This is a genomic window from Nocardia barduliensis (assembly GCF_013315795.1).
Lineage (GTDB): Bacteria > Actinomycetota > Actinomycetes > Mycobacteriales > Mycobacteriaceae > Nocardia > Nocardia barduliensis.
In genome coordinates this window covers 1-53,537 of the sequence record NZ_JABLTE010000052.1, presented here as the reverse complement: position 1 = coordinate 53,537, position 53,537 = coordinate 1, and the positions used below count along the sequence as shown (strand labels likewise).

Here is a 53,537-nt window from a genome sequence, read left to right as displayed (position 1 = left end):
GGTGTTCCTCGCGGGCTTCGGGGTCGGGGTGTTCGGGGTGCCGCTGCAACCGCTGATGCTGGCGGAACTGGACGATCAAGCCATGGGCGAGGCGTCGGGCTTGCTCCCCACCATCGAGCAGATCGGTAATTCGGTCGGATTGGCGGTGCTGAGCGCGCTGTTCTTCCGCGCGCACACGCTGTCGGGCAGCATGATCATGCTCTCGGCCGTCGCCGCGGCGGCCTTCGGCCTCGCCGCGCTCACGCTGGCGCTGCCGGACCGCGTGCGGACTGCCACGAGCCCGTGGAGCTGGTCGGCCGTGAAATGACCGCGCTTCCGTTATCTGCCAACGCCTCTCGCGCCGGTCGATCGCGGGGAATGCGCGGCAACGGCGCGCCTGCCGACCCGGCTGTTCCCATCAGCACCGTCGCCCGGCGTGGGTTAGGCGGCGGTCGGAACCGCTCGAAGAGGGCCACAGCGGTCTCCGACCACGGGTCAGCGGTTCCGGCTCTGGGACGCCCCAGCGGCCGGATCTACAAGTGTTCGGGTCCGTGGACGGCTTCCGCTCGCGGCCTCTCGGATTCGCTGCGGTCCCGCCCACCGCGCCGCAGCCAGGACGGGGCCCACCAGCAGGCGTCGCCGAGCAGGCGCATGGTCGCGGGCACCAGCAGCAGACGCAGAATCGTCGCGTCGATGAACAGCGCCGCCACCATGCCGAAGGCGATGTACTGCATCATGACCAGGTCCGACAGGGCGAAAGCCCCGGTGACCACCAACAGGATCACAGCGGCGGCGGTGATGATCCAGCCGGTGCGGGCGATACCGACGCGCACCGCCTCGGTGGTCGGCGCACCCGCCGCGCGCGCCTCCACGATCCGGGCGAGCAGGAATATCTCGTAGTCGGTGGACAGGCCGTAGATCACGGCGACGATCAGCACCAGCACCAGCGCCATGATCGGCTGCGGGGTGAATTCCAGCAGACCCGCGCCGTGGCCCTCGACGAAGATCCACGTGAGAATGCCGAGCGTGGAGCCGAGCCCGAGCAGGTTCAGCACCGCGGCTTTGAGCGGCAGCACCAACGAGCCGAAGGCCAGCACCATCAGCACGGTGGTGACGAGGAAGACGAGCGCGATCATCAGCGGCATCCGCTCCAGCAGCGCGTCGACGCTGTCGCGCTGAATCGCGGGCTGCCCGCCGACCAGCACGGTCGTGCCCTTCGGCACCGGCATGGAGCGCAGATAGTCGATGGTCGCGTCCGCGTCGTGCGCATCGCGCAGCACGGTCGAGGTGGTGAAGACGTTCGGGTTCGCAGGTCCCTGCACCGCGGGCGGGAACGGCGCGATGAGTCCGGGAGCCCGGCCCGCCTGCGCCACCACCCCGTCGACATCGCGGGTGTCGAGGGTGATCAGCACCAGGTCGACCGGATTCATCTGGCGCAGTGGGAAGACCTGATCGAAGTGCTGCTGCGCCGTGCGGGCCGGATGCTGCGGCGGCAGGAAGCGCTCGGTGATGCCGCCGAAGGCCACGTCGCGCACCGGGGCGATGAGCACCACCAGGACGGCCACCAGCGGAATTGCCACGGCCAGCGGCCTCCGCATGACCCACCCGGCGACGCGGCCCCACGCATTGTCCCGATCCCGGTCCCGGGCCCGGCGCGCGTGGAACCGGTTGAACCCCAGCCAGTCAACGCGCCGGCCGAGCACGGCCAGCATGGCGGGTAGCAACGTGATCGAGATCAGCGCCGCCAGCGTCACCGTCACCATCGCGCCGAAGGCGAACGAGCGCAAGAAGCCCTGCGGGAACAGCAGAATGGCGCCCGCGGCGACGACGACGATCGTTGCGGAGAACACGACGGTCCGTCCGGCGGTCGCGACCGCGCGCCGGACCGCATCGGGCACCTCGTGGCCGTCGGCCAGCTCCTCGCGGAACCGGCTCACGATGAACAGACCGTAGTCGATGGCCAGGCCGAGACCGATCATCGAGACCACCGGGGAGACGAAGGAATTCACCTCGGTGACGGTGGTCAGGACACGGATCGTCCCCCATGCTCCCAGCACGGTGAGCCCGCCGACGATGAGCGGGAGCGCGGCGGCCACCACGCCGCCGAACAGGAAGAACAACAGCACCGCCACCGCGGGAACGGCGAACAGCTCCATGCGTCGCTGATCGTGGGCCATGGTGTCGTTGAGGGCGGCCGCGACCGGCTGACCGCCGGCGACCTCCATCCCGATGCCCGGTATCCGGAACTGGTCGGCGACGGCCCGGTAGTTGCGCATCACCTCCGTGTCGTCGTTGCCGCGGATGGCCACGGAGGCGAAGGCGTAGGCACCGTCCGCGGAGCCGAAGACATCCGGCAGGGCGAGGCCGGTCTCGGTGGGCCAGTAGGTGGCGTTGATCTTGGCGATCCGGTCCGGAAAGCGTTGCGGCAGGCTGTTCAAGTGGCCGACGATCGCGGCGGCGAAGGCGGGGTCATCGATCGTCTTGCCTGCCGGAGCCCGAAACAACAAGATCACGTCGGCGATGTGGTCGTGGCCGAAAGTCTCGTCTTTGAGCCGAGCCGCGCGCGCCGATTCCGAGGTCGGATCGTCCCACCCGCTGACGCTGAGGTGATCGCCCAGCCCGAGGCCGTACACGCCGAGCGCGAGCAACCCGGCGACGGTGACCCCGATGACGGTGAACCGCCGCCGGACAAGCGTATCGATCCAGCGCGTGAACTCGGCGAACAATGCCGCCTCCTAATCGATGACATCGTATTTCGGCGCGCGCCCGAACAGGTGAAAACCTAGCAACTGCAATGGGTTTCACCAGCGCAGAAGCCAGAATCTCGAAATGCCACAAGTGCGCGGGTGGGTGGATTGTGAACTCTCCCTGAGCCTGCGACGGCCGATGTGGTGGCCGTTACGCTGGGGCCGTTGCCAGCTGCGCACTCGCTAATTCGTGAATCGCCCGGAAAGAATGGCGATCACCTGGATCCGACCCCGGAGGATGTGCATGTCGGATATCGCAATTGTCGGCATCGGCTGCAGGTTCGCAGGCGGAATCGACTCGCCCGACACCTTTTGGGAATTCGTCCTGGACAAACGCGACGGCGTTGTCGAGATGCCGGCCGATCGCTGGGATTACCGCCGCTACTACGATCCCGAACCGCGCACGCCGGGACGCAGCTACACCAAGCGCGCGGCCTTCATGACGATCGACCCGTGGGAGTTCGACCCGGACTTCTTCGGCATCTCCGCCCGCGAGGCGACCGTGCTGGATCCGCAGCAGCGCCTGATGCTCGAGGTGACCTGGGAGGCGCTCGACGACGCCGGGATCGCGCGGCACGCGTCGGGCGCGTCGATCGGCGTCTACGTCGGCGGGTTCGTGGTGGACCAGTCGGTGATCGGCGTGGTCGGCCCGGCCCTGTTCCACACCGACATGCACACGCCGGCCAGCGCCTCCTACACCATGCTGTCCAATCGGATCGCCTACGCGCTCAACCTGGTCGGCCCCGCGCTCACGGTCGACACCGCGTGCTCGTCGTCGCTGGTCGCCTTCCATCTCGCCTGTCAGGCCCTGGCGAACGGCGACTGCGAGGTGGCGCTCGCGGGCGGCGTGAACGTGATGCTGCAGCCGGAGACCTTCGTCCTGATGTGCAAGGGCGGCTTCCTGGCCGCCGACGGCCGCTGCAAGTCCTTCGACGCCTCGGCCGACGGCTACGGGCGCGGTGAGGGCGCGGGCATGGTCGCGCTGAAGAAACTCGACGACGCGGTCCGCGACGGCGACCGGATCTACGCGGTGGTCAAGGCGACCGGCTCCAATCAGGACGGCCGCACCACGGCGATCACCGTACCCAGCGCCGAGTCGCAAGAAGCTCTGGCCCGCGCGGTATGCGAGCGCGCGGGGCTCGCGCCGGACGCGATCACCTACGTCGAGGCGCACGGCACGGGCACGCTGGTCGGCGATCCCGTCGAGCTGCGCGCGCTGGGCCGGGTGTTCGGCGCGCCTGCGGGGCGCACGCGCTCGCTGGGTGTCGGTTCGGTGAAATCGACGCTCGGTCACACCGAAGCCGCGGCCGGGATCGCGAGCGTGATCAAGTCGGCGCTGGCGATCCACCATCGCACCATCCCGCCGCAGGGCTGGCTCGACAAACCCAATCCCGACATCCCGTTCGACGAGCTGGGACTGCACGTCCAGCTCGAGGCGGAGGCGCTGCCCGAGGACGCCGACCCGATGACGATCGCGGTCAACGGCTTCGGCTACGGCGGTACCAACGCCCACACCATCTTGCAAGAGTTCCGGCCGGCCCCCACCCGGCCGGACTCCCCGGCCAGGCATTTCGGCGTCCTGCCGATCTCGGCGCGCAGCGCCGGCGCTGCGCGTGCGATGGCCGCCCGGTTCGGTGACCTGATCTCCGCGGGCGCCGACCCGGACCGGCTGGCCGAGGCCGCCTGGACCCGCATGGCGCACCACCCATACCGCACCGGCATGCTCCTCGGCGACACCGCCGACCTGGTCCGGGATCTGCGCCGGTTCGCAGCGGGAGAGGGCCGCGACGCCGCGCGGACGATCGTGGCGCGCACGGCGGAGCCGGTGTTCGTGTTCTCGGGCATGGGTCCGCAGTGGTGGGGCATGGCCCGCGAACTGCTCCAGGGGGAAAGCGTTTTCGCCGACACGGCCGCGGCGGTCGACGCGGAGTTCCGCGCGATCGCGGGATGGTCGATCATCGAGGAACTGCTGCGGCCCGAGGAAGAGTCCCGGGTCACCAGCACCGAGGTGGCGCAACCGGCCAACTTCCTCGTGCAGGTGGCGCTGGCGCGGGAACTGGCCGAGTACGGCATCCGGCCCGCTGCCGTGCTGGGGCACAGTGTCGGTGAGGTGTCGGCGGCCTACGTGAGCGGCATGTTGTCGCTGCGCGACGCGGTGCTCGTGGCCTATCACCGGGCCCGGCTTCAGGCGACGACCGCCGGTTCGGGTGGCATGCTCGCGGTCGGGATGTCGCCCGAGCAGGCCCGCGAGCTCGTCGGCGACGACCCCGAGGTGGATGTCGCCGCGATCAACAGCGCGAGCTCGCTGACCCTGTCCGGCGCTGTCGACCGCCTGGACGAGATCGCCGAAAAGCTCACCGAGGACGGCATTTTCGCGCGCCGTCTGCGCGTCGAGGTGCCGTACCACAGCCGGTTGATGGACCCGATCCTGGACGAGCTGCGCGCGGCGCTGGCCGGGCTGGAGCCGATGGCGCCGACCGTGCCGCTGTACTCCTCGGTCACCGGCGAGCCGGTGCACGGCCCCGACTGGGACGCCGAGTACTGGTGCGCGAACGTGCGCGAACCCGTCCGGTTCGCCGACGCGGTCACGAAACTGATCGGCGCGGACAGCCGGGTCTTCCTGGAGGTCGGCCCGCACCCGGTGCTGTCGGGCAACATCCGCGAAGCTCTGCTGAGCGCGGACGTCAACGGCACGACGGTGCCGACGCTGGATCGCAAGCAGCCGGACTCGGAGAGCCTCCGCCGCACCCTCATCGGCCTCTACGCCGCGGGCGTGCTCGACCTCGACGAACTGTTCCCGGCGCGGCAGTCCGCCACCCCGCACGTGCCGCTGCCGCGTTATCCGTGGCAGCGCACCCGGCTGCATTCGGCGTTGCCGCTGTTCGAGCAGGCGCGGCTGGGTTCCCCCGGCACCTACGCCATGCTCGGCGACCCCGACGTCGAGGGCAGGCCGGACTGGCTGCTGCAGGTCGGCACCGAACTGCTGCCGTGGCTGGCCGACCATGTCGTCAACGGCGTCAAGATCATGCCGGGCGCGGCGTACCTGGACGCCGCGCTGAGCGCGACGGCTTCGCGTCTGGGTGTCGAACGCGTGGCGCTCGAGCAGGTCCGGTTCGTGGCGCCGCTGATCATGGGCGCGCCGGACGTGCCGCTGGTCGCGCTGACCATCGAGGAGGCCAGCGGCCGCTTCCTGCTGCGATCGCGCTCGGCGACCGGGACGGCCTGGACGGTGCACGCCTTCGGCCGCACGCTGACCGGCAGCCACAAGCCTACGAAGGTCACGGTTCCCACCCTGGACGTCGGGCTCGACGTCGACCCGCGGATGTTCTACACCGGCCTGGCCGCGGCGGGGCTGCAATACGGTCCGGCCTTCCGCCGCGTCACCTCCGTGCGTGTCGGCGCGGAGGCGGTCGTCGCCACGGTCGACGGCTCCATCGCCGCGGGCTCCGGACACCTCGCCCACCCCGCGGTGGTCGACGCCGCGATGCAGTCCGCGGCCCTGCTGTTCGCCGACGCCCGGATCGATGAGGGCACGCTGGTGCCGGTCGGCGTCGCGGCGGTGCGGCTGGTCGCGCCGTTGCCCGAGCGGATCACCGTGGTCGCGCGTCGCGATCCCCGTGCCCGGCTGCGCGCCGACGTGGATCTGCTCGACGACGACCACAACCTCGTGATGCGGTTGAGCGGCCTGCAGATCGGTGCGCTCGCGCCGGGCCAGGATCCGCTGCACCGGATGGTCGACTTCTACTACGCCGAGACGCTGGAACCGCGCGATCCCGTCGATCCCGATGCGCTGCCGCAGGATTCGGTGAGCACCGTGATCGTCGCGCTGGGCGGCGACTGCCGCCGCGCGGGGCAACTGGCCGCCGCCATCCCGGGCTCCCGGCTCTACGTGGCGGGAGTGGCCGGCCGCGAACTCGCCGCCGACCTGGCCGCGACACTGGCGGCCGCCAAGGCCGAGGGCGCCGACCGGCTGCACGTCTGCGTGGTCGCGGGGGCCGTCGAGGACGACGTCGCCGATCTGTGGACCCTGGAACGGATCGCGGTCGCGCTCGACGAGTTCGTCCACCCGGGGACCACCGACGAGGGGCCCAAGAGCGTCTTCGGTGACGGATGGTGTCATGCCACCCTGGTGACCGAGCGGGCGTTCGCCCTCCCGGACAGCCCGATTCCACCGGACTCGAATCATGCCGCCCTGGCCGGCGCGCGCCGGGTACTGCTCAACGAGCAGTCGGCGCTGCGCTGGCGGCTGATCGATGTGGAACCGGACACCGAGATCGCCGGTCTGCTCGCGGAACTGGCCGTGCCGGGCGCTTTCTGGAACGACAACCTCGACGAGGTGGTGCTGCGCGCGGGCAAGCGCTGGGTCCCGCTGGTGACCAAGCCGCTGCAGGAGCGCCTGGACGTCCTCGACACCGCCGAACCGCTGACCGACCCGGAGGCCAACTTCACACTGGAGCTGCCCAGGACACGCATGCTGTCGGCGCTGGCATGGCGGCAGTGCCCGCGGCCCGAGCCGGGACCGGGCCAGGTGGAGGTGCGGATGAAGATCATCGGCCTCAACTACAAGGATCCGCTCAAGGTCATCGGCCTGCTCGGTGAGCGCGAACTCGCGCCCACCTATTTCGGCACCGTGCCCGGAATGGAGGGCGTCGGCGAGGTGGTGCGCGTCGGCGAGGGGATCACCGACCTCACGGTGGGCGAGCTGGTCGCGGTCGCCGCCAAGGGCATGATGCAGCGCTACGTCGTGGTCGACCGGCAGCTGACGATCCCGCTGCCGGCCGACGCCGATCCCGGCTACTGCACCAGCACCATCGCCTTCGGCACGGCCGAATACGCCTTGCTGGATCTGGCCCGCCTGGAACCGGGCGAGACGGTGCTGATCCACGGCGCCGCGGGCGGCGTCGGCACGGCCGCGATCCAGGTGGCCAAGGACCGCGGGGCCCGCATCATCGGCACGGCGAGCACCGACGAGCGCCGCGCCCACGTGCTCGCCCTCGGCGCCGATCACGCGATCGACTCGCGCTCGCTCAACTTCGTCGACGACGTACTGGAGCTGACCGGCGGCAAGGGCGTCGAGGTCGTGCTCAGCAGCGCGCCCGGGGAGATCCTGCGCCAGAACTTCAACGCCGTCGCCGAATTCGGGCGCATAGTCGAGGTCGGCAAGGCCGACATCTACACCGGCGGACTGCTCGAGCTGGCCAACTTCGACAAGAACCTGGCGTACTTCTCGATGGATCTGGACCGCCTGGTCGCCGTCGACGCGCAACGGCTGGCCAAGCTGCTGCAGCGGGTCTACGAGAAGGTGCTCGCGGGCACCTACCAGCCGCTGCCCTACAAGCTGTTCGAGACCGGCGAGGTGGGCAAGGCTTTCGAGGAGACCATCCGCTCGACCGGGCTCGCCCGGATCGCGCTGCGCATGGATTCGCCCACGCCCGCGGTGCGGCCGTACCTGCCCGAGGTCGAGATCGACAGCCGCGCGACCTATCTCGTCACCGGCGGGTTCGGTGGTCTCGGAATGGCCATCGGGCGCTGGCTGGTGTTGCGGGGTGCGCGGCGGCTGGTGCTGCTCAGCCGCGGCGGTGCGGGCACGGAGGAGGCGTGCAGGCAGCTCGAGGCGTGGCGCACGGTCGGTGTCGAGGTGGTCGAGGAGCGTGCCGACGTGACCGACCCGGAGGCCGTCGCCGCGATCGTCGCGCGGTGCCACGGCGGCGAGCACCCGCTGCGCGGGGTGTTCCACGCGGCGGGCACGGTGGCCGACAACACCTTGGCGGCGATGCGGTACGAGGAACTGGACAAGGTGTACCGCCCGAAGGTGCACGGCGCCCGGGTGCTGCATCGAGCCGTGGCCGCCGCCGGAATCCGGCTGGACATGTTCGTGCTGTGCTCCTCGGGCGGTTCGATGTACGGCATCTACGGTCAGTACAACTACTGCGCGGCCAACGTGGCGGTGGAGTCGCTGGCCGAGGAATGGTCCCGGGCGGGCGAGCGGGCGCTGTGCGTCGGCTGGGGACACCTGTCGGGTGCGACGGGCGGTATGGCCGCCGACGAGACGGCCCGCAAGTACCTCGATCTGGTGGGCTTCGACCCGATCGACATGGCCGACGCCACCGCGTATCTGGAGCAGACGCTGCGCCTCGGCGTCGCTCGCGCCGCGATCATCCCGACCGACTGGGCCAAGCTGACCGGTACCTTCCCGCAGCTGACCCGCACGGGCCGCACGATCGAGCTCGCGCAGGCCTCCGCCAAGGACACCTCCGAACTGGCCCGGCTGCGGGCCGAGGTGGCCGCGATCGAGGAGAGCAAGCGCGGTGCCTTCGTCGCCCGCAAGATGGCCGAGGAACTCGCCGTGGTCATGGGCGTGCCCGTCGAGTCCATCGACATGACCGTTCCGGTGCCCGAACTCGGGCTGGATTCGCTGATGGCGGTGGAACTCGGTGCGCGGGTCACCAAGACTCTCGGTATCGATCTGATGTCGTTGCAGATGGGCCGGTCGTTCAGCCTGGAGCAGGCGGGCCCGAAGGTGGCGGAGCTGATCCTGGCCGCGGATTCCGGTAAGACGCAGCCGGTTCCGGAACCGGCCACGCCGCAGGCCGAGCCGGTGGCCTCGAACGGCGCCGCGGCCGAGCCCGTTCGGGTGCTGGTGGCGGCCGAGGCCAGGCCGTGACCGACCGTCGTCGTCGAAGCGAGGTAACACTGTGGTCAGTTTCGGGCTGATCGAGGAATGGGAGCCGGGTCCCGGCCGACTGGTCAGCTGGGCGGCGTCACCGGATTCGGTGGCGCGCGCCCGACGGGCGCCGGTGCATCCGGCCCCGCCCTCGCACCAGCAGGAGCAGTATCTCCGGCTCGCCGACTGGCACGCCCAGGCGGACTTCCGGTACTCGGGCCTGTGCCTGGTGACCGCGGAGATCCCGACCGGCGGCCTCGACCTGGCCGCGATGACGCGGGCGGTCAACGCGTTCCTGTTGCGCCACGATACGTTTCGGACCTGGTTCCGGGTCGACGCCGCCGGCGCGATCGAGCGGCACCTCGTGCCGGCGGAGGACGTCGATTTCGTGCCCATCGACTACGGCCACGTCGACGAGGCCAGGGCGATCCGCGATCATGTCCAGAAGACCACGCCGGGACCCTTCGACTGGGACTGCTTCACCTTCGGGGCGATCGAACGCGAGGATTCGACCACGGTCTACCTGGCGGTCGATCATCTGCACACCGACGGATTCGGCCAGTACCTGTCCGGATTCGACCTCGCGCTGCTGTATGTGCGCGAGGTGTGGGAGGACGTCGGCATGCTCGATCCAGCGGCCAGCTACCTCGACTACTGCACCGCCGAGCGGGAGTACACGGGCCGGATGACCCTCGCCTCGCCCGGCGTGCGGAAGTGGCTGGAACTCATCCGCGGGAACGACGGCGAACTACCCTCCTTCCCGCTGGACCTGGGCAAGCGCACCGATGTGTACAACCGCAGCGCGCACCGCACCGTCACCCTGTTCGACGAGCACACCGCGCTGCGGTTCGAGCGGGTCTGCCGCGCCAACGGCGCGGAGTTCGTCGGTGGCATCTTCGCCGCGGCGGCGCTGGCCGAGCGCGAGCTCATCGGTAGCGACTATTACTTCGGCATGACACCCGTCAGCACCCGCGGCACCGCCGCGGAACGCGCGTCGGTCGGCTGGTACGCGACGCTGCTGCCGGTGGCCTTCCCGATCGGCGCCACCACCACCTTCGCGCGAGCCGCGACCCTCGCGCAGCGCGCCTACGAGAACGGGCTGCGCCTGGCCCCCACCTCGTTCCAGCGTGTGGTGGAACTGCTGCCCGCCGACTCCGATCTCGACCTGGAACCGGGCTGGTCCACGCCGATGATCTCGTACGTGGACACCCGAGAGTTGCTCGGCAACGAGCTCTTCGACTTGGGGTCGTGCGGGCTGTACGCCAATCGTGCCGCCTCCGAACAGGTGCTGATCTGGATCAACCGTTTCGCCTCGGAGACCACCCTGAGCGTCATCTACCCGGACACACCGGTGGCCCACGGCTCCGTCGAACGTTACGTGGCCACGCTCCGAGCGGTGTTCGCGGCGGCGGCCGAGGACACCCTGTGAGGAGGACATGTGCGCACCGCATTTCGTGACCCGGGAATCCCCGACGGAGAGAAGTCCGTCTACACCGTCACCATCGCCGATCGACCGCCGAAGCTCGACCTGATCAGCGTGGTCACCCACGACGGTGACGGCTACCGCTCGATCCTGGAGGCCGGCCTGGGACACCCGCGTTTCGCGATGACCATCGAGCAGCGGTTCCAGCGCTACGGCGATCGGCTGCAAGCCGAGCAGTACCGCGCTGAAACACGCTCGGGCGCGACGGTGGTCTCGCGCGAGGAAGCGAACTTCCTCGGCACCGTGCACCTCCAGTTCGGCGGCGGGATCGCGCCCTTCCCGGCGAACGTGATGCCGCTCGCCGGTGGCCTGACGTTGCTGCGCGGCCTGGACTTCGCCGAGGGCGCCGAGGAGTGCGTGGATCTGTGGCTGGCCTTCTCGGTGCATCTCCCGCTCGGCGCCAAAGTGGAGCAGCGCACCGTCGTCGAGGTACCGGCCGGGCGCATCACCAGCTGGCAGGTCCGGTTGCGGCCGCGTTTGTCCGGACTGAACGCGATGCTGGAGAAAGTGCTCGGCGGATTCCTCCCACCCGCGGTGGCACACTTCGACGCGACCCCGCCCCACCGCCTGGTCCGTCTCAGCTTCCCGACCGGCCCGATGCCGTGGGACCCCCGCGGCCTGCTCGAACTGGTCGCCTAGCTGCGCGACCGACGAGCGGCACATGTCCGCGAGAACCCTCGCCGACATGTGCCGCTCGTGTCAGGTGGGGGTTGGCGTGCGTTGCTGGACGGTGGTGGGGATGATGCGGCGGCGGCGCGGGGACCACCAGTTGGCGGGGCCCATCAGTTGGACAAGGGCGGGGACCAGGAGCATGCGGACGAGGGTGGCGTCCACGACGAGGGCGATGATCATGCCCAGGCCGAGGAAGCGCATGGGCGTCAAGGGGGACAGGGTGAACGCCCCGGTGACGATCACCAGCAGGGTCGCGGCGGCGGTGATCACGCGGGCGGTCTTGACCGTGCCGGCCCGCACCGACGCGGCGGTGTCGGCGCCCGCGTCGTGCGCCTCGACCATGCGCGACAGCAGGAAGACCTCGTAGTCGGTGGAGAGCCCGAACACGACCGCGATGATCAGCACCAGCATGCCCGCGGTGATCGGGCCGGTGCTCACGCCGAGCAGGCCGGACAGATGCCCGCCGCAGAAGATCCAGGTGAGCACGCCGAACGTGGCTGCCAAACTCAGGAACGCCATGGCGACGGCTTTGAGCGGCAACACGATCGAGCGGAACGCCGCGAACAGCAGCACTATCGTCGCCGCGACCATGACGAGGATCATCAACGGCATCCGCGCGACGATCGAGCGCACGCTGTCGACGGTGGCCGCCGTATCGCCGCCGATCCACAGGACGGTGCCGTCCGGTGGAGTCAGTTCGCGGATGCCACGAACGGTGTCGCCCGCCGCTTCGGTGCGGTCGGTGCTGCTCAGGAATGCGTGGAAGACCACGAAGTCCTCCGCGCGACCCACCTGCACCACCTGCCGTACCCCCTCGACTCCGCCGAGCGCGGACACGGTCGCGTCGACGGCGCCCGACTGCGGTGGCCCGTTCACTCCGTGCAGTACGGCCGTGACCCCGCTGCCCGCGGCGGGGAACTGCGCGGTGAGTTCTTCGACGACGGTGCGCATCTCGTTGCCTTCGGGCAGCGCGCGATGGTCGATGTCACCGAGCCGCAGACCGGTCAGCGGAGCCGCCAGCACCAGTAGGACGGCGCCGACGACCACGGTCACCAGACCCGGCCGCCGCAGCACGCGGTCGACCAGGCGCCCCCAGAACCGCTCGGCGCGATCGGTGGCCCGCGCCCTGCCGATGCGCGAGCCGAACAGCGCCAGCAATGCGGGCAGCACGGTGAGCGAGAGCGCGGCTGCCAGCGCCACCGCGGTGATCGCGCCGATGCCGAGAGACCGCAGCACCGCCTGCGGAAAGACGAACGTGCCCGCGAAAGCGCAGATCAGCAGAAGTGCCGAGAACGCGACCGTGCGGCCGGCGGTGGCGTAGGTGCGAGTGATCGCGGTCTTCAGGTCGTGCCCGTCGGCGACCTCCTCCCGGAACCGGGTGACCAGGAACAGCCCGTAGTCGATGGCCATACCGAGCCCGAGTAGCGAGGCGACGTTCACCGCGAAGGTGCTCACCTCGGTGAACTCGGCGAGCACGCGGATCGCGCCCATGGCGCCGAGCACCGTCAGGCCGCCGACCACCACCGGGAAGGACGCGGCGATGAATCCGCCGAACACCGCCACCAGGATCACCAAGGTCAGCGGCAGCGAGAGGGATTCGGCCCGGATCAGATCGCTCCGGGACTGCTCGTTGATCTCGGTGGAGATCGCGCTGTAGCCGGACAGGTCGGTGGCGATACCCGGAACCCGGAGCTGGGGTTCGATGTCCGGATACGCGCTGACGCGCTGGTTGGCGTCACCGGCGAGGTACACCACCGCCAGAGCGTGCCGATTGTCCGCCGACCGCAGGAACTGCCTGCGCGCGAAACCGGCGTTCCAATACGTCTCGATGGGTCGTTGCAGCACGGCCGGGTCGATGCGGGCCAGCGTCTCTTGGACGCGGGCGCCGATGTCGTCGACCGTCTGACCCTCCGGTGCGGCGTACCGCACGACCACGTCGGGGTTCTGCGGGCCGAAGTGTTCGGATACCAACTCGTCCACCCGCGCCGACTCGCTTCCGGGATCGACGAATCCGGCCGCGGTGACTTTGTCGGACGCTCCGAGGCCGAGCAAACCGGCCAGCAGCATCACTCCGGCCACGACCGCGAGCACGATGCGGGGCCGGGCCAGGACGACGCGAATCGGCCCGGTCATCGCGCGACCGCCTCGGGCGCCGCGAGCTCGGACTCCAGCCGCGCGGCGATCTTGTCCAGCAGCGCCTCCAGCCGGGCTTCGATACCGGCGCCATTGCGGCAGGAGACGGTCAGCTCCAACCGTCCGCCCGCTTCGGCGATGACGAACAGCAGCGGCATCGCGCCGCTGTGCTGAGGTAGCAGCCGCACGTCGGTGGGTGTCCAGCCGGGCACCGCCATCTCGTCCAGATCGAACGCGCCCATATGGGACACGGTGGCCGACACCATGTTGCGGTTCAACCGTGCCCCGAGCCAGTTGCTCACGCGCAGCACCCCGCGGATCACGCCGGGTGGGAGTTTCGACAGCCGGCCATTGTCGAGTTCGTTCAGCTCCCGCCGTTCCCGCAGCCCACTGCGCATCCGGCCGCTGATCGTCTCCCAGTCCTCGCCGGGGGTGACGTCGAGGAACAGCGGCAGCGCCAGGTTGGCGGTGGAGCGCAGGGCGGGGTCGTGCCTGCGCAGGTCGACCGGAATCATGAAGCGCGATGCGGCTTTCGACTCCGCGGCCAGGATCGCCGCTATCCGAGCGACGATGCCCTTACCGGTCGCGTCGATCGTCCGGTGGCGCAGCAGCCAGCGCGCGGCAGACCGGTCCTGGCGCCCGCGCCCGGTCGCCGCCTCGAAGGTGGGCAGCACCGGGGTCGGTTTACCCGGCGCGCCGATCCGGGCCACGAGTTCGGCATCGGCGATCGGATCGGGCGCGCCGAGCGGCGGGCATCCGCGCAGCGCGCGGAACACGTCGTCCACCCAGAGGCGCAGGCCCATCCCGTCCATCACGCCGTGGAAGGCGCGGAACACGAGGGTGGTCTGTTCGCCGGTGAGCAGCAGCACTTCGGTGGTGCGGTCCGGCGTCGGACCGATCGGTGTGTTCAGCACCGCGTCGTTCTCCAGCGCGGCGTAGTTCAGCGACCAGCCGGGCACGTGGCGCACGGTGGCGGCCAGACCACAGTCCACCCAGTCGTCGCCGTCGCGGACCAGTCGTGCACCGGGGTTGGCAGCCGAAGCCACGTCGACGGCCCGCCGCACCGCGTCGAGATCCAGGCTGCCGTCGCCGTGGACGGCCAGGTGCATGACGAACGGCGGAGTCACCGCGCGCGTGAAGAAGTACAGACGTTCGGTCGGGGTGATCTTCCTGCGGAAGACGGTGGCGTTGCTCATGCTGGCCTCCGGTACCGGTCGGGTGTTCAGCGCAGATTCCGGGTGAGTTCGACCGCTCCGCCCTGGGTTTCCAGCCACGCCAGCAGGTCGGCCAGGCCGCGGTCGCGGTCGATGACCGGCTGGTAGCCGAAATCTCGTGCGGCGGCGGTGGTGTCGTAGGTGGCGCTGCGGGACAGCAGCGCGACGGCGTAGCGCGACAGCGGCGGCGACCAGCGGGTCGCGACGGCCGGGATGCGCCATATCGTCTCCACGACCCGGACCGCCGCGTTGATCACCGCGGGGTTGGGTTTGCGCGTCGGCGGCTGGTACCCGAGCCGGGTGGCGACCTCGCCGAGGAAGCCCCAGACATCCGTCTTCTCGGCATCGGCGACAAAGTACGCTTTGCCGCCCACCGCGTCCGAGCCCGCCGCCTTCACACAGGCGTCGACGATGTTGTCGACGTGGCAGAGCGAGGCGTAGACGGTGCGGCCGAAGGACAGGTCCGGCAGCTTCCCCATACCGGCGCGGCCGAGCATCCGCACGATCGGACCGGACCGGTCGCCCGCGCCCCAGATCGCGCGGGGGCGCAGGGCGCAGGTACGGAATCCGGGGCTGTCGGCGGCCAGGACGGCTCGTTCGGCCGCGGCTTTGGTCTCGGAGTACAGGTTCAGGTAGCGCCGCGGATACGGCACCGATTCATCGACGTCGACCTGGTCACCGCCGTAGTAGTCCATCATCGCGCTCGGGCTGGAGATGAACACGAACCGTCTCGTTCCGCCTCGACGGGCCGCCTCGAGCAGCCGTTCGGTGGCCCGGACGTTCTCGTTCCAGAACTGTTCCCTGGTGCCGCGCTCGTCTACGCGCGCCGCGCTGTGGAACACGATGTCGACGCCGCGGGTCGCCTCGTCGAGCGAGGCGGGGTCGGTCAGATCGCCGTAGATCAGCTCGATCTTGTCGATGTCGTCGCGCAGGTCGGCCAGGTTGCTGGTGCGGCGCACCAGGATCGATACGTCGTGCTCGCCGTCTCGTACCAGCCTGCGCACCAGCGCCCCGCCCAGAAAGCCGGACGCGCCGGTTACCAGTATTTTGCTCATTGCACTCTCTCCTCGCCGGGCTGGGTTCGCCACCAGGTCAAGCCGAAGATCTGCGTCAACACCGCGGTCTCCCACCGGCCGCGGCCCGAGCCCTCGGCGGCACGCAGGGCCGCCGGAATCTGAGCCGCGTGCACCACGATGCTGAGGAACGCGTCGATCCACCACACCGTGCGCAGGAGCCGGCTGTCCGGGACACGGTCGGTTGCCGCGGCCAGCGCGCCGCCGGCCAAATACAGCCACCCGATGACGGGAATTGCCCGAAATGCAGTCGTTTTCATTTGTTATTCGTCCGTTCCGAGCCGTTCGGCGGCCCATACCGCGAGTCGTTCGCGTCCGATCTTGGCGTTGTGCCGGATGTCGACCGGGAAGGACGGATGGACCAGGAAGTCGGCGATGGTCCTGGTGAGGTCGAACTGTGCGCCGCGGGTCCGCAGCGCGGGTTCGACGAAGTCGGGGTCGGCCCCCGGCTTCACTTCGACACAGAGCACCGGCCGCTGTGCCCCAGGTGGGCCGATCCCGACCAGAGCGGTACGGGCCACGCCCGCGACGTTGTTGAACACCTGCTCGACTTGAACGGTGAACATCGGCCCGTGCGCGGTGAGCACCCGCTGGCTCTTGCGTCCGCAGAACCAGATCCGGCCTTGCTCATCGATCCATCCGAGATCGCCGGTGCGATGCCAGATCCGATCGCCGTCGCTGATCTTGCCCTGCGCGTTCGCCTGCTCCGGCCAGTAGTACCCGGTGCTGACGTTCGGCCCGGCGACGACGATTTCGCCGACGCCGCGGGTGGTCTCCAGCTCGTCGGCCAGTTCCTCGGCCCGAGCCATGGTCGGAATCGGCTCGTCGGTGATCGCCACGATTCGCGCCTGCACTCGGTAGGCCGGTCTGCCGACGCAGGTGCCCTCGCCGTGCTGTGCCCGCTCGACCAGTCCGTTCAGCAGTTCGCGGGATTCGATGGTTGACATCGGCAGCGCTTCGGTGGCTCCGTACCCGGCGACGACCTCGGCGTCTTCGCGGAGCGCCTCGCGCAACCCCGCGATGCACCAGTCCGGTACCGGCGCCCCGCCGGAATAGATACTGTCCAGCGAGGGCAACGCAACCGGGTGCCTACGCAGGTGCTCGAGCAGCGGGATCAGCACGGCGGGGGAGGCGAACATGGTCCGCACGCCGAATTTCCGGATCGCGTCGACCACGTGCGCGGGATCGGTCGCGCCGACCTTGCTCGGGATCAGCGGCGGCAGCACACAGCGCGAGCCCAGCAGCAGGTCGAGTACGCCGACCAGCGGAAGGGTGATCAGCGAAGCCTCCGGCGTGATCTCGCCGCGCGCCATGTGCACCTGGTCGACCATCGCGGCCAAGTTGCCGTAGGTCATCTGCACGGCTTTGGCCGGTCCGGTGCTACCGGTGGTGAACGCGATCAGCGACAGGTCGTCGTCGGTGGCCGGGCTGCCGGGCGGCACCGGAACCGTTGGTGTCCGGCCCCATGCCCGCAGCGACTCGCCCCGCCAGAACCAACGTCTGCCGACCGTGACCGTGGTACGGACGGTGCGGAAGCTGCGCCGGAACAGCACGCGCAGCGCGTGCGCCTGCGGGATGCCGATGAACGCCTGGGCATCCACGGCGCGCAGGCAGCGCAACATCTTCCGCACACCCATGCCCGGGTCGATCACCACCGGCACCGCCCCGAGCTCGAGCAGCGCGAACATGATCGCGTACAGCGCCGGGCTCGGTAGTACCAGCACGATCGTGCGCGTTCCGGTGCCGACACCCGCCGCGGACAGCCGTCCCGCGATCGTTTTCGACCACAGGTCCAGCTCGCGATACGTCAGATGCCGGTAGGCCGGCAGGCCATCGGGGTCGATCCCGTGCGCGTAGCGAACCGCCACACGGTGGGGATCGGTGCGGACGACCGCACGAAACCGATCGATGGCCTGCCAGCGTATTCCCGTTGTCACGCAGGCGCTCCGGCGAACACGGGCAACCGGTACAGCACCGCGGCGGCCGCCGGACCCGCGCCCGCGGCGACGAACAGCACCTGGCGGTACTCGGCGAGGCCGTCGTCCACGATCGCCGAGTGGTACGCCGCGGTGAGCGCGGCCGTGTGCGGGTCGCCGTCACGCAGGTCCGGTAGGCGGACCGAGCGGTGGTCGATGCCGAGGGCGGCGGCCAGCTTCGCCGGGAACTCCGGGCTCGGCGTCGAGGCGATCAACGCGATCTCGCTCAGCGAGGCGTGGTCGGACCCGGCCAGCGCTCGGCGCGCGGCGTCGAGGGCCACCGCGAGCAGGCGGTCCTCGAAGCCGGGCTCCCGCTCCACGGTGATCAGGCTGCGGCCGCGGTCGCCCATCGTCGAAATGTCGAGATAGCCCTCGACCGCCGGCGTGCCCTCGCCCTTCACGGTATGGACCGTGCCGAAGCCGTCCGGTTCGTCGGTGCGCTCCAGCAGCAGCGCCGCGCCGCAGGTGGAGTACGGGAACTCGTCGTCGGCGACCGAGCGGGTCATCGACGGATGGGTATCGCCGGACACGATCAGCACGTGCTCGGCGCTACCGGTCTCCAGGACCGAGGTGGCCACCTGGATCGCGTTGATGACACCGACCGCCCCGTTCATCAGATCGAACGAGAAGGTCCTCGGGTCGTCTTTGGCGTATTCCAGGCCGATCCCGGCCGCCTTCTGGATCAGCGCCGACACCGCGGGTTCGACGGTATTCGAATCGCGGAAGATGCCCGCGTTGATCAGCAGGCCGACCTGATCGGAACGGATTCCGGCGCGCTCCAGGCTCTGCCTGGCGGCGCGGGCGGTGTGCTCGACGATGCTGTAGGTGTCGTCGGATCGGCTGATGCCGGTGGACTTGATGCGCACGCTCATGACGACCTCAGACCTTCAGCGACGAGATGGTGGTGGACACGAACCCGGTGACGATGCCGGAGGCCGCGGGCACCAGCAGCAACTTCGATCCCGCGGGGAGGTTCTGCTCGCTGAGCTGATCGTGCAGAACAATGAAATGCGAAGTGGTGGAAGTGTTTCCGTACTTCTCGATGACCCGCAGATCCGGTGGCATCGGGCTGCCGAACTCCCGTTCGGCGATGGCGTTCATCCACGGAATGGCTGCGGCGCCGAACTGGTGGTGGATGACGTAGTCGAACTTCTCGTCGGCGAAGGTCCTGCCCCGCGCCTCCAGGAACTTGCGCTGGGTATTGGTGCCGAGCAGGAAGCGGTCCTCGTTGTGCATCCTGCGGTTGTCGGTGTACATCGCGACGCCCTGGGATTTGTCGCTCGGCATGCCGAGGCACAGGTGCGCGTACTCCGCGGCGGTCATCATCTCGATGTAGTGGATGACATCCTTTTCGTCCACGGCCTGGTCCAGCACTATCGCGCATCCGGAGTCGCCGACGGTCAGCGCCGCGAACTGCGGATCGTATTTCTCGGAAATCTCCCGGACCGCGGTGTCGGCAATTTCGGTAATCGCCTCACCGCTGACCACGAGTCCGTTTCGGACGGCGCCGGATCGGATCATCCGGTCCAGTATGTAGGTACCGGTGAGCATTCCCGCGCAGGCATTGGAAATATCGAACACAATGGCGTTCTTAGCGCCGATGAGACGGCTTATCGACATCGCGAACGAGGGCTCCATATACATGCGGGTGGCATGCTTGCCGCGCGAGATCGAGGTGGAGATGATCACGTCGATGTCCTCTGGTCCGTACTGTGACCTGGACAGACAGTCCTCGACAGCCTTCATCGCCAAAGTGAAGGAGTCTTCGTAGCTTTGCGGTCGAGTGTCGCGTACCCGGCGTTCATGGACGCCGGTGATTTTCTCCAGATCGAACGAAGGGGGCTCCTTCATCCGGGACACCAATTCCTCGGTGGTAACGACAGTCGAGGGCAGATAGGCGCCGATGGATTCGAAACGAGAATGGGGAGACACGAGCGCTCCTGAAATCGTTGAGATATACGGTTCCGGATCGACTCTGATCGTCGGTGCATTGAACACTACCCGACGGTAACAACAAATGGCTATATCCCGTGGAGGCCCTGCTTCTGAGACGGGAATCACTCGACGAGGTATCTGTTTCGTGAGGTATCACCAACTGGTGACCGCGTGGCTATGGCGTTCGCAGTATTGCGATGTGATCGCCCGTTTCGGTTTGTCACGGCTTTTCGAGTGCCGGGCGCGGTGGGCCGCCCTGCGCGGGTTCATGCGCGGCTTTCGGAACGGCAAGCGATCGGCTATTGCCGGATGGTGGCAATTCGTGAGTGTTCGCCGGGGCGGCTCCCTCGGCGGATGTGAGTGACTTCACTGCGATCGCGGCATGTGCGACCGCTCGGTATCGCGCGGGTGTCCCTGCCTGTGTGCGCGGCGAACCCTGTTGCGGCGTAAGGGAACACGAGCGGGCGCAGGCGCTGGGCGCCTGCGGTCAGGCCTCGGTGCTCAGCGACGAGCGCGCCGTGGCGATCCGCTCGATGACATCGGCGGCGTGCGCGTCGAAACGTTCCCGCGAGACGGGGATCTCGCCGTCCAGCCAGGGGCGATAGAGGTAGGCCAGCGCGCCGAAGATGGCGCTGGCGTTGAGCGCGTAGTCGTGTTCGTCGGGGACCGGTTGGGTGTAGTCGCCCGCGCTGATGGTCAACGCGATCGGCGCCGTGAACAGGCCGATGAGTTCGTTGGCGCGCGGCATCAGCACCGGAGTGGCCTGCGACTCGATGAACATGATCCGCCCGCGGCGGCGGTCTTCCAGCAGGTAGTCGGTGAAGACGGCGACCATGTGGCGGAACATCGCGTCGCGTTCGATGGGTGCGTTGGGCAACTCGTCGAGCAGACGGTCGCGGGCGCCGAGGACCACGGTGTCGAGCACCGTCGTCAGCAGCGTGTCCAGATTCTGGAAGCTCTCGTAGAAATAGCGTTCGGTCAGCCCGGCCTGGCGGCAGACTCCCCGCATGGACGTCTCGGCGGCGCCGATGGTCGCCATCAGCTCGGTGCACGCCTCGAGCAGCTGTTCCCGGCGCGCGGCGACGCGATCGGCGGGGGATTGCCCGCGCCAGCGCCGCATGCCCGGGATCGCTCCGTCGGCTTCGTCCATGGGCGTCATCCTCTCATAGCGACCGAATTGACATCATGTGATGTTGACATCATGTGATGTCACCAATACATTGCGAAGACACCGATCGACGACGAGGGGTGCGAGATGGGCTCTGCCGTATATGCCGACCGGACTCACGCCATCAACGCGCGAGCCGTGGAGTTCGACTTCGCCACGGTGCCGCTGCACTACATCCCCGGCGAGGCGATGGCCACCCACATCATCAACGTCATGCACCTGGTGCTCCCCGAGGGTGAGCGCGCGATGGCGCAGGCGCTGGCCGAGGCGCTCCCACTGATCGAGGACGAGCGGTTACGCGAGGAAGTCCGCGGCTTCATCGGCCAGGAATCCATGCACGCAAGTTCGCACGAGAAGGCGCGGGAGCAGCTGGAACGGCTCGGCCTGGAGGTCGGCCCGATGGTCGACCGGGTGAGCTGGCTGGTCGACCGGGTGCTCGGCGATCACGGCCTGAGCGGGCGGGCCAAGCGGGAGTGGCTGTGCGAGCGGCTGGCGCTGTTCGCGGGCATGGAGCACTACACCGCGGTGATCGGCGAGTGGCTGCTGACCAACGACAAGCTCGAAGCCAAAGGCATGCACCCGGCGATGCTCGACCTGATCCGCTGGCACGGCGCCGAGGAGGTCGAGCACCGCAGCGTCGTCTACGACGCGTACATGCACGTCGACGGCGGATACGCCCGCAAGGCGAGGCAGGCGCTCCTGGCGAGCACGGGCTTGCTGGTCCTGTTCGTCGTCTCCAGCGGTTATCTGTTCCAGAAGGACCCGTCCGAGCGCAAGGGGCGGTTCTGGCCGCTACAGCTGGCCAGTGCGTCGGTGCGGGGTGTGGTGCCGAGCTTCACCACATTCCTCACCGAGATCCCGCGCTACCTGCGGCCGGGCTTCCACCCGTCGCAACTCGGCCCGATGGACAACGCACTGCGCTACCTCGCGCAGTCGCCCGCGGCACGGGCGGCGCGCGCGTGACCGCCGTCGGGGAACGGTTCCAGCCCGGCCCCGCGCTGCGGTTGATCGGCTCCGCGGCCGACGCCTACAAGCGGCTGTTCACCGAAGGTTCTGCCGCACAGCTGCTTTCGCCGCCCCGACCGGTGCGGCACGGCGGTTACGAGTTCGAAGTGATGGTCGACCGGATCGGGCACGAGGCCGACGGGGTGGTCAGCTTGTGGCTGCGCCATCCGGAGGGCGGTCCGTTGCCCGCGTGGACGCCGGGCGCGCACCTGGACGTCTTCTTGCCGTCGGGTCGCCAGCGGCAGTACTCGCTCACCAACGATCCCGCCGACCGCGGCTTCTATCGCATCGCGGTGCGCCTCATCGCCGACGGCGAAGGCGGCTCCGCGGAGATCCATCGGGATCTGCGGGTGGGTGACCGGCTGTGCGTGCGCGGTCCGCGCAACGCGTTCCCCTTCGTCGCGGCGCCGTGCTATCTGTTCGTCGCGGGCGGCATCGGGATCACCCCGATCCTGCCCATGGTCGCCGCGGCCGAGCGCGCCGGAGTGCCCTGGCGGCTGATGTACCTGGGCCGGGCCAGGTCGCGCATGCCGTTCCTGTACGACTTGGCCCGCTACACCGGCGGCGACGTGGTGGTGCGCCCCGATGACGAGTTCGGCGTACCCGACGCACGGATGATCTTCGAGCAGACGCCGCCCGGCGCGGCGGTGTACGTCTGCGGGCCGCCGCCGCTGGCCGAGGCCGCGCGCGCGGTGCTCGCCCTGCACGACCCGACGGCCTCGCTGCACACCGAGCGGTTCTCGCCGCTGCCCGTGCGAAACGGCGAACCGTTCCGGATCCGATTGCGGCGCAGCGGCTTCGACGTCGAGGTCGCCGCCGACGAGTCCGCGCTCGGCGCGATCCGGCGGGTGCTGCCCGGCGTGGCCTACTCCTGTCAGCAGGGATTCTGCGGCACCTGCAAGACGCGGGTGCTCGCGGGCGCGGTGGACCACCGGGACCGGTCGCTGCTCGAATCCGAGCGCTCGGAGGCGATGCTGACCTGTGTCTCCCGGGCGCGTGACGGCGAACTGGAACTGGATCTGTGAACTCGGCGGGCAACGGCGCCCGGTCGCCACGCGTCACGACGTGGTGCGGCACATGCGGTTCGGCGTCGAGGTGGCCGAGGCGCGCTGGGACGACGCGGCCACGCGGTGGCGGCTGCGCACGAGTCGCGGTGACCGCACCGCGGATGTGCTGGTCTGCGCCGCCGGGCCGTTCAGCGAGGCGCGGATTCCGCGGGTGCCCGGTGCGGAGACCTTCGAAGGCACGCAGTTCCCTTCGCCGCACTCGATCGTCTCGCGGCTGGATCGCCGCACCCTGCCCGCCGAACGAGCGCTGCTGCGCCGGATGCCCGTCCTGGGCAGAGCGATTCGCGGTCTGTTCTACACCGGCAGCGAGGGATCCGGCCTGGTCGTTTTCGTGGACAAGCGGTTCCGGCATCCGTACCAGGCGCTCGGGAGGCAATCGGTCCGCGATCTATATGATCGAGGCGCAGGTGCGCTATATCGTCGATGCCGTGACCACCATGCGTGCGCAGCACATCCAGCGGATCGATGTGCGCGAGGAGGTGCAGCGCGCCTTCCTCGACGAGGTGACCGAGCGCAGCCGCGACACCGCCTGGCTGACCGGCGGCTGCCGCAGCTACCGCCAGACCGCCGACAGTGGCAACGCGGGCCTGTACCCGAACTGGGGCTTCGAGTATCAACGGCGCACAAGCCGATTCGAGCCGGAGTCCTACCGGCTGCGGGCCGGGTGAGCGCCGTGGTCGCCGACCTGCTGCGTCAACTGCTGTCCCCGCCCGCCGAGCATCGGTTCGACGTCCGTGACCGGGTCGTGGTGATCACCGGGGCGGGTACCGGCATCGGCCGGGCGCTCGCCGAAAAGCTCTACGCTTCCGGCGCTTCGGTGGCGCTGATCGATATCGATGAGGCCGCCGCCGCGGCCGTCGGGCGTTCCATGGGGGACCGCGCGCTGGTCGTGCGCGCGGACGTGTCCGACCGGATCGGGATGCGCGAGGCCGTGTCCCGGGTGCGCGAGCGGTTCGGCCGGATCGATGTCGTCGTGGCCAATGCCGGAGTGGTGCCCGAGCCCGCGACGATACGGACGATGAACCCCGGGGACTTCGATCGGGTCATCGGGATCAACGTGACCGGTGTGTTCAACACCGTGCACCCGGCGCTGGAGGACATCATCGCCGCGAAGGGGCACGTCGTGGTGGTCTCCTCCGCCGCGGCGTTCGCGCCCGGCATGGGTGGTTCGCCCTACATGGTGAGCAAAGCCGCGGTCGAGCAGTTCGGGCGGGCGCTGCGGGTGGAGCTGGCCGCCGTCGGGGCGACCGCGGGCGTGGCCTACTTCGGCATCGTCGACACCGCGATGACCCACGGCACCCTCGACCAGGACGAGCTGGGCGCCGACCTGGGCGCGTTGCTGCCGTGGCCGCTCAACGTGCGCATCACCGTGCGCGACGCGGCGGAATCCATCGCCGACGGCATCGCCCGCCGCGCGGCCCGCACCATCGCTCCGCCGCAGTGGGAGCCCTACGCGCTGCTGCGCGGCGTGATCAACGTGGTGCTGGACAGCAGGCTGGCGCGCGACCCGCGCGTGCACGATCTGATCCACCGGGTCGAGCGGCGCGTCGTCGACAGCCACCCCGTGACCCCGATACCGCGCTGACGCGCGGCGCTACGGCTCGGCGGGAAAGATCGTGGGCAGCGTCAAGGCGTACTCCAGATCGACCCGCGTGCCGAGCGTCGTGAGCAGCACCCGGATCATCGTCAAGCGTGCCGCCGCGACGGTTTCCGCGTCCGGTTCGGCGCCGGGCGCGGTGCCCGCGGAGATCCGGTAGACCACGTACTCGCACAGGTGCAGCGCGGCGTCCAGATCGAGCGGGCTCGGCACCGGACGGCCCAGTTCGGCGAACGTCTCGCGCACCAGGCCGCGGATGTCGTCGAGCGCGCGCTCCCGGTACGCCGAGACCGGCGAGCCGGGATCGTGCAGTTCGGCGAACAGCGGTCGCAGCATGGGGCCGTGCCCGCGCGCCCAATCCAAATAGGCGTCGATCAGCCGGATACCCAGCTCGACCGGCTCGTCGGTGCCGGTCAGCGCCGTGCGGATGCCGCCGACCAACCCCTCGTTCGAGGTGTCGAGCACCGCGAGCAGCGGTTCCTGCGCGTTGCCGAAGTAGCGGTAGAAGGTCGGCCGGGCCAGCCCCGCCTGCTCGATGATCTGCGCGACGCTCAGTCCGCGCGATCCGGTCCGGGCGAACACTTCCGCGGTCGCGAGCACGATCCGGGCGCGGACCTCTTCGGCCTGCTCCTGCGTCTGCGGCGGCCGCCCGCGCCGCGCGGTCGTGGACTCACCCGACATCGTGGCGCCTCACAACGCGGCCCCCGGAATTCCTGTGCGCCACGACGAACAGCTTGACACGAGGTGTGACATGAACATTAATCTAACACCACTGTTCATTTAATGGGGCACGCCTGCGGCGCGGCCCACCGTCCTCGAGAGGACCGCCCATGACGACCACCTCGCAGCCGGCCACCGCCGACGCGCTGCCTTCGTCGCTGGTGCAGCCGTTGCTGGCGCACGCCGTCGCGGGTGGCGCGCCCGCGGTCGAGGTGTTCGCTCCCGCGAACGGCGCGAAGATCGCCGACCTGCCGCAGTCCTCCACCGAGGACATCGAGACCGCGTTCGCCACCGCCCGGCAAGCGCAGCGCGAGTGGGCGCGGCGCTCGGTCCGGGAACGGGCCGCGGTGCTGCGCCGGTTCCACGACATCGTGCTCGCCGAGCAGGACGTCATCCTCGACATCGTGCAGACCGAGACGGGCAAGGCGCGGGCGCACGCCTTCGACGAGGTCGGCGACGTGGCCGTGAACGCCAGGTACTACGCGTCGGTGGCCTCCCGGTTGCTGGCCACCCGCAAACCGCGCGGTGTCCTTCCCGTGCTCACCCAGGTCGACGTGCGGCAACGGCCCAAAGGCGTGGTCGCGGTCATCTCGCCGTGGAACTACCCCCTGGCCCTGGCCGCCTCCGATGCGCTTCCGGCCCTGATCGCGGGCAACGCGGTGGTGGCGCGCCCGGACAACCAGACCGCGCTCACCGCGCTGTGGGCGATCGACGCCGCCGTCCGCGCCGGATTGCCGCGCGGGCTGTGGCAGGCGGTGCTCGGTCGCGGTTCGGTGATCGGCGGCGAGGTGATCGCCCGCGCCGACTACGTCGACTACACCGGCTCCAGCGCGACCGGACGGACCATCGCCCAGCAGGCGGGCGAGCGGTTGATCGGGTACTCGCTCGAACTCGGCGGCAAGAACCCGCTGCTTGTGCTCGCCGACGCGGACGTGTCGCGCGCCGCCAAGACCGCCATCCGGGCCTGCTTCGCCTCGGCCGGACAGCTGTGCGAGTCGATGGAACGGATCTACGTGCACGACAGCGTCTACGACCGCTTCGTGGCCGAGTTCGTCGGGCACGTCGAGGCCATCCGGCTCGGCGGCGGTCTGGACTACGACAGCGACATGGGCTCGCTGACCTTCCAGCGCCAACTCGACACGGTGGTCGCGCACGTGAACGACGCGGTGGCCAAGGGCGCCACGGTGCTGGCGGGCGGTCGGGCGCGCCCGGACCTCGGCCCGTACTTCTACGAGCCGACCGTGCTGGCCGGGGTGCGACCGGGCATGACGGTCCACCGGGAGGAGACCTTCGGCCCCGTGGTCTCGATCTACCGCGTGAGCAGTGACGACGAAGCCGTCGAACAGGCCAACGACACCGCCTACGGCCTCAACGCCAGCGTCTGGACGAAAGACATCGCCCGCGGCCGCGCGGTGGCGGCGCGGATCAACGCGGGATCGGTGAACGTCAACGAGGGCTTCATCGCCGCGTGGGGCAGCGCCGACGCGCCCTCGGGCGGACTCGGCATCTCCGGCACCGGACGCAGGCACGGTCCCGAGGGCCTGCTCAAGTACATCGACACGCAGACCATCGCGGTGCAGCGCATGCTGCCGATCGCGCCGCTGCCCGGCATGTCCGAAGCGGTATGGGCCAAAACGATGACGCTGTACTTCGGCGTCATGAAAACGCTTCGGCAGAAGTAACTCGCACGACTCACGGATCAGGAAGCAGTACGGATGAAACTGGACACGGTCGCGGGCAAGAGGGTCCTGGTGACGGGAGCCGCGATGGGCTTGGGCAAGCTGTTCGCCGAGCGCGCGGTGCGCGAAGGCGCCGCGGCGGTGGTGCTGTGGGACATCAACGAGGCCGCGCTGAAGGACACCGCCGCCGAACTGACCGGCCTCGGCGGCGCGATCCATCACCACGTGGTCGACGTGGCCTCGCCCGAGGCGATCACCGAGGCGGCGGCGACCGTTCGCGAGCAGGTCGGCGGCATCGACGTCCTGGTCAACAACGCGGGCATCGTGCGCGGCAACACCTACTTCTGGGAGACCGGCGACCGCGCCGACATCCACAAGACGATGGCGATCAACTCGCTCGCCCCGATGTACGTCACGCTGGAGTTCCTGCCCGCCATGGTCGCAGGCGCCACCGAGGCGCGGGTGCTCACCATCGCGTCCTCGGCGGGTCTGGTGTCCAATCCGCGCATGAGCGTGTACGCCGCGTCCAAGTGGGCGGCGCTGGGCTGGTCGGATTCGGTGCGCATCGAACTGGAACAGGCCGGCCACGACCACGTGAAGGTCACCACGATCTGCCCGACCTACATCAACACCGGAATGTTCCAAGGCGCCAAGGGCTTCCTGTTCACCCCGATCCTGGAACAGCACAAGGTGGTCGACACCGCGTGGCGCGAGATGAAGAACGGCACGCCGCTGGTCGTGCTGCCGTGGACCTCGCGCCTGAACAAGGCGATCTCCGGCCTGTTGCCGATCAAGCTGCGTGACCTGTTCCTCGACACGGTCGGCGTCTACCACTCGATGGACGAGTTCACCGGTCGCGAGAAGAAGTAGCAGGGGTCGATCCGGCGCTGTTGGCGCAGGCGGTATCCGGGCTCGCGAGGTCGAGCGGGAACGGCGCGTCGTTGTCAGCGTGAGCGGGTGCCGATGACCACGGTCGCGTACAGCTCTTCCGATTCCGCGACGCGTCCGTCGAGGCCGTGTTCGGCCAGGACGGCGAGGGCGAGCGGCGCCTGCTGCTCACTGCACTCCACGAGCAGATGACCGCCGGGCGACAGCCACTCGGCGGCCTCCGCCGCGACCCGGCGGAAGACGTCCAGCCCGTCCGGCCCGCCGTCGAGGGCGGTGCGCGGCTCGTGGTCGCGGGCCTCCGGCGGCATCCGCGCGATCATCTCCGACGGAACGTACGGGGTGTTGCAGAGCAGAATGTCGACGCAACCGCGCAATTCCTCCGGCAGCGGCTCGAAGAGATCCCCTTCGTAGACCGGCGCGCCTAGCGGCGTGAGGTTCGCGCGGGCGCACTCGACCGCGACCGGATCGATATCGGCGGCCGCCAGCGTGACCGGACGGCCCTCGGCGGCCGCGGTCGTAGCCGCCGCGAGGCCCAGCGCCCCGGAGCCGCAGCACAGATCGACCACCACCGGGTGCCCCCGCCGGGCGTGGATCAGCGCGACCGCTCGGTCGACGAGGAACGCGGTGCGTTGCCTCGGCACGAAGACGCCGGGGAACACCGCCACCCGCAGCCCGCGGAACTCCGCCCAGCCGAGCAGATGCTCCAGCGGACTGCCGGTGACACGCTGGTCGACGAGCGATTCGAGCGCCACACCCGTCTCCTCGGCGGCGGCCGTGAGCAGCCGCGCCTCGTCCTCGGCGAACACGCAGCCCGCCGCTCGGAGCCGGGCCACCACCTCGCTACTTCCGGCTGACCTCACGCGGCCATCCTGCCGCGCGCGGGGCTGATCCCGCCAACGGATTTCCCGGGCGATCGGGACCACGGGCGCGTCCGGAAGTCCCGATCGCCGGGCAGGTCAGCGCGCGGTGCTGAGCTGGAAGGTGCGGGTGGCGTCGAGATAGATGCCGCGCTGAGCCGGTCTACCGGGCGGCGGTAGCTGCGAGACCAGTTGTTCCAGCGAGGTCGTCGCCCCGACCACCCTGGTGCCCGCGACGATGAAATCGGCGACGGCACGACGGATGTGGTTGGGCGAGGTGACCACGATCGCGCTCGTCGCACCGACATCGCGCAGCAGCCTGGTGCTGAACAGAGCGTTCTGCACGGTCGAACCCGCGCGGCTCTCCACGTGGATACGCGCGGGCGGCACGCCGTGGCCGACCAGCCAGTGGCGCATGGCCTCGGCCTCGGTGATCCCGTTCTGCGGATTGCCGCCGGTGACGACGATCGGCGAGAGCGGTGCGGCGATCGACTGCAACCATGCCGCGGTGAGCCGGTTGACGAGTTCGGGGCGCAGCGCCCCGTCCGGCAGCAGACCGTAGCCGAGCACGACGATGCCGGTCTGCGGTCCCGCGAGCGCGGGCAGGGGATTCGGCAGGGTGCCCACCGCCGCGCGGATGGCGCCGAGCACATTGTCGGTGCCCTGCGCCAGCCTTGGATCCACCGCGTGCAACCGCGCCATGGCGTCCAGCAGCGCGGGCAGGTCACCGGCGTAGTCGGACCAGATCGCCTGCAGGGCGAGAGCTTCGGCGTCCGCGGGATCGGCGCCGATCAGGTTGCGCAGGTCGGCGCGGCCCGCGGCGTCGTCGCCGTCGGCGAAGTGGCGCTGGGCCGAGTTGTACAGGGCGCTCGTGTCCGGTGCGGCATGCGCGGGAACCCCGGCCGGGCCGATGAGCGCGCACGCGGCCAACGACGCCGCGACGAGCAATTTCCGATGCCTCGAGATCATCACTACAGTCGTCACCTTTCCGCTGCGGAACGGTTGGCACGTGCTAGCAGTTAGCTGGGGCAAGCACGGAATACGATACGGGCGAATTGCCCCGCTCTCCGGCAATTCGCGAAGGGGGCTGTTCGATGTCGTCACCGGCAGGAGAGATCGGTGAAACCATGGCCGGAAGACTGGACGCGGGTCTTGCTACGAATTTGCTCGATGCGACCCAGGCGGCGGAGGGATTCGTCCGGCCGCGCCCGTTAGGCTGTGTCAACGTGGATACCGTTTCGCTGTCCGGCAAGGAACTCGCCGCCGCCGTCAACGCCGATACCAAGGCCCGCGCCGCCGCGCTCACCGATGGCGGCGCCGCCCCGCGCCTGGCCCTGATCGTCGCGAACGACGACCCGGCCAGCGCCTGGTATGTCAACTCGCTCCGCAAGGCGGCCGAACGGCTCGGCATCACTTGCGACACGGTCGATCTCGGGCCGGAAGCCGGTGTCGCGCAGATCCGCGCCGAACTGACCGCGCGCGGCGAGGATGCCGCGACCGACGCGGTCATGCTGCAGACCCCGCTCCCGGCGGGTATCACGCTCGACGACGTGAGTTCGGCGATCGTCGCCGCCAAGGATGTCGACGGCGTGAGCCCGCTGTCGCTCGGCCTGCTCGCGGCCGGGCTGGACGGTTTCGTTCCGGCCACCTCCGAGGCCGTGGTCGAGCTGCTCGACCATCACCGCATCCCGCTCGCCGGTCGGCACGTCGCGGTCGTCGGCCGTTCGAACGTCGTCGGGAAGCCGCTGGCTCAGCTGCTGCTGGCGAAGGACGCGACCGTCACGGTGTGCCACTCCCGCACCGCCGACCTGGCCGCCGTGACCGCCGCCGCCGACGTGGTCGTCGCCGCGGCGGGCCGCATCGGCCTGATCTCGGGCAAGCACGTCCGCGAGGGCGCGGTGGTCATCGACGTCGGGACCAACGAGGCCCCCGACGGCAAGATCGTCGGCGATGTGGACGCGGACTCGGTGCGCGGCAGGGCCGCCGGGCTCAGCCCGGTTCCCGGCGGCGTCGGCCCGGTCACCACGGCCCTGCTCATGCGTCACGTCGTGATCGCGGCCGAATCGCGCTGAGCGAGCGCTGTTCGCGCACGCGCGCGATGGCGCGCATGACCGCGGCTGCCGGTTGCTCCGGTCTCCCGAGCTAGCCGGACAGGCCACTTGCTCGAGCGGTGCGCGACGAGCTTCTCAGGCGCGCGTGATGGCGCTGATGAGGGTGCGGTCGCCGTCTTTGGTGGTGGTGACCAGCTGCGGGTTGTAGGTGACCGGCTGCTGCCCGGGGCGATGCTCGGTGATCACCACGATGTATTGGCCCGCGAACGCTCCCGGCGTGATCGCCACGCAGTGGGCGGTGCCCGCCGGAATGGTGTCGATGCCGCGTTGGATGGCGTCGGCCGTCTGGACGGCGGCATCGGCGGTTGTGGTGGCGCGCACCTGCTCGCCGGACCTGGTCACGTAGTACGCGTGCTGGAAGGCGAAGATCACCGCGGGCCCGGAATCGAAGCCGCCCACGCCGTTGCCCTGGATCCGGTTGCCCACCCGCTCGGCGGGGCACTGGGCGACCGGCGCCGCCGGAGCGGTGGCCGGAGCGGACGGCGCGGGAGCGACGGCCTGCGGGTCGGAGCCACCGGTCCCGAACTGCATGTAGGCGGCGAAGGCCAGCGCGGCGAGACCGAGCGTGCCGAGCAGGGGCACCGCCAACCGCCGTCTCGCGGGCGGTGCGGGGGAGCGGTCGATCAGACCCGAGAATTGATCCTCGTACCGGTCCGGATCGGGCTCGGGTGCCTGCACGGGGACCGGCTGCTGCGCAGCCGCGGCCGGTTGATCCACCCACGCGGCCCACTCACCGCGATAGTCCTCGTCGCTCGCGGGCGCTTGTCCCGGCCCCCTGGTGCCGTACGGATTGCCGCGGTCATAGCCAGGTCGTGCGCTCATCTCCGGTCGATCCATTGCCCCGCCCTTCATCAGGTTCCCGCCAGGTTATCCGCATCGCCACGATGCGGGAACGCCTCGCCGGGTTCACAATTGAGCCGTCACCCCCCGCGGATGATTCTGCCCTTCGGCTGCTCGCGGATTCCCATCGGTGGCCTCCCCCGGCCATGGGGAACCGGAGGTCGGCGTCACTGCACGAGGGTCAGCCATTCGTGCCGCGGATAGTGGGCGGACATGTACGTCCGGAGTGTCGTGCGCTGGGCGTCGTCCAACTTCGGCCAGGTCCGCTCGAGATCCTCGCGATCCTTCGGTCTGGACTGCTTGACCTTGAAGATCAGGATCAGTTCGGGGTTGAGATACCGGATCCCGTCGGCGGCGATCCACGTCACCTCGTCCAGCGGGGCGACCATGGAACGATCGCGCCGGTTGACCCATGCCCCGTCCTGCCCGGGATTGAGCAGGAGATCGATCAGCCAGGGCGAGCGGGCATCGGCTCGCAGCCAGACCTGGTCGGCGCTGTCGGCCACGTCGGGGAAGCGGTCGTCGACCGGGCGGATGCCGTCGGGTCCCGCCGACCAGATATGCAGGCGGCCTCGTGCCGCGGTGCGCAGGGCGGGCAGATCGGCGCGGAACATCGCGACGTCGACGTCACTGTGCTCGCGCCGGGTTCCGGTGAACGCGTCGATCGCCCAGCCTCCGGCGACCCACCACGGCGCGGCGACGTCGCCGAGGATCTCGCCCACATCGGCCGGCGTGACGCGTGCCCATGGCCCCCAAAGATCGTGGAACGCTTCTTCTTCCGCGTCCCGCGGCGATGGAATCGGAAACTCGCGCACGCGGTGGCCCTCCCGTCGGGTATGTCCTCCGACGCTACCCGGAGGAGGGCGCCGCTCACCAGTGCGTGACGACCGGGTCGCCGATGCCGATCGTGTGGTAGACCCATTCGGCGTCGGCGGGGGAGAGGTTGATGCAACCGTGGCTGACGTTCGCATAGCCTTGCTGGTCCACCGACCATGGGGCCGAGTGGATGAAAACCCCGCCCCACGTGAGGCGTTCGGCGAACTCGCCGTTGATGACGTAGCCCTCCGGCGAACTCAGCGGAATGCCGATGGTGCGGGAGTCGAACACGATCCTGCGGAACTTCTCCAGCACGGGCCAAGTGCCGGTCGGCGTCTCGTACCCCGGCTTGCCCATGGAGGCGGGCATCGTCCGGACCACCGTGCCGCCCACGGTGACCGTGAACGTGTGCGCCGACATGTCGGCGTCGCCGAAAACGCCCGCGTTGGTGCGGAATTCCGTGCGCGTGCCGCCGACCGAGACGAGGATGGCGGCGTCGGCGGGCAGGAACCCGGTCGGCGTCCACACCACTTCGCGATCGTCGGTCCACGCGAAAGTGCCCGGCAGTGGCCGGGTGGTTCTGATATCGATGGATTGTTCCGTCTGCGCGCGGTCCGTGACAGGTGCGGCGAAACGAACGGTCACGGGATGAGCCACGCCCACCACCTGGCCGTTCGAGGGTCCGATCGCCGCCACCGCGGGCGTCGACGGCTTCGCGATCATCGCCGCTGCCGCCGCGCCCGACCCGAACGCGGCCAGCGCCACGATCACGGTCGCGAGGAACAGGTACCGAATGGCGCTCCTCATGGCGTCCACCCCTTCGAGATGGTGTGGTAGGCAAGGAACATTCTAGGCCCCCATGATCAACTCGGCCACGGATAGAACTGGTCCGCGGTCCGCTTCGATCGGGCACGCCCACCACAGACCGCGTACCCGGTCGAGAGCGGTCGAAACGGGGCTGCGCCCCGGAGGGCGATGATCCGTCAGCGGGAGGGGCCGACGGACAGCGGTTCCGGTTCGGCCGCCGCTCGCGCGTCGAACTCCGCTCGCGCGGCGAGGATTCGGTCCTGATGCTGCACAGCCCACACGCCCATGGCATGACTGATCGCGCCGATGCTGGTGCCGAGTTCGGTGAGCGAATACTCCACGCGCGGCGGCACCGTGGGATAGACCGCGCGGCGCACCAAACCCTCACGCTCCAGGTTGCGCAGCGTTCGGGTGAGCATCTTCTGGGTGATGCCGTCGAGGCGGCGGCGCAACTCGTTGAAGCGGATCGGCGCCCCCTGGTCACGCAGGACGCCCAGGACCAGCATCACCCACTTGTCGGCGAGGACGGCCAGGACCTCCCGTGCGGGGCAGTGGTGCAGGTAGCTCTCGACCAGACCGGCAGCTCCGGCCGGGTGACAAGCAGTATCCATCGGGTACCTCGATATCAGAAAGGTGCCTTCTATCGGAAAGGTACCAGGTGCGCGGAGAATCGGTGCATGCTCACGATCAGGCAGGACAGGTTCGGTGGCCCGGAAGTGCTCGAAGTGGCCGAAGTCGATCGGCCGCGGCCCGGCCCAGGCGAGGTGTTGGTGCGGGTCGCCGCGACCAGCGTCAACGCGGCCGACTGGAAAGTGCGCGCCGGACTGGTCGGAGGGCTCGGCGATCCACCGTTGACGCTGGGCCTCGACGTGTCGGGTGTCGTCGACGAACTCGGCCACGGCGTGGACGGGTTTGCGGTCGGAGATCCGGTGTACGGCATGGTGTTCGGCGGCGCCAACGCGGAGTACGCGGTGGCGCGGGCGCACACGCTGGCGCCGAAGCCGAGGAACATCGACCTGGTCCACGCCGCCGCACTGCCGACGGCGGCGCTGACCGCATGGCAGGCCCTGGCCGCGCTCGGCGCTGGACAGCGCGTGCTGGTGCACGCGGCCGCGGGCGGCGTCGGGCATCTGGCGGTGCAGATCGCCAAGCATCGCGGGGCGTTCGTGATCGGCACCGCGCGTACGGCCAACCACGGATACCTGCGCGGGCTCGGCGCCGACGAGGTGATCGATTACACCGCGGTCGATTTCGGGTCTGTGGCGCGCGATGTCGACATCGTGCTGGACCTGGTAGGCGGCGAGTACGGAACTCGCTCGCTGCGGGTGCTCCGTCCGCACGGCAGGCTGATCGATACCCAGGGTTCGGACGCGGAAGCCGACCCGCGCTACGAGCGTTTCCATGTCGAACCCGCCGGGGTGTCACTGCGAGAGATCACCACGATGGTCGAGCGCGGTTACCTGCGGGCGACGATCGACCGGGTACTCCCGCTCTCGGAAGCGGCGCGGGCGCACCGGCTCAGCGAATCCGGGCGAGTGCGCGGCAAGATCGTGCTGGTCGCCTGGAATCCGCCGGCCTGAGCGCCCCGAGTCGACCGTCGGCGCGAGCTATTTGCGAACAGCGTGCACGACGTCGGCGTGCAGTGCGTCGGCTCGCGCGGTGAGCTCGTCGATCCGCACCAGGACGGGAGCGAAACGGTCGCCCTCGGCGGCAGGCAGCGATGCCACGTTGATCTCGATATTGAGCTGCGAGGTGGTGGCGGCGGCACGGCACGCGGCGGCGGCCGCGCCGATGTCGGTGACGACGTTCGGGTTCCCGATCGGGAACAGCTCCGCGGCCAGCGACAACACCTCGTCGGCTTCGTCGACGACCGCGGCGGGCACGCGGGCGGCCTCGATCAGCGCGGCCTCGACCGCGGCGGCGCGGGCGGCGAGCTGCTCCGGTGTCTCCTTCGGCAGCCTGTAGGCGGCGCCGACGGCCGTGAACGCGGCGGCGTCGGCGTCGGCCAGCGCGAGCGCCCGCGCGCGGGCCTCGTCGGCGGCCTCGATGATCCGATCGACCACCGGGCGGTTCTCGGCGTCCTTGGCGCGCGTGGTGTAGCGCGCGACCATCGCCACCAGCGCGGCAGCCTGCGCGGCGTGCAACGCGGCCACCGCGCCACCGCCCGGTGCGGGGATCTTGGCGGCCAGATCGCTCAGGTACTGCGCGAGCGCGACCTCACCGAAGGACGGCGCAGTTTCCGTGGACGACGTGCTGGTCTGCGACACGAGGATGTTGCCTTTCGTTCTACGGTGAGGACCGGACTACCAGGAGAACGCTACCCCGTGGCGCCGATCGTTCGGCCGGGACCACGCCTTGCCCAGAGCGTTCACACGGTGGCCGGTGCGCGCCGGGACCCTACCCGCCGTTATGTTGAGTGCCATGCGGATCGGATTGAGCATCAACTACTCGGGGGGCTTCAAAGAGGCGGCCGCCGAAGTCGCCGACCTCGAGCGGGCGGGCCTGGATGTCGTGTTCGTGCCCGAGGCGTACTCGTTCGACGCCGTGAGCGCACTCGGCTACCTGGCCGCCAAGACCACCCACTTGCAGCTGGCCTCGGGCATCCTGCAGATCTACACCCGCACCCCCAGCCTGACCGCGATGACCGCGGCAGGTCTGGACTTCGTCTCCGACGGGCGCTTCCTGCTCGGGCTGGGCGCCTCGGGCCCGCAGGTGGTCGAGGGCTTCCACGGCGTGCCCTACGACGCGCCGATCGGCCGCACCAGGGAACTGGTGGAGATCTGCCGGAAGGTCTGGCGGCGCGAGCGCCTGGAATACCAGGGCAAGCACTACCGGATCCCGCTGCCCGCCGGGCAGGGCACCGGCCTCGGCAAGCCGCTCAAGCTGATCAACCACCCGGTGCGCGAGCGCGTCCCGGTGCTGCTGGCCGCGCTGGGTCCGAAGAACGTGGAACTGGCCGCCGAGATCGCCGAGGGCTGGCAGCCGATCTTCTTCCTGCCGGAGAAGGCGCGGCAGGTGTGGGGCGACTCGTTGGCCGCGGGTCTGGCCAAGCGGGACGCCGTCCTGGGCGATCTGGACGTCTACGCGGGTCCGGCGCTGGCCATCGGAGACAACGTCGAGCCGCTGCTGGAATTCGTGAAGCCGCATCTGGCGCTCTACATCGGCGGCATGGGCGCCAAGAGCAAGAACTTCTATCACACCCTTGCGACGAAGTACGGCTACGGCGCCGAGGCGGACCGCATCCAGGAGCTGTACCTGGCGGGGGAGAAGGAGGCCGCGGCCAAAGCGGTCCCGGACCAGCTGGTCCGGGACATCTCCCTGGTCGGACCGGCCGGCTACGTCAAGGAACGGGTCGCGGCCTTCAAAGAGGCGGGCGTCACGGTGTTGAACGTGGTCCCGATGGCGGCGACGGCCGCCGAACGCGTCAAGCTGGTCGAGCAGTTGCGCGAACTGGTGTGAGAAATGCCGCTGCCGCCGTCGGCGACGCGACGGCGGCAGCGGCTGGGGTCGTCATCTCTGCCGGAGCGCCGCCAAGGCGTCCTCCAGCGTCGAATGCAGCGCGAACACCTGATCCAGGCTGGTCATCTTCAGCTGGCGGCTGGTCGCCGGGCCCTCCGCGACGACCGCGATCGCGGTGGTCGCGCCCGCGCGCTGGTGGGCTGCCACGAGCGTCGCCATGCCTGCCGAGGCGAGGAAGCTGACCGCGGTGAGGTCGATGATCAAGGCCGCGGGTTTGCCGCTGAGAATGGCATCGATCGCGTTCTCCAGCGCTGGAGCAGTCGCCAGATCGACCTCGCCGGCTACCGTCAGCACCGTCGCGCCGTCGTGCGCCGCGACCGTGGTGGTCATCGTGTCCGCGAGGGGATACGCGTCTCCGGAAGTGTTGGTCACAACATCACAACACACAAATCGCGGCAGATTCGCAACCTTTGAGTGTTCATAGAGCTAACCATACCGCGTTCGCGGACCGGCTTTCCTGGGCGGCGGCTACGGCGGCAGGTCATCGACGCCCCTGTGCGAGCGGGTGGGCGCTCGAACCGTTCTACTCCGACAGCTGATCGTTGTGAGCGGCGTCAAGGGCTGGGTTCGTGGGCTTTCGGTTGATTCCACCGTCGGCATCCCGGTGGCGCGGCGTGTCTTGTGAGGCCGCAGGTGATCGGGTGTGCGGGTCGAGTGCGTTCCGGAGTTCGCGGAGCGCGAGCACGGCCCGTCGGCTGGAGCGCAAGAGTTCGGTCAGGGCGCCGGGAATCAGGGTGGCGGCCTGCACGATGAGGACGAGTGCGCCGATCGTGGCGAGGATTTGGGTGGTCACGGGGCAACCATCGGCGAGAATGGTCGTTCGGTGCATCCGGTGACCGGGCTCGCCCGAATGCTGCTGGCAGTCCGACCGCCACAACGCTTTGCGCCGAACGCACCGAACACCGAACAATGCGGCTCGACACAGGGGGTGGGAGATCACCGTCGATCCGGGCACGGTCACAACCCGTGCCGAACTTCGAGCAGCACTGCGACGTCTGCACGAACGCCGTGGCCTCAGCTACCACGATCTGGCCGCGGACTCGCAGGTGTCCAGCGCCACGTTGCACGACACCGTCAACGGCACGAGCTTCCCCCAGTGGAAGACCCTGCGCGAGATACTGCTCGCCTACGGCATCGCCGCGGACGCGCTGGAACCATGGCAACGAGCCCACGCACGGGCCGCAGCAGGCCAGGCGGCCACTCGACGCCGTACACGCACTGGATCGGGCGCCGATCGCGCTCTGGGACAACCGTTGGAGGAGGTTGCCGACCCGTTCGTCTTGGAGGTCCATCGCCCGATCACCGTCGGCTCCCGATCCGCCCTGCCGCCGCTTCCGCGATATGTGCCCCGCGACCACGACCGGAAGCTGGCGGAGGTCGTGCAGCGGGCGCGCGGCGGAGTGAGCGCGATGGCCATCCTGGTGGCAGGGTCCTCGACCGGGAAGACGCGGGCATTGTTCGAGGCGCTGGCGCCGCTGCGCGAAGCCGGTGGCTGGCGATTGTGGCATCCGTCCAGCCCGACCCGGCGAGAAGCGCTGACCGAACTGGGGCGATTGCGCCCGCGGACGGTGGTGTGGCTCAACGAAACCCAGGAATACCTCGGGGCCACAGCGGGAGGCGACGAACACGCCGCGGTCGCCCTGCGCGACCTGCTGGCCGACAGCGCGCGAGCGCCGGTGCTGATCGTGGGCACCCTCTGGCCGACTCATCTCGCGAACCTGTGCGCTGTCGCGGGATCGCAGGCACGATCGCTGGTGGAAGGCAGCGTGATCAAGGTTCCGGATTCCTTCACCGGCGCCGACCTGGAAGCCGTGCGTACCGCTGCTCAGGGTGATCCCCGCCTGACCATGGCGCTCAGGCGCGTCGACGACGGCCGGATCGGCCAGTATCTGGCCGGCGGTCCGGAGCTGGTACGCCGTTACGAACTCGAACTCACCTCGGCCGCACGGGCGATCGTGCAGGTCGCGATGGATGCCCGCCGCCTGGGCTACCGCAGCTCTTTGCCCCACGCCTTCCTCGAAACCGCGGCGCACGCCTATATGAGCGACCAGGACTGGGACGCCCTCGGCGACGACTGGTTCGAACGAGCACTCACCGAGACCAGCCGAGATTGCCGCGGAGCCCGCGGACCACTGACCCGGATCCGGCCCGCCCGGCCCTCTCCCGCGCCCGTACACCTGTCCACGAGAACCTCGTCGGCGGCAGCGGCCCGTTCTACCAGCTCGCCGACTACCTCGAGCAGCACGGCCGCGCCACTCGCGCCGCGGACATCCCCCCGATCGCGTTCTGGGAAGCCGGCGCCACCCACGCCCACCCGCACGACCTGGCGACACTCGGGCGAGCCGCCCGGGACCGGGGCCTGTACCGCGACGCCGCCCAACTGTGGAAGAACGCCACCCACCACGGCGACATCGACGCCGCCGCAGAACTGTTCAGCACAGTCCGAGCCGTGCACGCTCACGAACAGCGACCAGCAATCTGGGCCGTCACCGAAGTCGCCGTCGAAGACGCGATCGGCGTAGCCCACCTGATGCGCCAATTGCGGGCAGCACGACTGATCGGCCCACTCGAAACCCTCGCGGCTCGAGCCGCCATCACAACGATCCTCCACCGCGCGTCTGCCGTGACGGTACTGCTGAACGAGTTGCGAGAATCGCGACTGACCGGCCACCTCGAAACCATCGCGACCCGCGCCGCCGCCGAAGTCGCCCTCGACCACACGAACCACGTGAGGCAGCTGTTGGACGCGCTGCGGGCAGCGGGGCTGACCAGCCAATACGAAACGCTGGCGAGCCGCGCCGCCGCCGAGGCCCCCTTCGATGACATGTTCGGCGTAGTCCGGCTGCTGGAAGGACTGCGGGCAGCAGGACTGACCAGCCGATACGAGACCCTGGCGGCCCGCGCCGCAGCCGAAGCGGCCCTCGACGACACCGTCGGAGTGCGCGGGCTGCTTCAGGAACTGCGGGCAGCTGGACTCACCGGCCGATACGACATCCTCGCGACCCGCGCCGTCACCGAAGCGGCCCTCACCAGCACCATCGGCGTGCGAGTGCTGCTGGAAGAATTGCGGGTGGCTGGCCGGACCGGCCATTACGAAGCTCTCGCGACTCGCGCGGTCACCGAAGCGGCCCTCGGTGACACGGCCGAGGTGGGCTGGTTGCTGAGGGAATTGCGAGCGGCAGGCCGGACCAGCCACCTCGAAGCCATCGCGACGCGCGCGGTCACCGAAGCCGCGCTCGGCAACGCTTACGGTGCCGCCCTGCTGCTGTGGGCATTGCGGGAAGCGGGGCTGACCGGCCAATTCGAAACTCTCGCTACTCGCGCCGTCACCGAAGTGCCTCTCGGCGGTATGAACGGCGTGAGCGTGGATCTGCTGCGGGAGTTGCGGGGCGCGGGACTCACCGGCCCACTCGAAACCCTGACGACCCGGGCCGTCGCCGAAGCGGCGCTCGGTGACACGCGCGGCGTAGCAAGCCTTCTGAGGGCATTGCGGAGAGCAGGACTGACCGATCAGCTCGAAGCAGTCGCTACCCGCGCCGTCACCGACGCCGCCCTCGGCGACACCTTCGGCGTCGGCGCCCTCGCAGAAGAGTTGTGGGAGGCACGATTGACCGGCCAACTCGACACCCTCGCGGCTCGCGCCGTCACCGAAGTGACGCTCGATGACACAGGCCGCGTGAGCGGGCTGCTGAGGACACTGAAGGCAGCGGGACGAACAGATCTACTTCGAATCCTCGCGGCCCGATCACCCGCAACCGAAGCGACCCTCGGCAACGCGATCGCCGTGATCATTTTGCTGAACGGGCTACAGGCCGCAGGACTGATCGACCAGATCGAAACCCTCGCGACCCGCGCCGCCATCGAAATACCCCTCGACAACCCCGTCGGCGTGAGCGAACTCCTGAAGGAATTGCGGTCAGCGGGACTCACCGGCCAATTCAAAGCTCTCGCAACCCGCGCCGCCACCGAAATGCCCCTCAACGACAGGCACGGTGTCGGCGAGCTACTGCAGCGATTGCGGTCAGCTGAGCTGACCGACCAGCTCGAAACCCTGATCGCCCGCCTCCCAGCCGCCGGAATGTTCCCGCTACTACTCGATACGACCGAGCATCCGGGTGACTTCCGATACGGACGAGAACCCGATGGCGAGCCCACCGCTGCGTGGACCTGGGACGACTTGGCGTGATCGCCGTGATCGCCGTGACCACCGGCGCATGCGGCTCAGTGCGCCGCCGCGCGATCGCGGACCGGCGGCGGTGTGCTGGGCAGACCAGGTGGTGATTGTCAGATGTTCAGTGGAGCGGTGGGTGGGAACATGACCGGCAATTCGGTCAGCGCCCGGTGGAAGGGGCCCGGTCGCCAGTTGGGTGTCCGATTCGGGAGGTTCGGGGTGATCTCCGGCAGCGCGTCGAGGAGTTGGTCGATGGCCTCTTGCGCGATCAGGTAGGCCAGGGACCGCGCTGGGCAGGCGTGCGGGCCGAGGCCCCAGGCCAGGTGGGAGCGGTTGCCGGTCAGGTCTCCGGTGCGGATCGCGGGATCGTTGTTGCAGGCGGCCATGCTGATGACGACGGGTTGGTGGGCGGGCAGCCAGACGTCATCGATGAGGATCGGATGGCGGGGGTAGGTGATCAGCAGGTTCGCCAGTGGCGGGTCGTTGAACAGGACCTCGTCGAGCGCGTCGCGGGAGGACAGGTTTCCGCCCAGGTAGCTGTCACCGAAGCGCTCGTCGGTGAGGATCAGCAGGAGGGTGTTGGCGATCAGGTTCAGCTGGAATTCGATCCCGGTGCCGTAGACCTGTGACACGTGGTGGGAGGCCTCTACGTCATCCAGCCGGGCGGGATGCTGGAGCAGTACCGAGGTGATGTCGTGTTGCGGTTCGGCGCGTTTGAGCGCCACCAATTTCATCAGGGCCTCGCCGAGCATCTGGTTGCCCTTCTCGGCGTCGACACCCTCGAGGAGGGCGGCCGTACCGGCGGCGACCTGCTCGCCGATCTCCGGTGGGCAGCCGAGCAGATAGTTCACGACTTCGAACACCAGGGGGAACACGTACTGGCGGATCAGGTCGGCGGACCCGTCCCGGCAGAACGAGTTGATCAGCGGGACGGCGAGTCCCTCCACGACGGAGTGGAGGGCATACAGATCGACCTCATCGATGCTCGCGGTGATCGCCCCTCGGTAGCGGGTGAAGTCCGGCCCGGTGCTGCGGCTGGCCATGGGCCGCCACTCCAGGAGCGGCAGAATGGGGCAGTCGGCTGGAATGTTCTTCTGCCAGGCGCGCGGGTCCGCGGGAAAATGTTCGGGATCATTGAGGATCCGCACTGCGGTGCCATAGCCGATCACCAGCGTGGCGGGTACGCCGGGCGCCAGCTCGACCGGAGCCAAAGACCCGTAGCGCCGGCGCATTTCGCGGTAGGCCCGGTGCGGATCGGCCGCGAACTCGGGCGAATACATGGGCATCCGGGTGACGTCGGAATCGATCGGCGACCCGTGCGCGACCGGGCACGAACGATCCGAAAGCTGAGATTGCGGCGTACTCAAAGAGCGAACTCCAAACTGATTGGCATGTGTACCTGACTGCTGGATCACCGCTCCCTGCTCGGACACCGCATCGGAGCGAGTTGCCGGGTCTGCGCCGGAACCGGTCGATGGTATAGCGCACGAGGACGGTGATCGTCAGCGCACACGAAATAAGCTCCGCGGCTTGTTCGCCGGTGCACGAGGCGGCCGGACTGTCGTCCGGCCGCGAGGCGACGATGGTTAGCCGAAGGAATCCGTGTCAGACACCGAGGGCGTCGAGCGAATCGTGATCATCGATGGCCGTGGTGATCCGCTTCAACAGCGTCAGGCAGGTCTCCACGGGCTGCATCTTGGGCTGATACGCCGCCCTGCCGATCGTGAACGCCCAAGCCGCGTAGGCGAACATGGACTGCTGCCGGTACGCCAGCCAGGCGTCGTCGAAGGACGGGGCCTGGCCGCCGAGGGCGCCGAGCTCGTCCAGGTAAGCCGCCAGCAGTTCGCGGTCCCACGCCCGCCGGTCCTCGGGCTCGCATCCCGAGTTGACGGTGTAGGCGAAGTCGTGGGCCCAGCCTCCCCGCATCACTACCTGCCAGTCGACGAAACCCATTCGCCCCGCGCCGGTCCGGTAGGTCTGGCCGATGTGCGGGTCACCGTGCAGCAAGGTCTGGGGCATCTCGTTCGTCGCCATGTCGATCGCTCGCTCGACACCGGCCCACAGCCGTTCGGCCTGGCCGTGCAGGGCTTCGGGAACCACTTCCCGCGCCCGGCGCAGACCGACCTCGCAACGCTTCTTCATGTCGATGGCGGCAAGGTACGCCTGGAGCGCCTCGGTCGTGGTCTTGAGGTCGGTGATGGACGGGTGGTTCCAGAAAGTGCCGTGCAGCCGGGCGAGATTGCGCACCAGATCCTCGATCTGGTCGCGGGCGACCGGTGCGTTCGGCTCGATGAACCGCGCGCCGCGGGTCGAGGCGACATCCTCCATCAGAGCGATCGATCGCCAGGAGGCCGCGTCGGCGGCGCCCCAGTAGCCGAACGGAGCCTCGATGTCGACCCGGGGACGGAAGTCCCGGAAGAAGCGGGTCTCGCCGTCGATCATCTTGCCGCCACCGAGCAGAATGCGTTGGGCGAAGGCGGTCGTGGTCTTGGCGAAGAGATCGGTCGGCAACTCCGCCTGCTTGCCCGCCTCGTTGTACTGCACGCGAATCGCGAGGCGGGTGGACGTTCCGCGGCTGCCGTCGGCGGTCTCGAACGAGACCACCTCGGCCTCGGGTACGTCGCGGCACAGGACAGCCGTCAGCCACTGCGGGGTGACAGTCTCACCGGATACCGGGACATCCTCGACACGCCGGGCTTTCGGCCGAAATATGGTCTCGCCCAGGATGTGGGCGCCAACCGTGACAGACCGTCCGAGCAACCAGAGCTTGTGGTTCATACGTTTGCCTCGATTCGGAGTACGACATGACCGCCCGAGCAACCGGATCGCCAGCGCGCGGGTCCGCAGGACAGTAACCCACACACTCGAAAATGTTGTATCGCTACGAGTTTGCGATGCCGTGCCGTGATCGTCGCCACCGCTCTATCGCGCGCCCGATGTCGGTCGCGGGTGGCTCGTGGTAGAGCCACTCCCGTGCGAGGCGATGCCAATTGTTGGTGACGTGCAGCTGGCCGAGCGCGGCGAAGGTGAACAGGTCCGCGCGGCGCGAGAAGACATGTTCGGCCGGGAGCAGTTGGTGGCGCATACCTCTGAACTCGGTGACCCGGGGGTCGACGGCGAGTACGACTGCGCCGGTGGCGATCTCGGGGGTGATGGTGATCTCCTCGTCGAGCAGATGCCATCCCGCGGCAGCCCACACGTATTGCAGGCATTCCTCTTCGGTGACGCCCGCGTCCGGGTCGATGATGCCGCGTCCGACCCAGGCGTCGTACAGGTCTCGGGCGCGGTGTTCACCGGCGGCCCGCAGGCACGCGCGCTCGAAGTCGACGTGCACGGGGTCCATGTGGTCGTAGAGCCCGAAATCGACGAACGCCAGCCGGCCGTCGGCCGCGAGCAGGATGTTGCCAGGATGCGGGTCACCGCAGAATTCGTTGTCGCTGAACAGCGCGCTGATGTAGAAGCGGTAGATCAGCTCACCGAGGCGATCGCGTTCGGCCGCGGGCAGCGCCCGGATCTGCCGGAAGTCGCTGCCTTCGACGAACTCCGTGACGAGAACCTTGCGCGTGCAATGCTCCTCGATGCTGTCGGGGACGGTGACGAAGGGATGGTCGCGGTAGCGCATCGCCACCCGGTGCTGGGTCCGGGCTTCGCGTGGGTAGTCGAGTTCGTTGCCGATGTTGCGGGCGATCTCGTCCAGCACGGCGGTGTCGGCGGCGCTCGGCAGGACGGATTTCCACAGCTTGCCGATCAGTTCCAGATTGCGCATGTCCGCGTGGATCGCCGCGTCCACCCCCGGGTACTGCACCTTGACCGCGACGGTGCGTCCGTCGCGCAACCGCGCCCGATACACCTGCCCGATCGACGCCGCGGCGATCGGTGTCTCGTCGAAGTCGGCGAATATTCGCGCCAACGGCCCGAGGTCGTCCTCGATGACCTTCCGCATCGCGGCGAACGGCACCGCGGGCGCGCGATCACGCAGTTCGGCGAGCTTGGTCCGGAACAGTTCACGGTGCGATTCCGGCACGAGGTCGACCTCGAGCACCGACAACATCTGCCCCAGCTTCATCGCCGCGCCCTTCATGCCGCCGAGCACCGTGACGAGCTGCTGCGCCGTCTGCAGCGCCGAGCGCTCGGCGAGAACGCGCCGGGCTTCCTCGGTTCTGCCGATCATCGACAACCGGGTCCCGACACCGCGTACGGCCTGCCCGGCCGCCAGGCCACCGAGGCGGCCGCTTCGGGTCAGCCGCCCTTTGGGTACCCGTCCGGGCATCGCGTGCACCTCCATGCGCATCCGTGCCGCGGATGCCGCACGTCCAGTATTTCTCGCATCCCGACCGCGGCTTGTCGACCACGCCGCCGTCGGGCCGGACACCGCCGCTCAGGCCGGGCGGCGGGTGCCGGCCGGTATCGCGCTCGGGATGTCGCCTGCGGCCGAGGCGACGAGCGCCGAGCGCAGGTACCACAGCCCTCTGCCGTCCGCGGGGTCGAGGCCGGTGAGCTGCGCGATCCGCCGCAGCCGGTAATCGACCGTGTTCGGATGAACGTGCAGTCGCCGGGCCGTGCGCAGGCGGTGCATGCCCGTGTCGAGATGGGTCCGCAGTGTTTCCAACAGCTCCGGATGGTCCAGCAGCGGGGCGAGGTGTGTGCGGAGTCGGTCTCGTCCGACCCCCGGACGGGTCAGTTGATAGTGCAGCGCCAGCTCGGGGAACCGGTACAGCCCTGGTCCGCGCCCCAGCTGCTGCACCGTGTCCAGCAGCTCGTGCGCTTGCCCGGCGGCGGCGGAGACGTCGTCGGGAGCCGCGGACACGACGGTGGCGGTGACCGGCACTTGCGCCGCATCGGACAGTGTCTCGACGACCTCGTCGAGGCCGGAGGCGGGGGGAGGGGTGCACGGGATGAGCACGGTTCCCCCGTCGACCGACAGCAGCGACAGCGCCCGATCGTCGAACAGGACCGCGAGGGCGGCTTGGAGGCGGCGCAGCTTCCGCCGCGCGACGACCTGCCTGTCGAGCCGGGGATGGCTTTCGTCGGGATGCGCGGGCACGGCGAGAGCGAGCACGAAATACTCGTCGGCGAGGGGTATTCCGCATTCACGGGCCATCGCGGAGGTCGCGTGCCCACCCAGCAGCGCCGAGGTCAAAGTGTGCACGGCGGTGTGGTGTTCGGCGGCGATGGCCTTGTATTCGCGGACGTAGGCCTTACCCACAGTCGCCGACAGCAGACTCGACAGCTCCACTACGGTGGCGGCGCCGGTGGCGATGTCGACGGGATGCGTGGAACCTCGGTCGGTGAACAGCAGGTCAAGCCCGAATTTGAACCCCACGTGAACCGCGTGCAGGACAGCCTCGACCGGGATCCCCTCGCGCGCCCACCGCGCTGCCGCGGCCTGCAAGCAATCGATGCGATCCGGCACGGCATGCCCGTCCAATCGGTGGATCGCCCACTGCAGGCACGCTCGGACCACCTCGGTGACGTCGGTGCCGACCGCGCCGCCCGGCAGCGTCCGGCAGGGCGCCGCCGCGTCGACGACGTGCGCGACCACTTCGCGCGCCAGCCTGTGCACATCGTGCGGAGGCCGGGTGGTCGGCTGCCCCTCCGGTTCGACAGCGGGATGGGCGATGCTTTCGATCATCACGTGGGACCTCCTCGTCACCGCACAACGGCGGCCACGTCCAAACTCGAACCGGCCCCCCGAGAACAACCGGGCGGCGCCTGGGCGTCACGCGTTGTTCACTCCGTCATCAACGGTAATCCGAGTCCTCTATCAGCTACTACTCCGTTTTGGGCAAGTCGTTCTGCGACCACGAAACCACCTGTTGACCAGCAGTAACAGGGCGCGTAACACCGAAATCGGGGAGTATTTCGGCGCCGAAACCTGGTGAGGTGCTCACTTCTTCGCGCCATACCGATCACCGGACGGGCACTGGCCGGCTTCGCCTGATCGGCGGGGAAGTGTGGCGTCCTCGTCGGCATCCGGCCGTGCGGTTCACGGGCGACGGCAGGTGGCATGGCTGCCGTGCCATGCCACGCATCTCATACGGCGTTGGCCTCGGCTTCGGCCGCTATCCACGCGCCGATCATCCTTGCGGTCATATCGATCGCCTCCGCGCGTGCCCGGCTGTCGACATCGAGGGCTGACGCGCGCAGGACGGCCGCGAAGCCGGTATTGATGAAGACGAACGTCATCACGTCGTACTCGTGATCGTCGCCCGGGCCGAGAACCTGGATCAACATCACCTTGACCAGCAGACGTAGGCGCGGCTCGAACTCCGGGATGCCGCTGCTGTAGAACTGCACTCCGCCGACCAGCGCACGGACCAATTGCGCGTTCGCGACCAGTTCGGCGGTGATCACCTGCAGGATGTCGGTGATGATCTGCTGGATCGGTTTCTCCGACAGATTGAACACCTGCTGTGTGAAGCGGCGCTCGATGGTCTCGAGCAACCGCTCGAGCAACTCCTCGACCAGGACCGCGCGATCCGCGAAGTACCGGTAGACCGTGCCGATGCTGACCCCGGCCTCCACCGCGATCCGGTTGGTCGAGGTTTCGGCGATGCCACGCTCTCCGAACAACCGCGCCGCCGTGTCCAGGATGTGCTCCCTGGTCGCCTTCGCGCGCTCCTGCCTCGGACGGCGGCGCTGACCGACAGCCTTCGGCGGCATCACGCACTCCCGCTGGTCAATGAAAATGAGCGACGCTCATCTTACGAGCACATGTGCCGCCACCGAAGCGAAATCCCGAGGTCGAGCCGGACTTCGGGAACGAGAGCGGTGGTGTGCCCGTCTCACGGCTGGTGCAGCGTCGCGGCCAGTGTCGCCAGGTCCTGGTGGATCGGTCGTCCGTGACCGGGCACCAGGATCCGCGCCTGCTGGCCGGTGAGGGCGTGAGCGCTGGCGAGGGTTCCGGTCGCGTTGTGATTGAACACTTTCGGTAACAGTTGCGGTCCGGTGTGGCGCGAGAGGGGATGACCGGTGACCAAGGCGTCGCCGGAGAACAGGACTCCTTCGGAGGGCATGAGGTAGGCGGTGTGCCCGTCGGTGTGGCCGGGCGTCGGGACGGCGACGAAGCCGCCGGGTAACGCGGCCAGGGTGGCGTCGTCACCCGTGGTGGCCGACGGAATGCTGGTACCGATATGGCCGCGGACCGCTCGTAAGGTCTGGATCACCCAGCGGGCGCCGCGGCGGGTGAGCAGTTGCCCGGCCATTTGCGCCGGCGTGATCTGTTGCAGGTATTCGCGTTTGGCGTGCCTGACTTCCTCCGCGCCGGTGTAGACGGGCATCCCGACCTGTTCGACAAGGGTGGGGATGGCGCCGATGTGATCGAGATGCGCGTGGGTCAGCAGCACAGCGGCGATATCGGCGAGCTCGTGTCCGATCTGACGCACGGAACTCAGCACGGCCTCGGTGTCGGCGGGATATCCGGCGTCGACGACCGTGACGCCGGAACCGTCGCTCACCAGTGCCCAGTTGACGTTCGTGCCGGCGACGACGTAGACGGAATCGGATACCTGGTCGATGTTCAAGCGCTTGTCCTCACTGCTGGATTCGATGGTGTGGGCCGAACGCCCCGTCTCAGGCCCATAGACGACTCGTCGTGGTTATTCCACCCGAAGCTGGCAATACGGTTCGTGAGAGGTGAGGATCATGAGTCTATTTCGAAGTGCTGATAGGTATCGATGGCGTCGTACCGGGGGAGCGGGCCGCAGGCCGTGGCGCGGCGGTTACGGCAGCCGGTGGCGGAGCCGGTACGGCGCCGGTTGGCGCCGGCGAGGCAGTCGAGGGCCGCGCGGACATGCGCGAACCGGCGGGCTGGCAGGGGCCGCGCGATTCGGTTTCATCGCGCGCGGAATCGCCTACATCGTCATCGGTATTCTCGCGTTCATGCTGGCTGTCGGCACCGCGCAACACGAGCCGAGCGCGGGCGGAGCGCTCGCCGCCCTGGCCGGTAAGCCGCTGGGTTACCTCCTGCTCTGGATTCTGGCGCTCGGATTCGCCGGCCTGGCCGCTTGGCGGCTGGCGCAGGCCGCTTCCGCGCCCGCGGCCGGCGCGAACGGACTTCGGTTGCGCGCCTTGGCACTCGGTCTCGCCTACGCCGTAGCGTTCTTCGTCATCCTTCGGTTCGTCGTCGACGGCCGGACGCCGCCGCCCGGTGACGCCGTCGCCCGCGATGTGACCGCCCGCATTCTCGGCTGGGACGGCGGACAGGTGGTCGTCCTCTTGATCGGCCTTGCCCTTCTCGCTCTGGGTGTCCTGATCACTTTGCGGGGACTTCGTCTCGCCTTCGTCGATGACCTGCGCATGGGCTGGATGACCCAGGCGTCGCGGGAGAGCGTGATCTGGTTGGGCCGGTTCGGTTACCTGGCGCGTGGCGTGATCGTGGTGGGCATCGGACTGGCCACAGTGGTGGCGGCCGCGAACTACGAACCGGCCGACGCCAAAGGAGTCGACGCCGTACTGCACGACTTCGCCGACAGCGCTTTGGGGCCGTGGCTGCTCATCGTGGTGTCCCTCGGCCTGATGGCGTTCGGCGTCCTGTCGTTCCTCCAAGCGAAATACCGGCGGACCTACGGAGGCGTACCGGTGTGAATCGGCGGGTGCCGCTTCCGCTCTGCCGCGCCGGGGGCGGCACCCTCCCTTGGGTAGGCGGCCGACTCGAAGCAGCCTCTATCTCTGATAGCTTCCGGCCCGTGAGCAAGATTCCGACAGTGGCGCAAGAGTCTCGATTCTGGGGCCTTATCGAGTCGGCGTGGGAACGGGTCGGCGCCGAGCCGAACACGCTGCGCAAAGCCTTGATCGACCGGCGGAGCGACGATTCGGCGTACGCCATCGACAAGCATTTGGACGACTTTGTCGGCCATTTGCGCGTCCTGAGCGAACGACTGTCGGGCGAGGAGTTGACCGCGCTGGACCGGGTGCTGGAGCGAAAGCTGTTCGACCTCGACCGTTCCGACATCCAGGAAGTGACGGACGGCTCGGATGACGGCTTCTTGTACTGTCGCGGTTTCATCGTCGCGATGGGCCGAGACTTCTTCGAGGCCGTGGCAGCCGACCCGGAGGTGGCCGTACTCGACGCGGAGTGCGAGGCGATGTGCTACTTCTTCGCGCACCTGCACCAGGAGCGGTTCGGCGTCTTTCCGGACACCGGTTCCGGCATCTCGCGTGAGACGGCCACCAATCCGGACGGTTGGGCCTGATTCGGCCGAAATCATCGGTTCTCCGCCCGGCATATCGGCCGGGCCGTCGCGTCACCGGCCCGACGCGCTGGGTTCCGGCGACCGGTCACCCTCGGTCGCCGGTACCGCGGCGGTAACCCGCCGCCTTCTCAGTCGTGGGTCGGTTCGACCGGTGGCAAGTGCTCGGGCAAGTGGCCGGTCGCCATGAAGACGGTGCGCCTGCCGACTTCGACGGCGTGGTCGGCGAATCGCTCGTAGTAGCGGCCGAGCAGGGTGAGATCGACCGCGGCGGCAGTGCCACCGGTCCAGTCGTCGGCGAGTATCGCTGCCAGCAGTCGCTGATGCAGGTGGTCCATGGTGTCGTCCTGGGCGTCGAGCTGGGCGGCATCGTGGGGGTCGCCGGAGGTCAGCACCGCTGCGGCGCCGGTGGCCATGGCAGTGGCCGCCGCACCCATGCTGGACACGAGCGGGCGCACCGTTTCCGGGACCGCGTGCTCCGGATGACGGCGGCGCGCGACATTGGCGATGTGTTCGGCCAGCGCGGCCATCCGGACCAGATCGCCGACGAGCTGGATGGCGGTGACCACCCGCCGCAGCTCGCCGGCCACCGGCGCCTCCAATGCCAGCAGGCTCACCGCCGTGTGCTCACAGTCCTCGCGCATGGCGTCGATCTCGTGGCAGATATCGATCGCCTGTTCGGACAGCTCCAGATCGGCGCCGAGCAGCGCGTTGGTGGCGGCGGCGATCGCGTTGCGGTTGCGCAGACACATCGCCTGTAATCGCTCGGCGAGCTGATCGAGGTTCTCGTGGAAGCGAGTCCGCATCCTCTCATCCTCCACCAGCGCGTCAAGCCCTGCCCGGTCGGCGTCGAGCCGCGCGTCGTCGCGAGGCGCTCGCCCACACCGGCGGAAAGCGGCCTCAGGGCCGGAAGACCGAGCGGATGCAGCCTTCTTCTTTGTTCTTGAAGATGTCGTAGCCGTGCACCGCGTCTTCGAGCGGCATGTCGTGGGTGATGAGGTACGAGGGGTCGAGGTCACCTTGCTGGATGTAATCGAACATCCGGGGCACGTACCGCTGACCATATTGCTGGGCGGTGCGAATGGTGAGGCCCTTGTTGGTCACGACGCCCATGGGAAACTTGTCGGTCAGCCCGTAGATGCCGAGCACCGCGACGACGCCGCCTTTCCGGCACGCGAGAATCGCTTCGCGCAGCGGTGTCGCGCGGTCGGATTCGAGGCGGAGCAACTGTTTGGCGCGATCGTAGATCTGCTGGAGTCCGGTGCCGTGTCCTTCCATCCCGACCGCGTCGATGCAGGCGTCCGGACCGCGGCCGCCGGTGCTCTCGCGCAGGCTCTCCTGGACGCTGTCGACAGCGGTGTAGTCGATCGTCTCGGCGTCGAACTGCTCGCTCGCCATCCGCAGTCGCTCGGGATACCGATCGATGACGATGACCCGATCGGCGCCGAGAAGCCGAGCGGTGTGCCCCGCCATCAGTCCGACGCCGCCGCTGCCCCACACCGCGACGGTGTCCCCGGGATGGATGTCGCAGAATTCGGCGCCCATCAGCCCGGTGGGCACGGCATCGGACATGAAGAGGGCCTGCTCGTCGGTGATCCCTTCCGGTATCCGGAAGCAATTGACGTCACCGAAGGGAACGCGGACATACTGCGCGTGGGATCCCTGGTAGCCGCCGAAGGGGTGGGTGTACCCGTAGATTCCGCCGGTCGGATAACCGAAAACAGGTTGTTGCAGTGCGCCGTTCGGATTGGTGGTATCGCACAGGGAATACAGTTCGTGGTCGCAGTACCAGCACGATGCGCACCCGATGAAAGACGGGACGACAACGCGGTCGCCCACCTTCGTGGAGGTGACCTCGGCTCCGGCTTCGACCACCTCACCCATGAACTCGTGTCCGAAAACGTCGCCTTCCCGCATCCCCGGCAGATAGCCGTCGATGAAGTGCAGGTCGGACCCGCACGTCGTGGTCAGACGGACCCGCACGATGACATCGTGCGGATTGACCAGGACGGGGTCGGGGACGGTCTCCACGGCGAGGTCGTTGACGCCGTTCCAGCAGAGCGCGTGCATGTCTCCTCCTGTTCACCGAGCGGAATCGCGAGCGCTCGGATTGTGGGCCAGGGTGGGCATTTCGCCGGTCTGCAGCCGGGCACGGGCCCGGTAGAGGGCGGTGAAGGTCGCCGCGCCGGTCAGGACGTCCGGTAGCGGCGTCCGCGCCCGCATCGTCACTTCGGTGCCGAGGTCACGCGGCGCGTCCCGGAAGCGCAATTCCAGCTCCAAGCCCGGCGCGGACGAGGTGTCGTCGTCCGTCGAACCGACGAACCGCAAACGTCCCTCCTCCTCGTCGTGCAGCGTGGTCTTCCAGGTCGTGCGTCCGTCGGCGCCCGAATGCAACGTCCACTCGTAGCTCGACGGACCGGTGGATCGGACCTCGGCGACATCGCCCAGGACCTCGGACAGGTTCGCCGGATCGCGCCAGAATCGCTCCACCTCGGCTCGGGGGCGGGCGATGGTCACGGTTTGACTGCTCGAGTAGCTGCTCGCCGACTCGAGTACGCGCCCCACGAGATCGCTCAGTAGGTGTTTGGTGTCATCGATGTAGTGCACGGGCCCTCCTCTCGCTCTCCCTGGTCCGTATCGCATCCGGACGCGCAGGAAAGTGCCGTCCCTGCCGTCCGCGGCCACGAGTTGTGTGTCGGTCGCACAGGAAGCGGAGCCGTCGCCGCTGCGCGTTCCTATGCGGTCTCCGAGCGGCTACCCGGCGACGAGCACGCCAAACGTTGGTGATGCCCCCGTGACGGACCCCCGAGGCGACAGATCGGTCCTGGTAACCGCGGGGGCGGACAGCTCGCTCAGCGACCGCGCGGGCACACACCAACCGGTGAGCTCCCCGCGGCCGCAGCGTTCGGTGTGTGTGCAGGCGGCAGCGAGCGCCGCGCACGGACTATCGCGACAGTGCCGTGCGCGGCGCGGTGATCAGCCGGCGGTGGCCGGATCAGCCGGGGAGGTCGTCCACCCCTGCGGATTCGTTGCGAGACAGGGTGATGCCCAGATTCGCCGCGGTGCGATCGAGATCGTCGTCGTCACCCTGGTGCAGTTCGATCGCGGCGCCGTCGGAGGACAGCACTTCGACGTTGAGGCACAGGGACTGGAGTTCTTTGAGCAGGACTTTGAACGATTCCGGGATGCCCGGTTCCGGGATGTTCTCGCCCTTGACGATCGCTT

46 protein-coding genes and 1 pseudogene are annotated in these 53,537 nt (G+C 69.0%); 17 read left to right on the top strand and 30 right to left on the bottom strand.

The genetic code is table 11. The annotated features are described in order from the left end of the window. A pseudogene (locus tag HOV91_RS22185) lies at positions 1–307 on the top strand (MFS transporter); the annotation flags it as partial. A gap of 205 nt (positions 308–512) precedes the next feature. Here the strand turns inward: HOV91_RS22185 and HOV91_RS22180 are convergent. Next, positions 513–2,705 carry an MMPL family transporter gene (locus tag HOV91_RS22180; RefSeq protein WP_174187334.1) on the bottom strand — a complete coding sequence of 731 codons (2,193 nt, stop codon included), beginning with the start codon at positions 2,703–2,705 and terminating at the stop codon, positions 513–515. A 265-nt stretch (positions 2,706–2,970) separates the two neighbouring features. On the opposite strand from HOV91_RS22180, the gene HOV91_RS22175 reads away from it, so the two are divergent. From HOV91_RS22175 to HOV91_RS22165, 3 genes are read left to right on the top strand one after another with little or no spacing between them, the layout of a single operon-like run. Next, positions 2,971–9,390: a type I polyketide synthase gene (locus HOV91_RS22175; RefSeq protein ID WP_174187333.1), complete on the top strand. Its 6,420-nt coding sequence runs from the start codon at positions 2,971–2,973 to the stop codon at positions 9,388–9,390. A 31-nt stretch (positions 9,391–9,421) separates the two neighbouring features. Further along, the gene (locus HOV91_RS22170; RefSeq protein WP_174187332.1) at positions 9,422–10,819 is read left to right on the top strand and encodes a condensation domain-containing protein; all 1,398 of its coding nucleotides are present in this window, start codon (positions 9,422–9,424) and stop codon (positions 10,817–10,819) included. A gap of 9 nt (positions 10,820–10,828) precedes the next feature. Beyond that, a complete protein-coding gene (locus HOV91_RS22165; protein WP_174187331.1) occupies positions 10,829–11,512 on the top strand; it encodes a hypothetical protein in 684 nt (227 codons plus the stop codon). Between the two features lie 60 nt (positions 11,513–11,572). Here the strand turns inward: HOV91_RS22165 and HOV91_RS22160 are convergent, their stop codons facing one another. The 8 genes from HOV91_RS22160 to HOV91_RS22125 all read right to left on the bottom strand — a co-directional run bounded on the left by HOV91_RS22160 (position 11,573) and on the right by HOV91_RS22125 (position 21,026). After that, the gene (locus HOV91_RS22160; RefSeq protein ID WP_174187330.1) at positions 11,573–13,678 is read right to left on the bottom strand and encodes an MMPL family transporter; all 2,106 of its coding nucleotides are present in this window, start codon (positions 13,676–13,678) and stop codon (positions 11,573–11,575) included. After that, positions 13,675–14,874, bottom strand: coding sequence for a peptide synthetase (locus HOV91_RS22155; protein WP_174187329.1), 1,200 nt, complete (start codon positions 14,872–14,874; stop codon positions 13,675–13,677). The genes HOV91_RS22160 and HOV91_RS22155 overlap by 4 nt, the downstream gene beginning before the upstream one ends. Before the next feature lie 26 nt (positions 14,875–14,900). Beyond that, positions 14,901–15,947, bottom strand: coding sequence for an NAD-dependent epimerase/dehydratase family protein (locus HOV91_RS22150; RefSeq protein WP_174187328.1), 1,047 nt, complete (start codon positions 15,945–15,947; stop codon positions 14,901–14,903). Then, positions 15,944–16,225 (bottom strand): hypothetical protein, encoded by a 282-nt coding sequence (locus tag HOV91_RS22145; RefSeq protein ID WP_174187327.1) that lies wholly within the window; start codon positions 16,223–16,225, stop codon positions 15,944–15,946. Before HOV91_RS22145 ends, HOV91_RS22150 begins: the two co-directional genes overlap by 4 nt. 3 nt (positions 16,226–16,228) lie before the next feature. Further along, complete coding sequence (locus HOV91_RS22140; RefSeq protein ID WP_174187326.1) at positions 16,229–17,902, bottom strand: fatty acid CoA ligase family protein; 1,674 nt, start codon at positions 17,900–17,902, stop codon at positions 16,229–16,231. Continuing rightward, complete coding sequence (locus tag HOV91_RS22135) at positions 17,899–18,813, bottom strand: beta-ketoacyl-[acyl-carrier-protein] synthase family protein (protein ID WP_174187325.1); 915 nt, start codon at positions 18,811–18,813, stop codon at positions 17,899–17,901. The genes HOV91_RS22140 and HOV91_RS22135 overlap by 4 nt, the downstream gene beginning before the upstream one ends. 7 nt (positions 18,814–18,820) lie before the next feature. Further along, positions 18,821–19,873, bottom strand: coding sequence for a 3-oxoacyl-ACP synthase III family protein (locus tag HOV91_RS22130; protein WP_174187340.1), 1,053 nt, complete (start codon positions 19,871–19,873; stop codon positions 18,821–18,823). Positions 19,874–20,363: 490 nt separating this feature from the next. Beyond that, on the bottom strand, positions 20,364–21,026 hold the full coding sequence (locus tag HOV91_RS22125) for a TetR/AcrR family transcriptional regulator (protein WP_174187324.1): 663 nt from the start codon (positions 21,024–21,026) through the stop codon (positions 20,364–20,366). A 105-nt stretch (positions 21,027–21,131) separates the two neighbouring features. Between HOV91_RS22125 and HOV91_RS22120 the strand changes: the two genes are divergently transcribed. Together HOV91_RS22120 and HOV91_RS22115 are read left to right on the top strand one after the other, a co-directional pair. Further along, positions 21,132–22,007 (top strand): metal-dependent hydrolase, encoded by an 876-nt coding sequence (locus tag HOV91_RS22120; RefSeq protein ID WP_174187323.1) that lies wholly within the window; start codon positions 21,132–21,134, stop codon positions 22,005–22,007. Further along, positions 22,004–23,074 carry a PDR/VanB family oxidoreductase gene (locus HOV91_RS22115; protein WP_174187322.1) on the top strand — a complete coding sequence of 357 codons (1,071 nt, stop codon included), beginning with the start codon at positions 22,004–22,006 and terminating at the stop codon, positions 23,072–23,074. Before HOV91_RS22120 ends, HOV91_RS22115 begins: the two co-directional genes overlap by 4 nt. A gap of 33 nt (positions 23,075–23,107) precedes the next feature. Here the strand turns inward: HOV91_RS22115 and HOV91_RS22110 are convergent, their stop codons facing one another. Further along, positions 23,108–23,296, bottom strand: a complete 189-nt coding sequence (locus HOV91_RS22110; protein WP_174187321.1) for a hypothetical protein — start codon at positions 23,294–23,296, stop codon at positions 23,108–23,110. 248 nt (positions 23,297–23,544) lie between these two features. Here HOV91_RS22110 and HOV91_RS22105 point away from each other — a divergent pair, with 248 nt between their 5' ends. Continuing rightward, complete coding sequence (locus tag HOV91_RS22105) at positions 23,545–23,784, top strand: hypothetical protein (protein ID WP_174187320.1); 240 nt, start codon at positions 23,545–23,547, stop codon at positions 23,782–23,784. Next, positions 23,781–24,701 carry a short-chain dehydrogenase/reductase gene (locus HOV91_RS22100; RefSeq protein WP_312884733.1) on the top strand — a complete coding sequence of 307 codons (921 nt, stop codon included), beginning with the start codon at positions 23,781–23,783 and terminating at the stop codon, positions 24,699–24,701. The genes HOV91_RS22105 and HOV91_RS22100 overlap by 4 nt, the downstream gene beginning before the upstream one ends. 9 nt (positions 24,702–24,710) lie before the next feature. Here HOV91_RS22100 and HOV91_RS22095 read toward each other — a convergent pair whose 3' ends face one another. Beyond that, on the bottom strand, positions 24,711–25,394 hold the full coding sequence (locus HOV91_RS22095; protein ID WP_174187319.1) for a TetR/AcrR family transcriptional regulator: 684 nt from the start codon (positions 25,392–25,394) through the stop codon (positions 24,711–24,713). A gap of 149 nt (positions 25,395–25,543) precedes the next feature. On the opposite strand from HOV91_RS22095, the gene HOV91_RS22090 reads away from it, so the two are divergent. Next, positions 25,544–27,115: a succinic semialdehyde dehydrogenase gene (locus tag HOV91_RS22090; RefSeq protein ID WP_174187318.1), complete on the top strand. Its 1,572-nt coding sequence runs from the start codon at positions 25,544–25,546 to the stop codon at positions 27,113–27,115. A 33-nt stretch (positions 27,116–27,148) separates the two neighbouring features. Continuing rightward, positions 27,149–27,982 carry an SDR family NAD(P)-dependent oxidoreductase gene (locus tag HOV91_RS22085; RefSeq protein ID WP_174187317.1) on the top strand — a complete coding sequence of 278 codons (834 nt, stop codon included), beginning with the start codon at positions 27,149–27,151 and terminating at the stop codon, positions 27,980–27,982. A 74-nt stretch (positions 27,983–28,056) separates the two neighbouring features. Here the strand turns inward: HOV91_RS22085 and HOV91_RS22080 are convergent, their stop codons facing one another. Continuing rightward, on the bottom strand, positions 28,057–28,860 hold the full coding sequence (locus HOV91_RS22080; protein ID WP_174187316.1) for a putative protein N(5)-glutamine methyltransferase: 804 nt from the start codon (positions 28,858–28,860) through the stop codon (positions 28,057–28,059). Between the two features lie 96 nt (positions 28,861–28,956). Next, positions 28,957–29,826, bottom strand: a complete 870-nt coding sequence (locus tag HOV91_RS22075; RefSeq protein WP_174187315.1) for a YdcF family protein — start codon at positions 29,824–29,826, stop codon at positions 28,957–28,959. A gap of 257 nt (positions 29,827–30,083) precedes the next feature. On the opposite strand from HOV91_RS22075, the gene HOV91_RS22070 reads away from it, so the two are divergent. Continuing rightward, on the top strand, positions 30,084–30,929 hold the full coding sequence (locus HOV91_RS22070; protein WP_174187314.1) for a bifunctional 5,10-methylenetetrahydrofolate dehydrogenase/5,10-methenyltetrahydrofolate cyclohydrolase: 846 nt from the start codon (positions 30,084–30,086) through the stop codon (positions 30,927–30,929). A 114-nt stretch (positions 30,930–31,043) separates the two neighbouring features. On the opposite strand, the gene HOV91_RS22065 is transcribed toward HOV91_RS22070, so the two are convergent. From HOV91_RS22065 to HOV91_RS22050, 4 genes are all read right to left on the bottom strand, one after another. Then, positions 31,044–31,790: a DUF8176 domain-containing protein gene (locus tag HOV91_RS22065; protein WP_174187313.1), complete on the bottom strand. Its 747-nt coding sequence runs from the start codon at positions 31,788–31,790 to the stop codon at positions 31,044–31,046. A 185-nt stretch (positions 31,791–31,975) separates the two neighbouring features. Continuing rightward, positions 31,976–32,623, bottom strand: a complete 648-nt coding sequence (locus HOV91_RS22060; RefSeq protein ID WP_174187312.1) for a nucleotidyltransferase domain-containing protein — start codon at positions 32,621–32,623, stop codon at positions 31,976–31,978. Positions 32,624–32,678: 55 nt separating this feature from the next. After that, positions 32,679–33,431: a L,D-transpeptidase gene (locus tag HOV91_RS22055; protein WP_174187311.1), complete on the bottom strand. Its 753-nt coding sequence runs from the start codon at positions 33,429–33,431 to the stop codon at positions 32,679–32,681. A gap of 176 nt (positions 33,432–33,607) precedes the next feature. Beyond that, entirely contained in the window at positions 33,608–34,042 is a 435-nt protein-coding gene (locus HOV91_RS22050) for a winged helix-turn-helix transcriptional regulator (RefSeq protein WP_174187310.1), read from the bottom strand. A 66-nt stretch (positions 34,043–34,108) separates the two neighbouring features. On the opposite strand from HOV91_RS22050, the gene HOV91_RS22045 reads away from it, so the two are divergent. Next, positions 34,109–35,011 (top strand): NADP-dependent oxidoreductase, encoded by a 903-nt coding sequence (locus tag HOV91_RS22045; protein WP_174187309.1) that lies wholly within the window; start codon positions 34,109–34,111, stop codon positions 35,009–35,011. Between the two features lie 27 nt (positions 35,012–35,038). Here HOV91_RS22045 and HOV91_RS22040 read toward each other — a convergent pair whose 3' ends face one another. Then, entirely contained in the window at positions 35,039–35,698 is a 660-nt protein-coding gene (locus HOV91_RS22040) for a cyclodeaminase/cyclohydrolase family protein (protein ID WP_174187308.1), read from the bottom strand. 154 nt (positions 35,699–35,852) lie between these two features. Here HOV91_RS22040 and HOV91_RS22035 point away from each other — a divergent pair, with 154 nt between their 5' ends. Then, positions 35,853–36,890 carry an LLM class F420-dependent oxidoreductase gene (locus HOV91_RS22035; protein ID WP_174187307.1) on the top strand — a complete coding sequence of 346 codons (1,038 nt, stop codon included), beginning with the start codon at positions 35,853–35,855 and terminating at the stop codon, positions 36,888–36,890. A 51-nt stretch (positions 36,891–36,941) separates the two neighbouring features. On the opposite strand, the gene HOV91_RS22030 is transcribed toward HOV91_RS22035, so the two are convergent. Continuing rightward, positions 36,942–37,280 (bottom strand): STAS domain-containing protein, encoded by a 339-nt coding sequence (locus HOV91_RS22030; RefSeq protein WP_174187338.1) that lies wholly within the window; start codon positions 37,278–37,280, stop codon positions 36,942–36,944. 193 nt (positions 37,281–37,473) lie between these two features. Next, entirely contained in the window at positions 37,474–37,743 is a 270-nt protein-coding gene (locus tag HOV91_RS22025) for a hypothetical protein (protein ID WP_174187306.1), read from the bottom strand. 88 nt (positions 37,744–37,831) lie between these two features. On the opposite strand from HOV91_RS22025, the gene HOV91_RS22020 reads away from it, so the two are divergent. Both HOV91_RS22020 and HOV91_RS22015 read left to right on the top strand, forming a co-directional pair. Next, positions 37,832–39,472 (top strand): helix-turn-helix domain-containing protein, encoded by a 1,641-nt coding sequence (locus tag HOV91_RS22020; protein ID WP_174187305.1) that lies wholly within the window; start codon positions 37,832–37,834, stop codon positions 39,470–39,472. After that, a complete protein-coding gene (locus HOV91_RS22015; protein ID WP_174187304.1) occupies positions 39,400–41,136 on the top strand; it encodes a hypothetical protein in 1,737 nt (578 codons plus the stop codon). Before HOV91_RS22020 ends, HOV91_RS22015 begins: the two co-directional genes overlap by 73 nt. Positions 41,137–41,234: 98 nt before the next feature. Here HOV91_RS22015 and HOV91_RS22010 read toward each other — a convergent pair whose 3' ends face one another. The 6 genes from HOV91_RS22010 to HOV91_RS21985 form a co-directional block, all read right to left on the bottom strand. Then, a complete protein-coding gene (locus HOV91_RS22010; protein WP_174187303.1) occupies positions 41,235–42,488 on the bottom strand; it encodes a cytochrome P450 family protein in 1,254 nt (417 codons plus the stop codon). 238 nt (positions 42,489–42,726) lie between these two features. Beyond that, complete coding sequence (locus tag HOV91_RS22005; RefSeq protein WP_174187302.1) at positions 42,727–43,899, bottom strand: aminoglycoside phosphotransferase family protein; 1,173 nt, start codon at positions 43,897–43,899, stop codon at positions 42,727–42,729. Positions 43,900–44,002: 103 nt separating this feature from the next. Continuing rightward, positions 44,003–45,391 carry an ABC1 kinase family protein gene (locus HOV91_RS22000; protein ID WP_174187301.1) on the bottom strand — a complete coding sequence of 463 codons (1,389 nt, stop codon included), beginning with the start codon at positions 45,389–45,391 and terminating at the stop codon, positions 44,003–44,005. A 108-nt stretch (positions 45,392–45,499) separates the two neighbouring features. Then, positions 45,500–46,753, bottom strand: coding sequence for a PucR family transcriptional regulator (locus HOV91_RS21995; protein WP_174187337.1), 1,254 nt, complete (start codon positions 46,751–46,753; stop codon positions 45,500–45,502). Between the two features lie 401 nt (positions 46,754–47,154). Further along, positions 47,155–47,784 carry a TetR/AcrR family transcriptional regulator gene (locus HOV91_RS21990; RefSeq protein ID WP_174187300.1) on the bottom strand — a complete coding sequence of 210 codons (630 nt, stop codon included), beginning with the start codon at positions 47,782–47,784 and terminating at the stop codon, positions 47,155–47,157. Positions 47,785–47,906: 122 nt separating this feature from the next. Beyond that, complete coding sequence (locus HOV91_RS21985; protein WP_174187299.1) at positions 47,907–48,644, bottom strand: MBL fold metallo-hydrolase; 738 nt, start codon at positions 48,642–48,644, stop codon at positions 47,907–47,909. Between the two features lie 286 nt (positions 48,645–48,930). Between HOV91_RS21985 and HOV91_RS21980 the strand changes: the two genes are divergently transcribed. Both HOV91_RS21980 and HOV91_RS21975 read left to right on the top strand, forming a co-directional pair. Next, positions 48,931–49,707 (top strand): DUF1206 domain-containing protein, encoded by a 777-nt coding sequence (locus HOV91_RS21980; protein ID WP_174187336.1) that lies wholly within the window; start codon positions 48,931–48,933, stop codon positions 49,705–49,707. Between the two features lie 101 nt (positions 49,708–49,808). Beyond that, positions 49,809–50,315 carry a DUF4240 domain-containing protein gene (locus tag HOV91_RS21975; protein ID WP_312884732.1) on the top strand — a complete coding sequence of 169 codons (507 nt, stop codon included), beginning with the start codon at positions 49,809–49,811 and terminating at the stop codon, positions 50,313–50,315. Between the two features lie 128 nt (positions 50,316–50,443). Here HOV91_RS21975 and phoU read toward each other — a convergent pair whose 3' ends face one another. From phoU to HOV91_RS21955, 4 genes are all read right to left on the bottom strand, one after another. Then, the gene (gene phoU / locus HOV91_RS21970; RefSeq protein ID WP_174187298.1) at positions 50,444–51,118 is read right to left on the bottom strand and encodes a phosphate signaling complex protein PhoU; all 675 of its coding nucleotides are present in this window, start codon (positions 51,116–51,118) and stop codon (positions 50,444–50,446) included. Between the two features lie 94 nt (positions 51,119–51,212). Further along, positions 51,213–52,382 (bottom strand): zinc-dependent alcohol dehydrogenase, encoded by a 1,170-nt coding sequence (locus HOV91_RS21965; protein ID WP_174187297.1) that lies wholly within the window; start codon positions 52,380–52,382, stop codon positions 51,213–51,215. Between the two features lie 12 nt (positions 52,383–52,394). Further along, positions 52,395–52,919, bottom strand: coding sequence for an SRPBCC family protein (locus tag HOV91_RS21960; protein ID WP_174187296.1), 525 nt, complete (start codon positions 52,917–52,919; stop codon positions 52,395–52,397). Positions 52,920–53,307: 388 nt separating this feature from the next. Beyond that, positions 53,308–53,537 (bottom strand): hypothetical protein (locus HOV91_RS21955; protein WP_174187295.1); only part of this gene is annotated, 230 nt, incomplete at its 5' end.

Coding starts and splice junctions, on each gene's coding strand:
- HOV91_RS22175 (WP_174187333.1), top strand. CDS start 2,971: ATGTCGGATATCGCAATTGTCGGCATCGGCTGCAGGTTCGCAGGCGGA.
- HOV91_RS22160 (WP_174187330.1), bottom strand. CDS start 13,678: ATGACCGGGCCGATTCGCGTCGTCCTGGCCCGGCCCCGCATCGTGCTC.
- HOV91_RS22155 (WP_174187329.1), bottom strand. CDS start 14,874: ATGAGCAACGCCACCGTCTTCCGCAGGAAGATCACCCCGACCGAACGT.
- HOV91_RS22150 (WP_174187328.1), bottom strand. CDS start 15,947: ATGAGCAAAATACTGGTAACCGGCGCGTCCGGCTTTCTGGGCGGGGCG.
- HOV91_RS22145 (WP_174187327.1), bottom strand. CDS start 16,225: ATGAAAACGACTGCATTTCGGGCAATTCCCGTCATCGGGTGGCTGTAT.
- HOV91_RS22135 (WP_174187325.1), bottom strand. CDS start 18,813: ATGAGCGTGCGCATCAAGTCCACCGGCATCAGCCGATCCGACGACACC.
- HOV91_RS22125 (WP_174187324.1), bottom strand. CDS start 21,026: ATGGACGAAGCCGACGGAGCGATCCCGGGCATGCGGCGCTGGCGCGGG.
- HOV91_RS22120 (WP_174187323.1), top strand. CDS start 21,132: ATGGGCTCTGCCGTATATGCCGACCGGACTCACGCCATCAACGCGCGA.
- HOV91_RS22095 (WP_174187319.1), bottom strand. CDS start 25,394: ATGTCGGGTGAGTCCACGACCGCGCGGCGCGGGCGGCCGCCGCAGACG.
- HOV91_RS22090 (WP_174187318.1), top strand. CDS start 25,544: ATGACGACCACCTCGCAGCCGGCCACCGCCGACGCGCTGCCTTCGTCG.
- HOV91_RS22085 (WP_174187317.1), top strand. CDS start 27,149: ATGAAACTGGACACGGTCGCGGGCAAGAGGGTCCTGGTGACGGGAGCC.
- HOV91_RS22075 (WP_174187315.1), bottom strand. CDS start 29,826: ATGATCTCGAGGCATCGGAAATTGCTCGTCGCGGCGTCGTTGGCCGCG.
- HOV91_RS22065 (WP_174187313.1), bottom strand. CDS start 31,790: ATGAGCGCACGACCTGGCTATGACCGCGGCAATCCGTACGGCACCAGG.
- HOV91_RS22055 (WP_174187311.1), bottom strand. CDS start 33,431: ATGAGGAGCGCCATTCGGTACCTGTTCCTCGCGACCGTGATCGTGGCG.
- HOV91_RS22050 (WP_174187310.1), bottom strand. CDS start 34,042: ATGGATACTGCTTGTCACCCGGCCGGAGCTGCCGGTCTGGTCGAGAGC.
- HOV91_RS22045 (WP_174187309.1), top strand. CDS start 34,109: ATGCTCACGATCAGGCAGGACAGGTTCGGTGGCCCGGAAGTGCTCGAA.
- HOV91_RS22035 (WP_174187307.1), top strand. CDS start 35,853: ATGCGGATCGGATTGAGCATCAACTACTCGGGGGGCTTCAAAGAGGCG.
- HOV91_RS22030 (WP_174187338.1), bottom strand. CDS start 37,280: ATGACCACCACGGTCGCGGCGCACGACGGCGCGACGGTGCTGACGGTA.
- HOV91_RS22005 (WP_174187302.1), bottom strand. CDS start 43,899: ATGAACCACAAGCTCTGGTTGCTCGGACGGTCTGTCACGGTTGGCGCC.
- HOV91_RS22000 (WP_174187301.1), bottom strand. CDS start 45,391: ATGCCCGGACGGGTACCCAAAGGGCGGCTGACCCGAAGCGGCCGCCTC.
- HOV91_RS21995 (WP_174187337.1), bottom strand. CDS start 46,753: ATGATCGAAAGCATCGCCCATCCCGCTGTCGAACCGGAGGGGCAGCCG.
- HOV91_RS21990 (WP_174187300.1), bottom strand. CDS start 47,784: ATGCCGCCGAAGGCTGTCGGTCAGCGCCGCCGTCCGAGGCAGGAGCGC.
- phoU (WP_174187298.1), bottom strand. CDS start 51,118: ATGCGGACTCGCTTCCACGAGAACCTCGATCAGCTCGCCGAGCGATTA.
- HOV91_RS21965 (WP_174187297.1), bottom strand. CDS start 52,382: ATGCACGCGCTCTGCTGGAACGGCGTCAACGACCTCGCCGTGGAGACC.